Annotated in this window: 53 protein-coding genes and 1 pseudogene (1 of these 54 cut by a window edge); 25 read left to right on the forward strand and 29 right to left on the reverse strand. The window is 49.7% G+C overall.

The annotated features are described in order from the left end of the window. Positions 1-487: 487 nt before the first annotated feature. From DFP94_RS11465 to DFP94_RS11475, 3 genes are all read right to left on the reverse strand, one after another. The gene (locus DFP94_RS11465) at positions 488-1132 is read right to left on the reverse strand and encodes a transcriptional regulator (RefSeq protein ID WP_245954741.1); all 645 of its coding nucleotides are present in this window, start codon (positions 1130-1132) and stop codon (positions 488-490) included. 127 nt (positions 1133-1259) lie between these two features. Beyond that, on the reverse strand, positions 1260-1724 hold the full coding sequence (locus DFP94_RS11470) for a Dps family protein (RefSeq protein ID WP_114496611.1): 465 nt from the start codon (positions 1722-1724) through the stop codon (positions 1260-1262). Positions 1725-2041: 317 nt separating this feature from the next. Further along, positions 2042-2419, reverse strand: a complete 378-nt coding sequence (locus DFP94_RS11475; RefSeq protein WP_114496612.1) for a DivIVA domain-containing protein — start codon at positions 2417-2419, stop codon at positions 2042-2044. 194 nt (positions 2420-2613) lie between these two features. Between DFP94_RS11475 and DFP94_RS11480 the strand changes: the two genes are divergently transcribed. Together DFP94_RS11480 and DFP94_RS11485 are read left to right on the forward strand one after the other, a co-directional pair. After that, on the forward strand, positions 2614-4050 hold the full coding sequence (locus DFP94_RS11480) for an MFS transporter (protein ID WP_114496613.1): 1437 nt from the start codon (positions 2614-2616) through the stop codon (positions 4048-4050). Between the two features lie 78 nt (positions 4051-4128). After that, entirely contained in the window at positions 4129-5097 is a 969-nt protein-coding gene (locus DFP94_RS11485) for an MraY family glycosyltransferase (protein WP_114496819.1), read from the forward strand. A 165-nt stretch (positions 5098-5262) separates the two neighbouring features. On the opposite strand, the gene tatA is transcribed toward DFP94_RS11485, so the two are convergent. Next, entirely contained in the window at positions 5263-5463 is a 201-nt protein-coding gene (tatA, locus tag DFP94_RS11490; protein WP_114496614.1) for a twin-arginine translocase TatA/TatE family subunit, read from the reverse strand. Between the two features lie 181 nt (positions 5464-5644). On the opposite strand from tatA, the gene ytaF reads away from it, so the two are divergent. The 5 genes from ytaF (at position 5645) to DFP94_RS11515 (ending at position 9345) form a co-directional block, all read left to right on the forward strand. Then, complete coding sequence (gene ytaF, locus DFP94_RS11495) at positions 5645-6259, forward strand: sporulation membrane protein YtaF (protein WP_114496615.1); 615 nt, start codon at positions 5645-5647, stop codon at positions 6257-6259. 82 nt (positions 6260-6341) lie between these two features. Then, a complete protein-coding gene (locus DFP94_RS11500) occupies positions 6342-6494 on the forward strand; it encodes a TetR/AcrR family transcriptional regulator (RefSeq protein ID WP_245954742.1) in 153 nt (50 codons plus the stop codon). A gap of 28 nt (positions 6495-6522) precedes the next feature. Continuing rightward, on the forward strand, positions 6523-7401 hold the full coding sequence (locus tag DFP94_RS11505) for a transporter substrate-binding domain-containing protein (protein ID WP_114496617.1): 879 nt from the start codon (positions 6523-6525) through the stop codon (positions 7399-7401). A 48-nt stretch (positions 7402-7449) separates the two neighbouring features. Continuing rightward, complete coding sequence (locus DFP94_RS11510; RefSeq protein ID WP_114496618.1) at positions 7450-8094, forward strand: amino acid ABC transporter permease; 645 nt, start codon at positions 7450-7452, stop codon at positions 8092-8094. Between the two features lie 36 nt (positions 8095-8130). Next, complete coding sequence (locus tag DFP94_RS11515; RefSeq protein ID WP_114496619.1) at positions 8131-9345, forward strand: M24 family metallopeptidase; 1215 nt, start codon at positions 8131-8133, stop codon at positions 9343-9345. Between the two features lie 193 nt (positions 9346-9538). Here DFP94_RS11515 and DFP94_RS11520 read toward each other — a convergent pair whose 3' ends face one another. The 4 genes and pseudogenes from DFP94_RS11520 to DFP94_RS11530 form a co-directional block, all read right to left on the reverse strand. Continuing rightward, positions 9539-10054 carry a GNAT family N-acetyltransferase gene (locus DFP94_RS11520; protein WP_028612721.1) on the reverse strand — a complete coding sequence of 172 codons (516 nt, stop codon included), beginning with the start codon at positions 10052-10054 and terminating at the stop codon, positions 9539-9541. Between the two features lie 63 nt (positions 10055-10117). Then, a pseudogene (locus tag DFP94_RS11525) lies at positions 10118-11028 on the reverse strand (IS1595 family transposase); the annotation flags it as partial. Next, a complete protein-coding gene (locus tag DFP94_RS26515) occupies positions 11029-11163 on the reverse strand; it encodes a hypothetical protein (protein WP_425459255.1) in 135 nt (44 codons plus the stop codon). 291 nt (positions 11164-11454) lie between these two features. Next, complete coding sequence (locus DFP94_RS11530; protein WP_114496620.1) at positions 11455-12300, reverse strand: SDR family oxidoreductase; 846 nt, start codon at positions 12298-12300, stop codon at positions 11455-11457. Between the two features lie 191 nt (positions 12301-12491). Between DFP94_RS11530 and DFP94_RS11535 the strand changes: the two genes are divergently transcribed. Together DFP94_RS11535 and DFP94_RS11540 are read left to right on the forward strand one after the other, a co-directional pair. Continuing rightward, positions 12492-13424: a hypothetical protein gene (locus DFP94_RS11535; protein ID WP_114496621.1), complete on the forward strand. Its 933-nt coding sequence runs from the start codon at positions 12492-12494 to the stop codon at positions 13422-13424. A 77-nt stretch (positions 13425-13501) separates the two neighbouring features. After that, entirely contained in the window at positions 13502-13747 is a 246-nt protein-coding gene (locus tag DFP94_RS11540; RefSeq protein WP_114496820.1) for an NHLP leader peptide family RiPP precursor, read from the forward strand. A 53-nt stretch (positions 13748-13800) separates the two neighbouring features. On the opposite strand, the gene DFP94_RS11545 is transcribed toward DFP94_RS11540, so the two are convergent. The 4 genes from DFP94_RS11545 to DFP94_RS11560 all read right to left on the reverse strand — a co-directional run bounded on the left by DFP94_RS11545 (position 13801) and on the right by DFP94_RS11560 (position 21680). After that, positions 13801-15696 (reverse strand): sensor histidine kinase, encoded by a 1896-nt coding sequence (locus tag DFP94_RS11545; protein ID WP_114496622.1) that lies wholly within the window; start codon positions 15694-15696, stop codon positions 13801-13803. Positions 15697-15985: 289 nt separating this feature from the next. Next, positions 15986-19207: a cellobiose phosphorylase gene (locus tag DFP94_RS11550; RefSeq protein WP_114496623.1), complete on the reverse strand. Its 3222-nt coding sequence runs from the start codon at positions 19205-19207 to the stop codon at positions 15986-15988. Between the two features lie 41 nt (positions 19208-19248). After that, the gene (locus DFP94_RS11555) at positions 19249-20586 is read right to left on the reverse strand and encodes a glycoside hydrolase family 30 protein (protein ID WP_114496624.1); all 1338 of its coding nucleotides are present in this window, start codon (positions 20584-20586) and stop codon (positions 19249-19251) included. Between the two features lie 89 nt (positions 20587-20675). Next, on the reverse strand, positions 20676-21680 hold the full coding sequence (locus tag DFP94_RS11560; RefSeq protein WP_114496625.1) for a LacI family DNA-binding transcriptional regulator: 1005 nt from the start codon (positions 21678-21680) through the stop codon (positions 20676-20678). 235 nt (positions 21681-21915) lie between these two features. Between DFP94_RS11560 and DFP94_RS25495 the strand changes: the two genes are divergently transcribed. Both DFP94_RS25495 and DFP94_RS11565 read left to right on the forward strand, forming a co-directional pair. Continuing rightward, positions 21916-22092, forward strand: coding sequence for a hypothetical protein (locus DFP94_RS25495; protein WP_181873104.1), 177 nt, complete (start codon positions 21916-21918; stop codon positions 22090-22092). A 223-nt stretch (positions 22093-22315) separates the two neighbouring features. Then, positions 22316-22630, forward strand: coding sequence for a hypothetical protein (locus DFP94_RS11565; protein WP_114496626.1), 315 nt, complete (start codon positions 22316-22318; stop codon positions 22628-22630). A 137-nt stretch (positions 22631-22767) separates the two neighbouring features. Here DFP94_RS11565 and DFP94_RS11570 read toward each other — a convergent pair whose 3' ends face one another. The 4 genes from DFP94_RS11570 to DFP94_RS11585 all read right to left on the reverse strand — a co-directional run bounded on the left by DFP94_RS11570 (position 22768) and on the right by DFP94_RS11585 (position 27578). Beyond that, complete coding sequence (locus tag DFP94_RS11570) at positions 22768-23877, reverse strand: Ger(x)C family spore germination protein (protein WP_114496627.1); 1110 nt, start codon at positions 23875-23877, stop codon at positions 22768-22770. Further along, a complete protein-coding gene (locus tag DFP94_RS11575) occupies positions 23874-24968 on the reverse strand; it encodes a hypothetical protein (RefSeq protein ID WP_114496628.1) in 1095 nt (364 codons plus the stop codon). Before DFP94_RS11575 ends, DFP94_RS11570 begins: the two co-directional genes overlap by 4 nt. 1 nt (position 24969) lies before the next feature. Continuing rightward, complete coding sequence (locus DFP94_RS11580) at positions 24970-26310, reverse strand: spore germination protein (protein WP_114496629.1); 1341 nt, start codon at positions 26308-26310, stop codon at positions 24970-24972. Positions 26311-26501: 191 nt separating this feature from the next. Beyond that, positions 26502-27578 carry a diguanylate cyclase gene (locus DFP94_RS11585; protein ID WP_114496630.1) on the reverse strand — a complete coding sequence of 359 codons (1077 nt, stop codon included), beginning with the start codon at positions 27576-27578 and terminating at the stop codon, positions 26502-26504. A 232-nt stretch (positions 27579-27810) separates the two neighbouring features. On the opposite strand from DFP94_RS11585, the gene DFP94_RS11590 reads away from it, so the two are divergent. Then, on the forward strand, positions 27811-28569 hold the full coding sequence (locus DFP94_RS11590) for a threonine/serine exporter family protein (RefSeq protein ID WP_114496631.1): 759 nt from the start codon (positions 27811-27813) through the stop codon (positions 28567-28569). A gap of 25 nt (positions 28570-28594) precedes the next feature. Continuing rightward, positions 28595-29050: a threonine/serine exporter family protein gene (locus tag DFP94_RS11595; protein WP_114496632.1), complete on the forward strand. Its 456-nt coding sequence runs from the start codon at positions 28595-28597 to the stop codon at positions 29048-29050. Positions 29051-29100: 50 nt separating this feature from the next. Here the strand turns inward: DFP94_RS11595 and DFP94_RS11600 are convergent, their stop codons facing one another. Then, positions 29101-29928: a GNAT family N-acetyltransferase gene (locus DFP94_RS11600; protein ID WP_181873105.1), complete on the reverse strand. Its 828-nt coding sequence runs from the start codon at positions 29926-29928 to the stop codon at positions 29101-29103. Between the two features lie 113 nt (positions 29929-30041). Here DFP94_RS11600 and DFP94_RS11605 point away from each other — a divergent pair, with 113 nt between their 5' ends. Further along, positions 30042-30965 carry an AEC family transporter gene (locus tag DFP94_RS11605; protein ID WP_114496634.1) on the forward strand — a complete coding sequence of 308 codons (924 nt, stop codon included), beginning with the start codon at positions 30042-30044 and terminating at the stop codon, positions 30963-30965. A gap of 102 nt (positions 30966-31067) precedes the next feature. Here DFP94_RS11605 and DFP94_RS25500 read toward each other — a convergent pair whose 3' ends face one another. The 4 genes from DFP94_RS25500 to DFP94_RS11620 form a co-directional block, all read right to left on the reverse strand. Next, positions 31068-31244, reverse strand: coding sequence for a hypothetical protein (locus tag DFP94_RS25500; RefSeq protein WP_181873106.1), 177 nt, complete (start codon positions 31242-31244; stop codon positions 31068-31070). 242 nt (positions 31245-31486) lie between these two features. Then, entirely contained in the window at positions 31487-32317 is an 831-nt protein-coding gene (locus tag DFP94_RS11610; RefSeq protein ID WP_114496635.1) for a carbohydrate ABC transporter permease, read from the reverse strand. Next, complete coding sequence (locus DFP94_RS11615) at positions 32317-33189, reverse strand: carbohydrate ABC transporter permease (protein WP_114496636.1); 873 nt, start codon at positions 33187-33189, stop codon at positions 32317-32319. Before DFP94_RS11615 ends, DFP94_RS11610 begins: the two co-directional genes overlap by 1 nt. A 72-nt stretch (positions 33190-33261) precedes the next feature. Further along, a complete protein-coding gene (locus DFP94_RS11620; protein ID WP_181873132.1) occupies positions 33262-34569 on the reverse strand; it encodes an ABC transporter substrate-binding protein in 1308 nt (435 codons plus the stop codon). 216 nt (positions 34570-34785) lie between these two features. Here DFP94_RS11620 and DFP94_RS11625 point away from each other — a divergent pair, with 216 nt between their 5' ends. The 5 genes from DFP94_RS11625 (at position 34786) to DFP94_RS11645 (ending at position 40628) form a co-directional block, all read left to right on the forward strand. Beyond that, the gene (locus DFP94_RS11625; protein WP_114496638.1) at positions 34786-36546 is read left to right on the forward strand and encodes a sensor histidine kinase; all 1761 of its coding nucleotides are present in this window, start codon (positions 34786-34788) and stop codon (positions 36544-36546) included. A 17-nt stretch (positions 36547-36563) separates the two neighbouring features. Continuing rightward, positions 36564-38105 (forward strand): response regulator, encoded by a 1542-nt coding sequence (locus tag DFP94_RS11630; RefSeq protein ID WP_114496639.1) that lies wholly within the window; start codon positions 36564-36566, stop codon positions 38103-38105. A gap of 145 nt (positions 38106-38250) precedes the next feature. Next, positions 38251-38910: a LemA family protein gene (locus DFP94_RS11635; RefSeq protein WP_114496640.1), complete on the forward strand. Its 660-nt coding sequence runs from the start codon at positions 38251-38253 to the stop codon at positions 38908-38910. Further along, a complete protein-coding gene (locus tag DFP94_RS11640; RefSeq protein ID WP_114496641.1) occupies positions 38907-39746 on the forward strand; it encodes a TPM domain-containing protein in 840 nt (279 codons plus the stop codon). The genes DFP94_RS11635 and DFP94_RS11640 overlap by 4 nt, the downstream gene beginning before the upstream one ends. A gap of 147 nt (positions 39747-39893) precedes the next feature. Continuing rightward, positions 39894-40628: an HAD family hydrolase gene (locus DFP94_RS11645; RefSeq protein WP_114496642.1), complete on the forward strand. Its 735-nt coding sequence runs from the start codon at positions 39894-39896 to the stop codon at positions 40626-40628. Here DFP94_RS11645 and DFP94_RS11650 read toward each other — a convergent pair. Beyond that, positions 40625-41407 carry a zinc ribbon domain-containing protein gene (locus DFP94_RS11650; RefSeq protein WP_114496643.1) on the reverse strand — a complete coding sequence of 261 codons (783 nt, stop codon included), beginning with the start codon at positions 41405-41407 and terminating at the stop codon, positions 40625-40627. The two genes, DFP94_RS11645 and DFP94_RS11650, sit on opposite strands and share 4 nt — an antisense overlap. A 152-nt stretch (positions 41408-41559) precedes the next feature. On the opposite strand from DFP94_RS11650, the gene DFP94_RS11655 reads away from it, so the two are divergent. The 4 genes from DFP94_RS11655 to DFP94_RS11670 all read left to right on the forward strand — a co-directional run bounded on the left by DFP94_RS11655 (position 41560) and on the right by DFP94_RS11670 (position 46203). After that, on the forward strand, positions 41560-42351 hold the full coding sequence (locus tag DFP94_RS11655) for an SDR family oxidoreductase (RefSeq protein ID WP_114496644.1): 792 nt from the start codon (positions 41560-41562) through the stop codon (positions 42349-42351). 170 nt (positions 42352-42521) lie between these two features. After that, positions 42522-44012: a spore germination protein gene (locus DFP94_RS11660; protein ID WP_245954743.1), complete on the forward strand. Its 1491-nt coding sequence runs from the start codon at positions 42522-42524 to the stop codon at positions 44010-44012. A 9-nt stretch (positions 44013-44021) separates the two neighbouring features. Further along, positions 44022-45104, forward strand: coding sequence for a GerAB/ArcD/ProY family transporter (locus tag DFP94_RS11665; protein ID WP_147273851.1), 1083 nt, complete (start codon positions 44022-44024; stop codon positions 45102-45104). Continuing rightward, the gene (locus DFP94_RS11670) at positions 45097-46203 is read left to right on the forward strand and encodes a Ger(x)C family spore germination protein (RefSeq protein WP_114496646.1); all 1107 of its coding nucleotides are present in this window, start codon (positions 45097-45099) and stop codon (positions 46201-46203) included. Before DFP94_RS11665 ends, DFP94_RS11670 begins: the two co-directional genes overlap by 8 nt. A 191-nt stretch (positions 46204-46394) precedes the next feature. Here DFP94_RS11670 and DFP94_RS11675 read toward each other — a convergent pair whose 3' ends face one another. The 4 genes from DFP94_RS11675 to DFP94_RS11690 form a co-directional block, all read right to left on the reverse strand. Beyond that, positions 46395-48401, reverse strand: a complete 2007-nt coding sequence (locus DFP94_RS11675) for a beta-galactosidase (RefSeq protein WP_245954744.1) — start codon at positions 48399-48401, stop codon at positions 46395-46397. A gap of 147 nt (positions 48402-48548) precedes the next feature. Further along, positions 48549-49850: an ABC transporter substrate-binding protein gene (locus DFP94_RS11680; protein WP_114496647.1), complete on the reverse strand. Its 1302-nt coding sequence runs from the start codon at positions 49848-49850 to the stop codon at positions 48549-48551. Between the two features lie 75 nt (positions 49851-49925). Then, positions 49926-50756 (reverse strand): carbohydrate ABC transporter permease, encoded by an 831-nt coding sequence (locus DFP94_RS11685; RefSeq protein WP_114496648.1) that lies wholly within the window; start codon positions 50754-50756, stop codon positions 49926-49928. Next, the gene (locus DFP94_RS11690) at positions 50756-51637 is read right to left on the reverse strand and encodes a carbohydrate ABC transporter permease (protein WP_114496649.1); all 882 of its coding nucleotides are present in this window, start codon (positions 51635-51637) and stop codon (positions 50756-50758) included. The genes DFP94_RS11685 and DFP94_RS11690 overlap by 1 nt, the downstream gene beginning before the upstream one ends. A gap of 132 nt (positions 51638-51769) precedes the next feature. On the opposite strand from DFP94_RS11690, the gene DFP94_RS11695 reads away from it, so the two are divergent. Both DFP94_RS11695 and DFP94_RS11700 read left to right on the forward strand, forming a co-directional pair. Then, positions 51770-53596: a cache domain-containing sensor histidine kinase gene (locus DFP94_RS11695; RefSeq protein ID WP_114496650.1), complete on the forward strand. Its 1827-nt coding sequence runs from the start codon at positions 51770-51772 to the stop codon at positions 53594-53596. Next, positions 53593-55212 (forward strand): response regulator transcription factor, encoded by a 1620-nt coding sequence (locus tag DFP94_RS11700; RefSeq protein ID WP_114496651.1) that lies wholly within the window; start codon positions 53593-53595, stop codon positions 55210-55212. Before DFP94_RS11695 ends, DFP94_RS11700 begins: the two co-directional genes overlap by 4 nt. Positions 55213-55292: 80 nt before the next feature. Here the strand turns inward: DFP94_RS11700 and DFP94_RS11705 are convergent, their stop codons facing one another. From DFP94_RS11705 to DFP94_RS11715, 3 genes are all read right to left on the reverse strand, one after another. After that, positions 55293-56474 (reverse strand): SGNH/GDSL hydrolase family protein, encoded by a 1182-nt coding sequence (locus DFP94_RS11705; protein ID WP_245954745.1) that lies wholly within the window; start codon positions 56472-56474, stop codon positions 55293-55295. A gap of 62 nt (positions 56475-56536) precedes the next feature. Beyond that, a complete protein-coding gene (locus DFP94_RS11710) occupies positions 56537-57286 on the reverse strand; it encodes an amino acid ABC transporter ATP-binding protein (RefSeq protein WP_114496652.1) in 750 nt (249 codons plus the stop codon). 17 nt (positions 57287-57303) lie between these two features. After that, positions 57304-57671: the 3' portion of an amino acid ABC transporter permease gene (locus tag DFP94_RS11715; protein WP_114496653.1), read on the reverse strand. The gene runs 292 nt beyond the window's last position; 368 of the gene's 660 nt are visible here — the last part of the coding sequence; the start codon falls outside the window, past its right edge — the gene reads right to left on this strand; its stop codon occupies positions 57304-57306.

Genomic DNA, 57671 nt, shown 5'->3' on the forward strand with positions numbered 1-57671 from the left:
ATTAAGTACTGGTAACTCTCGTGCTCGGTGTGCAGGTGATTGGGTACTGGTAACTCTCGTGCTCGGTGTGCGGGTGATTGGGTTCTGGTAACTTTCGTGCTCGGTGTGCGGGTGATTGGGTTCTGGTAACTTTCCTGCTCGATGTGCGGGTGATTAATGGCAAAAGCAGCACCGGAGACCAATTGAGTGGTCAAGAAGCAAATTAAAAAATTCTAACGGACACCAGGGACCTTATTCCCTCTTATTTTGCCACTTTCAAAATCTAACGGACACCAGAGCCCTTAATCGGGCTTATTCATCAGATTTTGAGCAAATATCAAGAGATTAGCGTCTCCTGTGTCCGTTAGAATTTCAAACCCACCAATTTGCGTCATTTAACGGCTCTGGTGTCCGTTAGAATTCAGACGAGCTTCTTTTGAGCTTCTTTTGAGCTTCTCTTGAGCTTTTCGAACTATGCCCTAGGTCTTCCCAGCTTTCTTCGGGCAACTCACAGCCGTAATTGGTATCTGCGATAGCGCAGGCTGCCCTCTCCTGCAACGCGCAAGACTTGCAACTCCACCAAACGGTGCAAAATGCGGCGTGTATGGCGATCGGAGAGACGAAGATGGGCTGCAAGTTCGGGAGGGCTGAAGGGGCGCAGCAAACGGCGGGCAAAGCGCATCGTTTCCGCTTCTGACCAATCCAGTTCGGCCGATACATCGGTCGAAAGAAATTTGCCGACGAAGGAGAGAATAAGCTGCTGGCATTGCTTCGGTTCGTCTTTGACGGAAAGATAGGCGACAGGCAAGAACACCCAGCCATCGAGTGCCAGCATGCTATGTCTCATGCACAGATCCTTAAAGCGCCTGACGTCAAGATCCCTCGCATGGGGTCCGTAACCTTGGATCTCAATCCCTCCTTTTGCGCCACCCGGCATATAAGCAAGATCCAAATACCGGTATCCATTATTGAAGTCGCGGACTTCCCATTCAGGATACAAATAATTAAAATTACCTACCGCAGGATACCAAGCCGCGCGTAAGAACTCCACCGTCCCATGGCCTAATCCTTTTTCAAGCAATTCACGCCGTCTGTGATTTGTCTCCTCCTGAACATTTGAATCGATCCATTCAGCATACTTTTGCTCAAACATGAATACTCCCCCTATCAGAAAATAAAAAAGCCGTTTCATTGCATCGGCTATAAGAGCCTGATGTAATGAAACGGCGTGCCTCGCTCCGTCAAATCACTAACAATTCACTAATAGTGTATATGGAATATTATTTGCCCAAGTAAGCATTCAGCATCCAGTTGTGTTTCTCAAGCGCGGACAAGATGCCCAGCAGCAGGTCGCCTGTTGCTTCATCCTGGGATTGTTCAGCAGCTTCCATGCCTTGTTTCAATTCGTCTTGCAGGACAGAAAAATCTGACACAATCGCAGAAACCATAGCTTCCGGCGTTTCTCCACCGTTTGCCTCAGACACCGTGGCGATGGACAAAGAATCGCGCAGGGTTGCCACCGGCTTCCCTCCAATGGCGAGCAAACGTTCAGCAAGCTCATCAATATTCGTTGCGGTTTCATTATAAAGCTCTTCAAATTTCTCATGCAAGGTAAAGAAGTTAGGTCCTTTTACATACCAGTGGAAATTGTGCAGCTTGGTGTACAGTACGGTCCAGTTCGCGATTTGCAAATTCAATTGCTTTTCGAGGGCCAGTTCATTTTGTGTCAGGTTTTGATTACTCATTTCAATTTCCTCCATTCAAATATAATGATAAAGTAGGGTTAGCAGATGCAAGTGGGATCCCTTTAAATTTAGACTAATTCTAAATCCTGTTTTTATATTACCACTAACCCGGTTTTTCTGCAACCTTTTAAACATGAACATCCCATGAATATCTCGCGGCTGCAACATAATTCGTGAGTACGGGGGTAAGCTTGGGAGTTGTCCGTTTCCTTTTCCCCGTTCCTGACTTGAAGTTTGCGTCGTTGAGTTGCCGATTATTCACATACCCAAACATAAAAAAGGAACCTAGCAATCACTCTGCCGGTCCCTTGTTGACCTTACTCGCGAATCTGCAGCTTGAGCTGCTCCAGATTGCGTTCCAATTGGCGGATACCATCCTCCACCAGGCGGCGGTCCACCGCATTCGCCGTATCGATTTGCGGCTTGCGCATGGCTATCGTTTTCTTTTCTTCTTCCCAGTACGCTTGACGCCGCTGAATTTCTTTATATTTGTCCAGCAAGTCCGTAATAATAGCATAAAAACGCTCATAATCCACGATGACATCATCCAGGAAGCGGTCAACTTCTTCTTTCTCGTATCCCCGCATCTTCACATCAAAATCCTTCTCATGAATAGCGAGCGCATCCAGTTTAATGCCCAGCTGTCTAAATAATCCCTTCTGGTCCTCCAGCTTGCGCGAATAATCGTCCTGCATTTAGTATCCCTCCGTACCTAAGGCTTGCATTTTCTCTTATGATATCCATATCTCTTAAGTTAATCATATATAATGTACCATAATTAATTCAGATTTTCGACGCCATGGGCGGCAGACTAATCCTCCACATCTCATGATATAATACAAAATGTGAAATTATACCACCATGCAATTGTCGAAAAGAGGTTGTCAACTTGTCTCAAGAAAACAATAATCCAGCCCGGTCTCCTTTGGCCGCCAACCCTTGGGTGATTCTTGCTAACGTTTCCCTCGGCACTTTTATGTCGACCCTGGACGGAAGCATCGCCAACGTGGCGCTACCGACGATCGCCGGAGAACTCGGTGTCCCCATCCACATCGTCCAGTGGGTGCTTACCGCCTATTTGTTGACCATCTGCGCGACATTGCCGATCATGGGGAAAATTTCGGATATGTTCGGACGCAGTAAAATTTATAATTACGGCTTTTTGATCTTTGCCGTCGGCTCGGCCCTTTGCGGCCTTTCCAATACGCTTACGATGCTGATCGTCTCACGCATTCTTCAAGCGCTTGGTGCGGCTTGCCTGATGTCCAATAGCCAGGCGATTATCGCCGAGGTATTCTCCAGTAAAGGCCGAGGCAGAGCGCTGGGAATCACCGGCACCATGGTATCGCTCGGCTCGCTGACCGGTCCCGGCATCGGCGGGATTCTCGTCGAACACTGGGGCTGGACATCCATCTTCTGGATTAACGTCCCTATCGGGATTATCGGCTTTATCGCAGGCTGGTTCTTTCTTCCCAAAGACAAAAACCTCAAAAAAAATCAGCCGTTTGACTACACCGGCTCCCTGCTCTTTATGGCCGGCATGATCGCCTTTCTTTACGTCATTTCCGGCGGCCAGGATTGGGGCTGGCTCTCTCCTTCCGTCTGGATCGGCGGCGGACTGTCCTTGCTCGTCTTGATCGGCTTTTATTTTTGGGAAAAACGCACCCGCCATCCGATGCTCGACTTCAGTCTGTACCGGATTCCGGCCTTTGCGATAGGAAACCTAACGGCGCTGTTGTCCTTTGTGGCCCTCTTTTTTACTAATGTTCTGATGCCGTTTTATATGCACGACGTACTCGGCTTCTCACCGGCAAAAACGGGATATACTATGATGGTATACCCGCTTGTCATGGCCGTCGTCGCTCCTCTTTCCGGATGGTTGTCCGACCGGATCGGTTCCTATTCGCTGACCACGGCTGGGCTGCTGGTTAATGCGCTCGCATTCGGTCTGCTTAATACGCTGTCGACGCAGGAAAGCGCATGGATGGTCGGACTGCATCTTGGCTTGTTCGGTCTCGGCGGCGGTCTGTTCCAGTCGCCGAACAACTCCAGCATAATGGGTTCAGTGCCGCGGAACAAGCTGGGAACCGCCGGCGGCTTAAATGCGCTCGTACGAAATATAGGGATGGTGCTCGGCACCTCCTTATCGATTTCGCTCTATTCCTCCCGGCTCAGTTATCTGTGCCCTATCTCCCCGGGAGAACCGGAAGCCGCGCTAAGCGCGCTGCATACCGTATTCTGGACGGCCATGGGCATCTGTCTGCTGGCTCTGCTCGTCTCGGTTCAGCGTTTGCGCACAAGGTCAAATGATGTCCGGACCGGATAAATGTAATTTAAAGGTTCGACAGAATTCATGATTCTTTTTATAATAAGATTTAGTTAGTTAAGTAAATTAGCCTTGGTGGTGAATACAATCTTATATATCTATTCTTTCTTGCTATCGTTTCTCATTGTGTACTTCCTGATTCCTCCGCTCGGAAAGCTGGCATTCCGGCTCGATTTCGTGGACAAGCCCAGGGAGGACGTCGAACGGAAAATTCATCGCAATCCGATCCCGCTGACGGCCAGCTACGCAATCTTTGTCGGATTCTTCGTGTCTTATCTCCTGTTTACAAGGGATTTCTCCATGCAGACCGGAGCGCTCTTTCTCGGCGGGATTCTGCTTCTGGTGATCGGAACCGTCGATGACTGGTTCAAAACGAAGGGCAAAGATTTTCCGGCGTTGCCGAAGCTGATCGTTCAAGTATCCGCGGCCGTGCTTGTGTTTCTGTCGGGGATCTCATTCAGCGGCTTCGTGAATCCGTTTAGTGGAGATTATGTCCTGTTGCCGGTGTGGCTGCAGTTTATATTGACGATCCTCTGGATTTTCGGAGTAACGACCGTGATCAATTTTTCGGACGGTCTGGACGGGTTAGCTGGTGGTTTGTCTGCAATTTCCGCTGTAACCCTGTTCGTTGTCGCTTTAACTAAAGGTCAAACCACGTCGGCGATGCTGTCGATTACCTTGATCGGGGTGACGCTGGCTTATCTGCGTTATAATAAACCCCCGGCAAAAGTATTTATGGGTGATGCGGGAGCCACCTTCCTCGGTTTCATGCTGGCCGTGATCGCACTCGACGGAGCTTTCAAACAAGCTACTGTGCTGTCGTTGTTTATTCCCGTGCTTGCGCTCGGCGTTCCGATTTTCGACAACCTGTTCGTCGTCATCAAGCGATTCCTGCAGGGCAAAGCCATATATCAGGCTGACGCCAGCCAGGTCCACTACCGTTTGCTTCGCGCCGGTTTGAACCATAAGCAGGTTGTTATGTTCCTGTACCTGATCAGCACTTGTCTGGGGTTGTCCTCGATTATTTTGCTGCTATTGCAGGGATAATCCAAACAAAGTTCTATCCTTACGTCCAATGAGCTAAAAAATCATAATACCGCACCATATAAAGAGGGCGCCCAACGGGCGCCCTTAGCTTTTGTTTATCCATTTATAGTTTACACGATTCGCGATCCCCGGAAGTCATTGCAATAAGGGGTGGATTCATTGTCATTATTTATTGTTGTCTTGCACGGCAGCCTGGACTTCCTTCGGCTTCTCTTCCTCATAGTCCCCGCGAGCGCCCTTCTTGAATTCCTTCAGCATCGTTCCAAAGCTGCGACCCAGTTCAGGCAGTTTGCTCGGACCGAACAATATCAATGCAGCGATAACCAGTAACAGCAAATGAGTCGGCCGCAACAAATTTTCAAGCACTTTTATCACCTCTTTAGGCTATCTTTTTTAAAATTATACTACTTTATTCGAAATAAAGGAAAACTATTTATCAGAAAAATCGATAAAAACGTCCAAATCCATGAATTGTCGGCCTGCAAGAAACCAAAACCGGCTTCTGGGCATATGCTGTCTCATCAATGTATGCAAAGGAGCGAGCACCATGAATACGTTCAGTCTGTGGGCTGTCATTGCCATCGGGTTGGCTTCCAACCTGGACAACGCAGGGGTCGGCATCGCATACGGAGCCCGGAAAATACATATTCCGTGGTATTCCAATCTGGCGATCGCACTTATTTCATTTTTGGCTACGCTTTTGTCGGGATTGTTCGGAAACTGGATCGCCATATGGATTCATCCCTGGATCGGACAATGGATCGGCACAATTGTGATCGTCGCCGTCGGAGTATGGGTGTTGCTTCAGCCTTTTGTGGAAAAAAAAGCTGCTATCCCGCCAGAGAACGATCCACCGATCCTGACACGTCTGCTCCGCAATCCGGAAGAAGCCGACAGGGACAGTTCCAAAAGTCTGAGCCTGGGAGAATCCTTGCTGCTGGGCATCGCGCTGGCCATGAATGCGCTGGCGGGCGGATTTAACGCGGGCATTACGCATTTAAATGTATTTTATACCTCCCTGTCGGTCGGGGTGTTCAGCTATTTACTCTTGGCCCTTTGTGCCGGTTTTGGCGAAAAATACGCCGCCGAAAAACTAGGCAACCGGGCCACCGTCATTTCCGGTCTTCTGCTCATCCTAATCGGTTTGCACCAAATATTATAGCTTCCCATTCCAAGAGGCCCCTTCCTTTGCGAAAGGGGCTGTTTCGCTATGCGGGTCAATCAAGAAAGAAGGTGCCCGTTCGTTGAAATCGGCCGGAGTCTCCAAGGGGACATTTTATTGGTATTTTGAAAGCAAAGAAACCATGACGCTTGAATTGATCTCCGGCGGCAGGGACAAATTAGTCGAAACGATTGCAACAGGCTACCGCAAAAAAACCGGTACCGTGGAAGACTAACTATTTAGATATAAGGAGAGAACCCGCCATGCAACTAAAAAAGAGAAAGTCCCTAATCATTTTGACCCTTATCGCGGCTTTCACCCTCGTATTGTCCGCTTGCGGCGCCAATAACGGCGGCAATGCCACCGGCAATGGCAATACAGCGGGAACGAAAGATAACGATCCAGCGCAAAACCAGGCCGGCAGCAACCTGCTGGAACAAATCAAGAGCAAAGGCAAAATTACGATCGGCTTGATGGGGACGTACGCCCCTTACAACTTCGTTAACGAAAATAATGAGGTCGACGGATATGATGCTGACCTCGCCAAAGAAATCGCCAAACGGATCGGCGTGGAAGCGAACTTCGTGACCGGGGAGTTTTCCGGATTGATCGAAGGTCTGCAAAAAGGCAAATACGATGCCCTGGTCAGCCAGGTTACGATCACCGAAGACCGCCAGAAATCGATTGATTTCTCCGAGCCTTACGTGAAGAACGATGTGAGCATTATCGTAACAGACAACAACAATAACATCCAATCGGTAGATGATTTCAAAGGCAAAAAAATCGGCGTCGCACTCGGGACGAATGATGAAGCTTATTTGCGCGATGAAGTGCTGCCTAAGGTCGGCGATTTTGAAATCGTCACCTATAATGACAACCTGAATGCGCTGATGGACCTCAACAACGGACGGATCGACGCGACAATCAACAATGTGTTCGCGCTTAAACCGCTTATTGAGAAAAATAACCTGAAATTAAAAACCGTCGGCGAGCCCTTGAAATCCGACTTTGCCGGTGTAGCCATGCCGAAGAACAGCCCGGAACTGCAGGAAGCCGTTAATAAGGCCCTCCAGGAAATCAAAGACGACGGCACTTTAAAAACGCTGTACAACAAATGGTTCGACGTAGATCCTAATTTTTAAGCCGGGATCAGAACCGGAATAGAGCAAACACCAGGGGGAGAGAAACCGATGAAGCTAGTGCTAGACAATCTTGAATATTTGCTGACCGGCGCCTACTATACGCTGCAGATTACCCTGGTGTCCATGTTCTTCGGCCTGATCATCGGGCTGGTGGTAGCCATCGCCCGGCTGAAGGGAAATGTCCTCTTTCGGAATATCGCCCGGGTTTACGTCTCGATTATCCGGGGTACGCCGCTGATGGTGCAAATTTTCATCGTGTATTACGGACTACCGGACTGGGGCATCAAGCTAAGTCCCATGATGTCGGCCTACATCTCGATGAGCCTAAATATCGGGGCCTATCTGTCGGAGACGTTCCGGGCCACGATTCTGTCCGTCGATCATGGACAAACCGAAGCTGCCCAATCGCTAGGGATGACACCTTGGCAGAGTATGCGTTTCGTTGTATTGCCGCAGGCGGCCCGGATTGCGATTCCGCCCCTCGGTAACTCTTTTATCGGGATGCTGAAGGAAACGTCCCTCGTATCCGTAGTTACCGTCGTGGAACTGTTCCGCGCGGCTCAATTGCTGGTATCGCGTTATTATGTGGCAATGCCATTCTTTCTGGCGATCGGCCTGATGTACTGGATCATGAGTACGGGACTGTCCTTCATCCTGAACCGGATCGAAAAACGCTTGTCCAAAGCGTATTAAGATTTCATTGGCGACCCTGCCAAGGAGCTGAGTAAATTGAACCTCAAAGACAATCATTTACTGAACGTGGCTGACCGGGCCAAAGATCTGTTGGAACGCGAAGGGCTGGACGCTTTGATTGCCTCCAGCGCCGAAAATGTCTATTACCTGTCCGGACAGCCCAGCGTGTTTATGTATACTTTTCGGATGAGCGAAGCGGCGTTCGCCGTCGTCTTCCGGGACCCGGGAAGAAACTCCATACTGATCATGAGCGAATTCGAAGCCTCGGGACTGCCGGAAGTCATCCCGGGCTTTGACATTGTCACGTATCCGCAATGGATTGATCTGGATGATCCTTTCGGCATGAGAAAGGATCTGTTCACAGGCGAGCGTCCGGATGCGCCCCGCCCGGACGCCGCGTTGGCGGCGCTGGCCGAGACGCTTCCGGCCAGCGGCCTGACGGCCGGCGCGGTCGTCGCCGCCGAGTTGGGCGGCATGCGCGGCGGTACGCGGGCGCTGCTGGCGGAGCGGCTGCCGCTGCTGCGCTGGGCGGAGGCCGCCCCGCTGTTTACGGCCCTGCGGGCACGTAAAACCGGCTTCGAAATCGCGCAGCTGCGTGAGAGCTGCGCGATTTCGGAAGAGGCCCTCAGCGCGGCGGTGCAGGACATCGCCGCCGGCGTCACCGCGGCCGAGCTCGCGGCCGCGTTCCGGATCGCGGCGACGCGCCGCTGCTTCGGCTTCAGCGAGCGCTTCGCCACGATCTCCGTCGGCCCGCAATTCGCGCCGGCGTCGGTCTACTCGCCGCACCGTGCGGCTCCCGGCGACATCATCAAATTTGATGTCGGCGCCGACGTGCAGGGCTATGGCGCGGACATCGCCCGCACGTTTGCGCTCGGCGAGCCGGGCGATGCCGCAAAGCGCGCCTATGCGGCGCTGCGGCCCGGCCACGACCGCATGCTCGAACTGGTCGGCCCCGGCGTGCCGATGGCCGCGGTGTTTGCCGAGGGCATGCAGGTCATCCGGCGCTCCGGGCTGCCGGACTACAACCGCGGCCACCTCGGCCACAGCATCGGCCTGGCTCTCGCCACGGAAGAGGCGCCGTTCTTCAGCGCCGCCGACACTACCGTACTCGAGCCGAACATGGTCGTCTGCATCGAAACGCCTTACTACGGCTACGGCGTCGGTTCGGTCATGATTGAAGACATGCTGCTCATTACCGAAAACGGCAATGAGCGTCTGAACAAACTGACCCGGGATCTCGTCGTCTTGTAACTTGGAAGCTACGAGCAGTAACCTTCTATAATAAATCGTTTAAATAATAGGCTATGTTAAATTCTAATGTTGATATTTAACCAAAAGAAAACCGCCTTGCTTGAAAGGCGGTTTATTAAGCTATCGTCTCCCGTTAGCTCAATTTCAAACAGTATATGGGTTCATCATGGAAACCTTTTTCAATTTCACCTGCTCATTTTGTTCGCTCTACAGAATACAGAAAAAATTCCATATCTATATTCCTAAAATTCTTAGTATCTTTATCAATAATATTCATACCGTTTCGAACAGCAACTTTTTGAGCGGCTATATTTGTGTCCCTAATAATAGAATAAACCCTATTTGCATTAAGAACTGAAAAAGCGTATTCCTTGCAAGCAATTGCCGCTTCTGTTGCGTAACCTTTGTGCCAATACGCTTTTTGAAACAAAAATCCTATTTCCAAAATTTCTTTTTCTCTCCAGCCTTGCATTGTCAAGCCACATTGACCAATCATTTCGTTTGTTTCTTTTAATACAACAGCCCAAAGTCCAAAACCATATTCTTCATATCTTTTAAGATGTCTGTTAAGCCAATTTTGTGCTTCTTCTAAGTTGAATGCACTTTCATAAGCAGCACGCATTACTTCCTCATCACACAATATTCCGCACAATGCATCATAATCGGACTGCACCATTTCTCTAATTATAAGACGTTTTGTTTCTATCAAAAATCTCCCACCTTTCTATTGTATCAATAACCTTTCAAAAACTCCTTATCCTGCCCCGTTAGCTTAGCAAGAATAAGCAGAAAGCCGAAGTTTGGTATTCGTTTCGGCTACAGTAAACAGGCACGATTTCACCAACATATTCTTCTTATTCGATGAGGTATTCTCATATTCCTTGCTATCTTTAAAAAGAAACCATGCCAAATAATGTTGCAAATATTTGGTGGCAACACCATTAAAGCGGTCCATCCATTTCTTCAAGCGACTGTGGTAACTGTTTACGTTCTGGATATGGTACACGCCTTTTACCCGTTGTTTTCCATCGGATTTGAATCTGTAATGAGCCAAGCCCTTTGAGTTCGCATAGGAACTAAATGCTCTCCACGAATCAGTGCATAGCACGTTCGACTCAGATATATGAATGCCAATCGCTTCATCCAATTTTGTAGTCCGAATACGTCCACGCCCAAGTACGCCAGAGTAGGTCATTTTCTGGCGGTCACGGGCAACGAGTACACATACTTGGTCATTACTAATACCACGATATTTGGCTTTTCCGCCACGTTTACGTGGCTTACGTTCGACAATATTCCGTTTGCCCTTTTCGGAGTATAAAAAATACGTTTCGTCCATTTCAACGATTCCCTGGAACGCTTCCGTTGGAATCTGCTTCAGAGCGGCAAGAATCTTATGTCGCCAGTAAAACAAGGTGACGTGCGTGACTTCACCGTTTAACTGCTCTGCACATTTTCTCAGAGAATAGCCCTCAATATACATTCAATGAAACGAACCCAAATATGAGGTCTCCTCGTTCGTTGCAGAGGGGTATTTGTAAGGTCATTGAACGTTTGGCGACAGGACTTACAACGGTAACGTTGACGTTTAACCTCTCCAGTGCGGGTTTTTACAGGGTACTTCCCAAATCGCACAACAGAATGGTTTTTGCAATGTGGGCAAACAAATCCATCTTTATGCTTCTACTCTTGAATTTCATCAATTGCTCGAACTGGAACCGCCACACCTTTGGTTCGGGATTGCAAAAAGTAAATAAGCTCTCGCTTACCGTTATCGTCCAATGTATCAGCAAGCCTCTTTAGTTCCTTCAAATCCATGGGTAAATCATCTCCGAATAGTGATATTACCCTTATTTTAGAACATTGGTTCGTATACATCAAATATCAACAACAAAGTTTAACATAGCCAAATAATAAAGAAGCCCGTCTCTTAAAGACAGGGCTTCTTTTGCACGGCATTCTACTACTCTACTATAGGAGGACAATCGAGAGGAGGACAATCGAGTTTAACGACGGTACCGTCTACAGAGTTCGGTCGACTCATTTCCCTAAAGACGCTGCAACACCGTAACTTGCGATAGGTTAAAAAACTTGCATACTTGTCTCCAATCAGTCGCTTAAGCCTACCTGCCGCTCGCTCCATTCCCAAAGCCTGCGGGCCGCTTCCGGGTCCTCCGCCTTCGCGACAACCGGCTGGGCCTTTTTCTTATAAAAATATTGTCCGGTAATCCCCTTTACTTCCGGCGATGAGGCCAGGTAGACCGCGGTTTCCGCCCCTTCCTCCGCCGTCAGGAAAAACGGGCGCAGCAGCCCTACCAGAGATTTGCCGAACCCGGTATTCCGGTCGACCCCGATATTCGTAGCTACGGCTCCGGGATGCAGGCAGTTGGCGGTAACCCGGGTCCCCTCCAACCTGCGGGCCAACTGCTTCGTAAATAGAACATTCGCCAGCTTCGATTGCGCGTACCCTTTGGCGACGTTGTACCCCCGTGTCAGCGTTGGATCTTCCCAATGGATTTTGCCTATTTTGTAGATGCCTGAAGATACGTTGACGATCCGCCCTTCCTCAGCGCGTGTCAGTGACTCAAGCAGCAAATTGGTGAGCAAAAAATGCCCCAGATGATTAATCCCGAGATGGGACTCGAAACCATGCGCCGTCAGCTCCCGCTTCAACGATACGACACCCGCATTATTCACGAGGACATCGATAACGCTATGCCGGTCTTTCACTTGGGCGGCCAATCGCCGGATGCTCTCCTGGGAGCCTAAATCGCACAGCATCATTTCCAATCGATCCGACCCGCTTTGCTGAACGGCCTTTTCCCATGCCGTCCTTCCCCGTTCCTCATTTCGGCATAACATCACGACGTGCGCTCCCCGCCGGGCCAACTCCACTGTGGTGGCGAGCCCCATCCCCGAATTGGCACCCGTAACGATTACCGTTTTTCCTCGCATACTCGGTCCCTCCAATACTATCGTTATTTTGCTTTTGAAATTTCATAAGTTCCTTACTATACATTTCTATATACCATATTCAATCCCTCTGTAGACCCGTCTTTCGGGTTTCTTCTTATCCAAACTTATCCTATAATGAGATTCATAGATTCAATATATAGTCATAAAGCAGTATGAAAGGAGACATACCTTTGAAGTGGCTGTCCCCCTACGAACATGAACTTCACCTTGCTTTTACGGAAGCGGAGGCAATCCTGGCAACTTTTCCGGAATCGTTCCGAAAGCCGGCACTGGATTATCTCGACAAGTTTCATGTGCTGAAAGAGAACCGATCCAAAAATTACATATGTTATCTTTTGCCGTTCTGGTTGCAGGAACATGCCGGCCTTGCTTCCGGCGACGTCCGCCGCTTTGCGGTCGCCAACATCTTCGGGATGATGTACTATCACCTGATTGATGCTTGCATGGACGAACCGGAAGCGGTGATGGCTCAGCAGCTCCCGCTCGCTGAATTCATCCATCTGGAATTCGTTCAGATATACAGCGGTTATTTTCCGGGCGGGTCACCTTTTTGGACCTATTTTAAAAAATACGTTTCACAGTGGGCCGAAGCTGTATCCGGTGAGAAGACTTCGGACTTTTATCACGACGATCCCGTAAGAATGGGCCATAAAGCGGCCCCGGTAAAACTGACCGTTGCCGGTTCTATGCTTCTTGTAAACAGAGAGGCGGACATCCCTCGTCTGGAAGAGGCAGTGGATAACGTTCTGGTTACCCTGCAATTGCTGGATGACTGGCAGGATTGGGAGAAGGATCTCAACGAGGGGAGCTACAATGCGCTGGTATCGATCGTGCAGTCCGAATTGAAAATTCCGCGTGAACGCCGGCCTGCACCGGAAGAAATCAGACAGGCGATTACCGTTCAAAGCGTTCTCGCCAACCTGGCGGAACATGCGGAACGCAACCACGAATCTCTCGTGAAATATAGAACCTTGGTACCCGGCTTATATCAATTTCATGAAAGTTTGCGGGACAATTTAAAAGAAGGCGCCATTGAAATCGAAAATGAACGGAATTTGTTGCAAAGAGGCGGTTTGGGGTATTGGCTCTCCAAGAATATGTAACTTTCCTGGATTTTCAACAAGATTCATGGTATACTCGAAAGGAAAATATAACCATTTTATTCAGAAAGGGTGATTCTATGACATCAGGAGCTCTCCTTCAAACACGCGTGATTGAGAAAGCATGGCAAGATCCAAGTTTCAAGGCTAAATTACTCGCTGATCCAAAAGCAGCAATCCAGGAGGCACTCGGTGTAATTCTCCCGGATCACATTAAAGTGAAGACAGTAGAAGAGAATTCCGATGAATTCTACCTCGTACTGCCTCCTAGTCCAGCCAATGTAATTAAGTCCGAAGTTAAACCAAACGCGGTTTGGGGAGATTAAACTTCTAGTTATTTATAATTAGGGGTAGCGACGAGGGCTAAAGCTCCGGTTTCTTACGCGTTTTTCACTGCGGGAAACCGGACCACGGCCTCCGTCCCTACTCCTTTTTCACTTTTAAATTGAATTTTGCCGTTCATGACTTCTATAATCCGGAAAGTAACCATAAGCCCCAGTCCCGTTCCTTTGGTCTTGTTGGAGAAGTATGGCTCTCCCAAGCGGGCCAGCACCTCCTCGTCCATCCCTTCACCGGTATCTTTTATATGAATACATACTTCTCCGTTCTCTTCATACGACCACACATGGATCTCCCCTTCACCATGCAGGGATTCGATGCTGTTTTTAATGATATTGATAAAGGCCTGCTTGAACTTCGAAGAATTCCCTTTAATATGCAGGTCCTGAGGGATGTGTACGGAAATTTTGCCGCCCTGAAGATTGGCCATCGGAATCAGAATGCCTTCGATATGAATGAACTCGTTCAGTACATTGAGCGTGGTCACTTTTCCGACCTCCGGCTTGGCGAATGTGAGAAAATCCGTGATAATCGCGGACGCCCGGTCCAGCTCTTCCAGCGCCATGCTGAGATACACCTTATCGGCGGAATTTTGCTTGGCAACAAGCAACTGCAGGAAGCCCCGAGTCACCTGAAGCGGATTGCGCACTTCATGCGCTACGGAAGCCGCCAGTTCACTGATGATCTCCATTTTCTCGGAACGCTGGAGCTCATTGTTGAACATCTCCAATTGCTTGGAGTACTCCACTACCTGCTCATGATTATGGGCAAATCTTTTGCCGAGAATAATGATTAAAGCGATCAGAAAACACACTACGCCCCATTTCCACAAAAAAAGGTCGTAGTATGCCGATTTAAAATAAAACCACAACAATTCTCCCGACCCTAGAATCGCAAAAACAGCAAATCCGATCGTAAATATGATCGCTTCTTGATTTCCCCGAATTGTATAAATTGTCGCAATCGAAACCAATAAGATAAATTGAACGATCATAAACAAGCCGATCAGGGTACCGGAAGCGAGTCTGTAGTAATCGTAAAACTGGTTATCGCTCAACAAATTGATTGCCATCAAAAGTATGCACAGCAAGGAATAAGCTACCTGAAACTTCTGGAATTTAGTAATGATTGATTTGTAGCCTCTGCCGAATATACTTACAAAGAAGCTTGTAAAAGAAGGAAGTAATATAAAGAGTGACAAGTCAAACAATAGAACATACAGGTTACCGTATTTGCCAAAAAGCGAATACAGAAACGATGAATATGTAATAACTATGGTTCCGCTGGATAAAATCACCAAGCATAATGAAAACCAGCTGGACATATTTTCATTTTTCAGGAACAAGGAACAGATCAGCATAACGACGGCAATGAAAATCAGGGCGCTGCCGATAATAAAATCGGTCATATTGTTCTTGATGAAGGTATTCTGCAATTCCTTATAGTCCCCTACCAGTACTTTACTCTGCAATCCAATACGTGTTCCCGACTTGATCCCGATATAAATTGACTCGCCTTCATAAGAGTGGTCCATCGGCAGCAATATGGTATTAATTGAATAATTATAAGATCGGTTGGATTCATAGATGATCTCGTCGTGAGAACGGATTACTACATGACGCCCGTATATCTTTTCAAACAATAGCGCCGGGGATCCCGTTTGGAAAGTAGGAATATCGATCTTGACCCACTGACCCACTGCTCCTACCGGACGTTCCGGGTCAAGGCCTACCGCTTTAACATTCTCCCAGTTTTGCATCGCTTCCAGTTGATTTATGTTTATTTCAGGATCAAATTCATCAGTCCATACAACTTGCCATTCGGTAATCGATTGCTCGTCCGCGCTTTCCCGCTCCGGGCTCTCCATCAAAAATGCAGCAATCGCTACAACACCAAGTACAATCAAGATGGCAAACGCTTTAAAGAAAGCCTTCATTCCAGCACCCCTGCCAATAAATTAAGAGCTAGTCTAACTAATTCGATAAAATTAAACAATAAACCTTCAATTTTATGGAAATTTATATAAATTCCAAATAAATATACGTAACAAAATTATTTTACCGTTATTACCCATTTTAATCTATGAATAGTTTTGTCACCTTTGAAAATAGTTTCAATTCGAATAAAGAAAGCCGACCAAACAAGAAGGGACCCTCCCGGCGAAGTATAATTATACCCCGGGACAGCCCCTATCTTATCACTAATATGCTCGGTAGCCTATGTTATTACGCCAGTTCCATATCAATTTTTTCAACGAGTCCGCTGCGTACGTCCTCCGCAAGAACGCCTCGAATCACGGAATCTTCTATGTCTATCCTAGTTCCGTCGATTTTTTGCAAAATGATTTTGCGGATGGATACGGCCTGTTCGCCATAAGTGTCCCCTTTGCCCGGGTTATGATAAGTAACCTTCGTTGCGCCAAGGAACTTGAATGAAACGTCGCCTTGCTCGTCAAACAACCAGCCTGGCAGAGACGGATTGAAATGGAGCTGCAGCTCGTTATCCTGAACCCGGAATACGTGCTTGCCGGCCATCATCGCAATCCACATGCTGATAAATTCGGCGGTCGATCCGCTAAGCCTTGCCACGAAACCTCTGCCGTGTACATGCGGGTCCGGATTCACGCTGGAGGCAATAAACGATGAATTTTCCAGCGTGCTGCGGCCATAGACTTCCGGATCGAGGAACGGAATCAGCGAGGTTTTGATTTCCGCAAAAAACTGCTCCGTTAACCCGTTCTTAAGCAGCGCCAGCAAATATTTGTAGCTCATGTGCAGGAAGATCGATTCCCGTTCCAGCCAGCCTGGCGTAAATGCGCGGATCCGGCCGATTTCATGGCTCTCGTCATTCAGACTGACCGAGGTCTTGTACATTTGCAGTTTGGCGTCAAACAGGTCGCTGCGGCGGATGTTTTCATAGGCTTCTCCAGCTTTCTGCGGCTCATCCAGCGTCTTCATCCAGCGCGCAGGCCCTTCCAGAAAATGAGGTAGCGGCTTGACGGCGAATTTCGTTACCTTCGCACTCGGCAAGCCGTAGCCGCTGATGACGGCTTTCCCTTGTTCGTCGAGGACAGCTTCGTATTCCACCGCTTCAAAAGCAAAATACGTCGGCGTCAAGCCTCCGCCTAGCGAGATCGCTTCGGAAATTCCCGAATCCATCTTGCGGAGCATGGCTTCATAAACCGGAATAAGTTTGGAAAGCTGAATTCTCCGCTCCGTTCCGCTAATGCCGAAGCGAATATTGTCCCGATATTGTTCGCGTGCCGAAGCCGTTTTGTCCCAATATCCGAAGTTATCAAGCCCTCCTTCAAGGTGCTTGTTCAGTAATGCTGTTACTTCCTGAAGCAGGTCGGCGATCTCTTCGGGAACATCCACTTCTCTTGCTTGAGATTCCCGTGCGGTTTCCAGCACGAATTGCAGCATCCGCTTCAATTCGAACGTCTCGCTCATCCCGGAACCGAACAAGCCCGGCAAACCGTTCATGGCATCGTTCCAGCCCGGTTTGTTCCCTTCCATCTCAACGCCCATGCCGTACGGGTCAAGCGTTGCGAATTTGACCAGAGACAAGGAAAGCAGCTTCACGAACAGATTGGTGCGGTAAACCTCGCCGTTGCCGTGTCTCGTTTTCAGCCAATTCGTGTCTTTTAGACTCAAGCCGAACCGCTGCATCTTCTCTTCGTCGTGTACGAGCGAACCGTACTGGCGGATATGTTCTCCACTCAGCACATATTTCTGGCTTCTAGGCAGCACTCTTGCCGGACTGTCGAAGTAGGCATAATCGCTTTCTTCAAACAGCAAACGGGCTTTACGATCCGGGAAAATGTCGAGATAGCTGTCAATCAGGTCCATGTTGTAGGTCCAGTGGTCCGACCAATAACCTTCCCCGAAGGTCGCTTCGATTTCTTGTTCGGCCAGCGAGAAGATGCCGGTGAGGAACTCTTCCTCGCCAAGATTTAACGATACATTATGCACCGCGATAAACGAGATCAGCTTGCCCGGCGTAAACTTGCCCCGGCAAAGGCGCTGCAGTTCCTCCCGATGATTCGCCGCCGCGCTCTCCAGCCATGTTCTCAACTGAGCAGCCCGGCTCTCGGGCACATGGAAACTGGTGCCTTCCACCCCTAGCGGATTGTATCCGTCGGCTTGCATCAGACTGAAGAAGGTTCTGATGTTGAAAGTGCCGACGCGGGGATTAAAGTAGATATCGCTGCGGCGATTCTGGTTCGCGTCGCGGAAATTTCCGTTTCCTTGCGAATAGTATTCCGGAGCGAGCGAGAAGAAATTGTAATCCCGTTCCAAGTCGCCGTGTTTGCGGGAATAGAGGTGGATTACAAAACCCTCTCTGCCATTCTCGAAAATAAACGGATACCCGCCGCGCAAGAAATTGTCCAGATAACTTTGTCTGGCGTAGGCGTCAAACAATGGCATCGAAGTTTTGGTGGCCACATCGGCCGTCAAGGTTTCCGTCAACTCCCGGGCTTCCTGCTGTTTCCGTTCAATATAAGCCGGAGAAGATATCATAGCCGCTTTTTCATTCAAACGCTCTACGGTGTCGATATGACCGATCAGGGTGTAAATCTGCTGGGTATCCCCAGGCGCGAGCTCGGCGGAAATTCCGGAGAACCCGCAAGGAACCTTGTTAGTGCAGTACTGGGTCTTGCTTGCCAATTCGCTGATTGCCGTCTCGTCAAAACAGTTCGGATAGCCAAGCGATGTATTGCTGCCAAAAATCAGCTCAAAGTCGGCAATGGGCTTGATCAATTCGCCCTGTCCATCAAACGAGAGATAAAAATGACCGCTGCGGATCTCGCTGACTTCCGCCTCGTCATGCGTACTGGAACGATTGCGGTAATAGGGAATACCGTTCTCCAGATTATCCACTTCCATCCAACTGCGGAGCAGGTTTCCGATCTCCTTATATCCGGCATTCTCTACTCCGTACGGCAAGATTTCCGGGAGTCCGTCCAGCACTTCCATGCGGAGCGTTTCTCCGGACAGATTGGTGATTTCCACCTTGCGCACCAGGGCCGCGTAGTCGTCGTTAGGAATATGAAAATAAGTGACCTTCGTTCGCAGCCCCTTGGCTTCATGAATTTCCTCGATTCCGATCTCGTTAGCCAGGATCCGCATGCTGCGCTTGGCTGATGCATCCGGATAAGCGCTTTGGAACGGCTCGTAAACGGTCTCCGCTCCTTCAAGCTTGATAAACGTTCTGAAGCCCTGCATGGATACGGACTGGTAGGTGATATTCGCAGGGGAAAATTCCATGATCGGACTGTTCTTGTCGCGGATACCGAAGCTGCAGACCGCCTGCCCCCGGTTTACGTAAAATGTCCACATCGGAATTCCCTTCAAACCGGCAAGGCCGGGAAGGAAACTGGAAAATGGCTTGGCTTGATCAAATTGATCGATCACGAACGCGCCTTGCTCGAAACTATATTTTGACATCTGTTTTTACCTCCACAAGCATTTCTATTTGTCTTTGTATCTTATTTGATGATGTAGGTTGCGATCGAGTGGGCCGCGAGCGTATCGCAAACGGCTTCTCCGTCCAGTTCTAACGCAAATTCCCGGCCTTCCCCGGTTTCATTCTGGATGACTACCGCTATGCTGCCGTCGGTATTCCGGAATGCCGTCATTTGAAGTCCGGAAGTTTCCGAAGTCAGGCCGATGCGGACCGCACCCGGTTTGATAAACTTGCTGAAATGCCCGATATAATAGAACGAACTGTTATAAATAACGTTGTCATTCACGGTGTCGGCAATGATCGGCGCATCGCACAAATTGTTGACATGGTTCGGCCCGCCGGTCTCGTCAAGTACGAGATTCCAGTCGAGGTAGCCTTCCGTCCAGTTGTTCAAGTCTCCGATGATGTTGCGGCCGTACCGCTCGCCGGTAAACCATTCGCCCAATTTGACGCCGCCCTCCTGGCAACCTTCCGTAAAGAGCAAGTGCTTGTCGGGAAACAGGTCGTGAACTTTGCCGACTTCCTCAAACGCCTCGCTGACATACCAGTGGAATCCGGTGCCCCAGACGTATTTTGCGGCTTCAGGATCGGAAAGCACCGCCGATGCCCTTTCTACGATAAGATCGCGGTTATGGTCCCAAATCAGGATATTGACGTCTTCCAGACCTTCGCGGTGCATCGTCGGACCGAGGTGATCGCGGACAAAATCCCGTTCCTCTTCGCCGCTATAAATGCAGGAATCCCAGGTTTGCACGGCAGCCGGTTCATTTTGTACGGTAATGCCCCAGATCGGTACGCCTTCCGCACGGAACGCCTTGATGAATTTACTGTAGTAGAGCGCCCAAGCCGCGCGGAATTCCGGCTTCAACTGGCCGCCGTGATTCATTTCCCCGTTCGTTTTCATCCATGCCGGCGGGCTCCAAGGAGAGGCAAGCATCGTAATGTCTTTACCGGCCGCTTTAACCGCCTCCTGAATCAGCGGCAGCACCCATTTCCGTTCATGCGAAATGTCGAAGGTTTTCAACTCAACGTCATTCTCTTCCACGTAAGTGTAATTGCCGAGGGCGAAGTCGCAGCTATGAATATGCACCCGGCCGATCGTATACCCCAGTCCCTCTTCCGGGTCAAAATAACTGCGGATCACTTCCGCTCTATGTTCGGGACTGATACGCGACAACGTGTAGGCCGCCGCTTCCGTAAAAGCGCCTCCAAAACCAAGGATGCTTTGAAAGGATTGCTCGGGTTTTACCGTCACCCTGTCTTTGCCTTCCGGTGCGCCGGCTTGAACCGCCAATTCCCCCACGGGTTGCAAGCGTTCTCCGGAATCAAGCGATGTTAGGATTTTGGACCATGTTGCCATTTCGAAATCCTCTCCTTAGAACCTGAATTGTTCGACAATAAAACCTTTCGAAACCGGTTTCGATTTGTCTTAAAAAAACAGGGACCCCTCTAGAGCGAGCGACAAGACTCCCTGATTACCAATTGCACCGGAATCATATCACTTTGAACTTCATCCCCGCCTTCTATCGTATAGATTAACATGTCGGCGGCCTTATTGCCAAGTGCATACGTATCCTGACGGATCGTAGTCAAGGAAGGCGTCAAAAATTTGACCATTTCAATGTCGTCAAATCCGATGATCGAAATGTCGCCCGGGACGCTCAACCCATGGCTTTTAACCGCCATCATCGCTCCGACCGCCAAATTGTCGCCGGCGGCAAACACAGCGGTTGGCCGCTCGCTTGCCTGCAGCAGCTCTTCCATCGCCAAACGCCCGCTTTCAACCGTATAGTCGTAACTTCCCTGGACGACATGCTCCGGGTTTACGCTCAATCTCAGTTCCTCCATCGCATGCAAGTACCCTTGAAGCCGTTTCTTACCCGCAAAGGTATTCCCGCCGCCGATATGGGCGATCAACCGGTGCCCGAGACTGTACAAATGCTCCACAGCCATGATGCTTCCGGCCATATTGTCTGAACAGACCGTGCTCTTGGTAACCGACTCCTGATCCAGCAAGACGCACGGGATGCTTGATTCCAGCAGTTCCAGGAAATACGGATCCGTAAAATCCGGCAAAATGACTACTACACCGTCCACACCGCGGATTTTGCAATGTTCCAGGTAGCTGCTCTTTTTGCCGCCGATATCCTTGGAAATAAACATCAAATCGTATCCTCTGGAGGTCGATACCTTCTTGAATCCTTCGATGACTCCGGCAAAATAAGGATGCAAGATCCCTGCACCCGAAGGTTCGTTAAACAGTACACCAATGGTCCATGAGCGCTTGGTGGTCAGCGAACGGGCATGCGCATTCGGCAAGTAACCCAATTGTTCGGCCGCCTCCAAAATTTTGCGCCGGGTTTTCGGACTGACGTCAGCATAATCATTAAACACCTTGGAAACGGTGGTCGGAGAAAATCCGGTTAATTTGGCTATGTCATAAATCGTTATCACTTACTGGTTCAACTCCTGCTATCATTCAGGCCATCCCCTAAGGGTTCATGTGAAATTTTATCCGTCCCCTGCGGCGAAGTCAACCTTAAACAAATAATGCCGCAAACGACGGTTTGTTGTTACATTGTTTCATTGAGGTGCAGGCCGTTTAAGAATTACTCAAACGGAACCCGCCTGTCAAGTTGGCAACATCAGCCGGGACAAACCGATTAGCATGAAAGAGGAGGAAAATACTATGTACGAACCACGCGACCGGAACGAAGTAAGCAATGTGGACGTTGAACGCAGAGATGTCCAGCAAAAATCCGAACCCAGCATGGTTGCGGCTACCTTCATTAAATATGCGGCCTATATTATCCTGTTTTTCGGCTTTCTCTACTTCCTTGTTAAATACGTATTTCCTAAATTCTGATTCGGTAACTTATCGCAAAGAACCGCTGTTGAAGGCGGTTCTTTATTTTTTTGCGACAAATGTGATGAAGAAGTTGAGCATAGATCAAAGTTCACGTTTGCCTTCGAAATGATCCGTTCCCTGGTCCGGTTGAAATGTTTGAAATCGGGTAAACTCCTTATAGTACTGCAACTGGCTTTTTGTTCTGTATTCGGACACTAACAAACCGAGGAGGCGATGCTCCATGCCGGATTACCCGAAAACCGAAGGAGATCAAGCTTACGAACGATACATTATACAAAGAGAATACCGGGCCGAAAACGATATTCCGGACAATGATTTGCTGCCGCACGATACGGTGATTACGCAGGGCTTGAGCGAGCCTGCCGACAATCAAGACAAAGAAACGGAACTTCAGGCTGAGAATGATGCCCTGCCGGACGTGCCCGATGCCGATGAAATCCAGCCGGGCAGCCCCGTGGATCAGGCGGCTCCCGATCCGGATGCCATGCACGGTACGGATTTGCTGAACGGATTTGATGGCGATGAATCACAATAAAACAATCAAAGCGGGCGGCTCCCGAGCTATGATTTGCTCGGGAGCCGCCCGCTACTGTATATTTTTTTGCCCCCCCTCCCGTTGCAATCTCCCATTGACTAACAATTTATGGGCTTTCTATTAAAATTCTAATGTCTTTATCGAATCATTCCCGTATATTTAATTTCCATGTCGGCTTTCACTTGAAATTCCAGATTAGGATATAACCGTTTCCAATCCTCCTGCTCGGTTGCATTGTTCCAGTTTCTTGAATAATAGCGAAGTCCCCAGCCGATGGGATCCAGCCCGGTAGCCTGAATTTTCTTCAGCAATTGCTCCCCGTCCTTTTTCCATTTTTCACCGGCCGCTTTTGAATACCCCCTCATTACGGGTCCGGTAACCGATGTGCCAACCGTATTTTCTTCCAATACTGCCCTCCCGGAAAGTGTATATTGGATCACCGCTTTTCCGTCTTTCCCTCCTTGAATCCGGTATCTCGATTTCGAAGCTTCCAGATTATAATCAAAGGAAGTGCCTTCTGCGTCTACCCTGAAGCTGGAACGCAAGTTGTGTGACGTTAGCAGATTATAAATTCGGGTCTCTTCCGGAGACAGTACGGTGACCATCTTTTTCTTATTAAAGAGCGCCAGCTTATCGATGACGAGCATATCCGGATGTTTCGCCTCGACGATCGGCATAATGGGGTCAAGTCCACGTTCGGTAACCCTCCGTTTTAAGTCGTATGAATAGACTGTCTTAATGTACGGAGATTCCGTTCCCTCTTTACCAAGTCCGAGGATCAGGGCATTCCCAGGCAACCGCTCGCTTTTGGTCTGCATTTGAACCACTTCCTTGGCGTTAGGCATACCTACCGCGCAATACATAATCAACTGGATATCCCGGCGGCGGCTGGACCAGTCAACGATGGGAGTGATGTTGTTCCTGACAAGAGACTCCCCGTAAATCAAGGCCTTGCAATGGCTGAAGTCCACTTCCTTATCCATCTTTGATTTGGCCAACCGGATCGCTTCCGGCACGCTCTCCGCGACTTCCGTTATAACAACCGATTCCTGGCTTCGTTTTGTCGGATCCCCTTCCGGTATGCCCATTTTAAGCGTCACTTCGAACTGGTCTCTTTTTTTAGGGTCATCAGGACGATCGATCCCGATCGCAAGTACGAAGGATCGCTTATCGATGTCCTTAAACTGGCAGCCGGATAAGGTACCCGACAGCAGGATAGCCAGCAGGCAGCAGATTCCTTTTTTCATGTCTTTTTTGCGCTCCTTCCCTTCGCATAAAACATCACACCCATCAGCAGTAATTCATTAAGAAAGCGGATATTTAAAAACCATTGCCCTAATTGGCCCAGCCTGACCTGGTCCAAGAAATTCATAATTATAATCGTAGCTGCCGAGAAGGGGACAAGAACCCACCAGTCCATTTTTTTGCCCGGCTTTTTCCCCTCCTTCGACTGAAAAGCGCCTTTGAACAATTCCAGGCCAACATGCCAATGAAGCACCGTACTAACAAGGGCTAGAGTCAGGTACGTCGTATAAAACAAAAAGAGAACCCGCTCGATAATAAACAATTCCATCCGGATGGAGTCCGCTGTGGAAAACCAGCTATACACATGTTCTTCCACGCCGATCGTCCCGTGATAGCCGACGGGAACCAGAAAGGTGACGAGCAGAATCATCAATCCAACCACCGGAATCATCCAAAAGTGCCGGGTTTTGATCTGTTTGAAATTCCGGTTAAAGATGGCGAGATTGAAGTAGCCTGAAAAGATAAAAGTGGCACCGGCCAGGGATACATACTTCGGTCTGGTCCACATAAACGTTACGACCTGCATAACCGCGTCCCAATTAAAGGCCGGATTTATAAATGCCTTTACAAGCATATAAACGATGATAGGCGTAACGAGAAACAACAAGGTTTCAAGCGCGTACAGAATCGATTCGGAGGACAGTCGGCAGCAAATGGAGGTAAGGAGCAAAAATCCGAGAATGACAGCATACGAGGAAATGTCGGGACTAATAAAGCGGAGAGTGATGTCCACGAACGATAACATCGTTATAATCCCTGCCATAAACCAGAAGAAGGCATACAAAATTAATAGCAAAAAGGAAAAGAATCTTGGCAGGGTAGCATTAAAAATTTCCGGGAGTCCCTGTCCTTTAAAGCCTTTAATCGTATAAGTAAACCCGAAGAACAGCAAAGTTCCGATGAACGTGGATAGAAAGATCGACGGCAATGCCCCGTGAAATCTCGTAAAAACAAGCACCCGAGGAACAAAATTGATGATATTGATCAGCGCGTTCATCAAGAACAAATAGTAGATATATTTGCTGCTCACCATCTCATTGCCCACCCTTTACCTTCGAGTCCAATGCAAACATTTTCATGTAAGGCCGGCCAAAGCTGCGCAATCCCGATAAGTACATGATCAACCCGACAATCGACACGACGATGCCTACCAGCCCGAAAGTAATTGCAAACAGTACCATACCGTATTTGATTACACGAATGGTGTAGCCCATCATACTTAATGGAATAATGAAATTGGAAATCGCCACGGCCGATACCAGAATAATCATGATATTGCTGACCAGCCCGGCCTGGGTGGCCGCTTGCCCCAAAATCAAACCGCCAACCGTCGTGGCAGTCGGACCAATTGCTTTTGGAAGCCGTAAGCTCGCCTCCGTCAAAAATTCCATCATCAGCAGCATTAGAAAGACTTCCATAAAGGAGGGATAAGGAACGGCCGCTCGGCTGCCCGCAATCAATAAAGAAATTTGTACTTTCAGAATTTCAGGGTTGTAAGAGGCAAAAGTGACATAAAGCGCCGGAAGCGTCAGCGTCAGAAACAAGCCGATATAACGGATGATTTTCAGAAACCATCCGACCAGCGGAACTTGTATTTTATCATCCATAGCCGTGAAGAAATCGCTAAATACGACCGGGGCAATAATGGCAAATCCGTTGGAATCGATAATTACCGCCACCTTACCCTCCGCAATATTAAAAACTACCCGATCGGGTCTCTCGGTGACGACCATCGTCGGAAAGATACGGAACCGTTCGGGAGTGATATATTTCTCCAGTTCCCCGGCAGATTGCAAAATATCGATATCGACATCCGCAATCCTTTTTTTCATTTCCTTAAGCACTTGTTGATCCACCCGATCGTTATCGTACAGAATGGCCACCGAAGTATGGGACACTTTTCCCAGCGTAAGCATGTCCACTTTCAGTGCTGCAGATTGGTATCTCCGCCGGATGAGATTCAGGTTCATCTCAATGCTTTCGCTCAGTGCATCCCGGGGGCCTTGAACAATCGATTCGTTTACCGCCTCACCCACCCCGCTGGATTCCACCTTGACGGCATCGAACAAATAGCCGCGGGAAGCGATTCGTATGTACGCAAATCCTTTCAGCACATACTCAAGGATCTGCTGGCGTTCACCAGTCTGGATCGTACCCGGAAAAGAAGAGATGTAGCTCTCAAAAGCCTTCACATCCTCCATCTCATAACCGGGAACGATAACATAACGGCTTATCGTATCGGAATTGGTCAGACTTCTCAAATATTGCAGCCCGATTTCACCGGAAGAACCGAGCATCCGCTGCTCAAAATCCACCTGTCCCGACATCGTCTCAGATAACCAGGATACTTCCTGTTCTCTCGTCTTCGAACTCATATCCGATCCCTCCTTACTTGCAAATAGCCCCCGGGAGTCCCAATGCAGGTGAACCTATTTTGCCAACAAATCCCGTTTCTCATTCATGATCGGACAGCCGGTAACTCCAGCCGGAACATATGCACAAATCAAAAAGACTCCGCCGCAGCGAAGTCTCTTTTTACAACTTATGAACAATGAAAATAGCAAGTTTAGAGGGAGGCCCGGCAAACCCGGTTTCTGCCCGATGATTTCGCCTCGTACAAGGCCTGATCCGCCCGCTCAAACAGCAGCAACTCATCGATATCCGGATAAGTAGCACTGCCGGCCGAGATGGTCACTTTGATTTCGGTTCCGTCCGGCAGATGAAACACGTGATTCTCCACATTCCGTCTCAACCGCTCGGCGATAGTTTCGATCTGATTGGCGTTGCAATCATCGACAATGACTGCGAACTCCTCTCCCCCTTTCCGGGCGATGTGGTCGCCTGGCCGGAACGTATCCCGCAGTACGGTTGCCACCTGAGACAAAACCGCATCCCCGGCCGAATGGCCGAAGGTGTCGTTTACCTGCTTGAAATGATCAATATCAAGCAGCAATAAGGTAAAAGGTATCCGGTACCGATTCGCGGCGGCCGTTTGCTGTTTCATAATGATTTCGAATGCCCTGACATTAAACAAGCCGGTCAAAAAATCGCGGTGCGCCGCCTCTTTCATGATTTGCATGGAATCATCCGACCGTTTCAAATGCAGCATCATCAGGAACGTGAACAAGCCGCCAACTAAAAATACAATGCCGTAGGTGACAATGGGAACCCATTTATCGTCCTTAAGCAAAATCGAGAAAGTCAGCATCGAAAAAACCGCGGACAACGCCAGCGAGGGAACCCATTTTTGCAGCGATAACATGTGACCTCTCAGGAATATGCTCGCTATAAACAATGTTCCCAACGCATTGATCGCCCCCATAATCGCGGCAGCATTCAACCCGCTAAGAAAATACAGACGATAGATGGATATAATTATTGTCGTTATCGAGCCGGCGATCCAGCCCCCCATGGAAACGGAAACCAAGATGGGCAATTGGCGAAAATCGCTGTAGACGGTCGGGGTGATCGGGAAAGAGTAATACATTAACGAGATGCCGAACAGCCCTAAAGCAACTCCCAGCAAGAGCCGGGTTTTCAGCGTTTTCCGGTTGATATGATCATGCCATCTTCCCCATAGAATATTTCCAAAGAACAAAAAGGTCGTCAAAACAGTAAAATTGTTGATTAGACTTTGAAGCATGCCATATTTACCTTTCAACAGTAATCAGTCCGACAAGCCCAATGAATAAGTACGGACAAGTAAAGCATATCACAAAAATAAGGAAACTACTCGCTATATTGTATTAATTATGGTTATTATTCGATATTCTTCGACAAAATTCAACATTTATTGCAATGCCTTTCCGGATGATTCCGCTTTCGAATCCGCTCATGTTATAATGTGCTTAAGTGTTGGAAGGGAGATCATGACGATGAACGACACGGCGGCTGTCGATGAACAGGAGCCTATTGAAGTATGTCTTTTGGCCGGAAAAATCATGCTCCAAAGCGGGGCGGAAACATACCGGGTGGAGGACACGATGACCCGGATTGCGAACGCCTTGGGCCTCGCCGGATCCCACAGTTACGTCACGCCCACAGGCATCATGTTTCAGTCCGATGATATGAGATGGGCCAAGCTGATCCGGATCGTGGAACGGACCACCGATTTACAGAAGGTCGCTGCCGTGAATGACGTTTCGCGCAAGCTGACCAGCCGGGATGTCACGGCTGCGGAAGCCCGGTCCCTGCTAATGGACATCGAAACTTCCAGGCACGCTTATCCGGTTGGTCTCCAAATCGCCGCTGCCGCGATATCAAGCGGGTGCTTCGCCTTGATGTTCCAAGGGAGCCTGTCTGATTTCCTTCCCGGCGTATTATGCGGCGGACTCGGCTTTCTCGCGTTCATCCTGCTTCATCGGCTTGTCAAAGTGAAATTTTTCGCGGAATTCACCGCTTCCTTTCTGATAGGTATAGTTGCTTCGCTGCTAGTGATGGCCGGAATCGGCAGAGAGCTCGATAAAATCATTATCGGGTCCGTTATGCCGCTCGTTCCCGGACTCTTGATCACCAACGCGGTCCGTGATCTGATGGCCGGCCATCTTGTTTCCGGGTTGTCCAGGGGCGCCGAGGCGTTTCTGACCGCCTTCGCCATAGGTGCCGGCATTGCGTTCGTGTTTACCATTTTATAACCTTGAAAAGAGGACTTGATCTGTTATGAATCTGGTTCTGCATTTCATTACCAGCTTTATTGCCTCCGCGGCCTTCGGCATCCTGTTTAATGCCCCCAAGCGAACCTTGCTGCAGTGCGGATTTTCTGGCATGCTGGGCTGGGCCGCCTACGTTTTGTTGGGTTACCGGCTCGATACCATATACGCTACCGTGGCGGCGACGATCATCGTCGGCGTTGTCAGCCAAATATTTGCCCGCACTTGCAAAAAGCCCGTCATCATCTTTAGTGTATCGGGAATCATTCCGCTGGTGCCCGGAGGCATGGCCTATGACGCAATGCGGAATTTCGTAGAAAAAGAATATAACACGGCGATTCAGCTTGCTGCGCAGGCATTCCTGATCTCCGGTTCCATCGCCATCGGACTGGTGCTGTCCGAAGTGCTCAATCAAATCATTACCAAAATCGTGATTTCCCGGCCTAAAAAAGTCCGCGCCAAATAAGCCGGCAACCTGCCGGCTTGAGATTTTCAATGAAGTTGGAGCCCCGACTGCTAGACTTTGCTTTTCTTCATCCAAAACGAGTTGACAAATACGGTGGAGAACCCGGCCCTCAACATATTGTTGTGGCTGATGCTGCCGAATTCGACGTCGGCATACATTTTTTTGATCCCCATTGCTTTAGCCGTCCTGATCCGCTGCCGGATCAGCGCCGATTGGCAACCGTGCCCTCTAAACTCGGGAAACGTATAGTCATTGGCCGCATAACCTTCCTCCCCGCGGATGAACAAGGAGCACATGCCTGCCGGTTCCTCTCCAATCCAGGCGGTCCAATTCATGAAATCAGATCTGTAAAAATAACCATTCTTCCGGTCCATCAAATCCCGGTCAAAGGTTGCTTCGCCATTCGAGCGGGCGATCAAGCCGAGATACTCCTCCACATTCTTCCCGGTTACCGGAACAAGCCTGATCTCCGACTCCTCTTTCATTTCCGGCGCCTGATCGACTTCCAGGGTCACAAAGGCAAGTTGCAACCGAGGTACATAGCCTTGCTCAGACAAAGCTTCCGCAAGTTCTCCGCTCTGTTTATCCGGAGTCAAGTCAAAACACGGGGAAATCCGGTGCTCCGCGTACAGATCCAATATTTCCGGCAACCGGTCCAGCTCGTCCGGTCCGAATCCGATGACCCGGTTGTAATAGCTTGAACCGGGGGAACCTGCTTCGAGTAGGAGAGTCGTGGTCCCTATCTTAATCATTTCCAACTTTTTATCCTTAGGCGACAGGGCGCGCTGCGCGTTAAACTGCGTCAAAGCCATCTCCAGTGCCGTAATTCGCTCCACCTCGGTCAAAACCGGGTTGGGCGAAGTTTTAAAATTATCCATTCCTACTCTCCCTCCTTCTTCTCCTGTCAAGAGATCGTGATATAATAACCTTCGTGCCGTTACCATTATTCATATGAATATTCCTCCCCAAAGAAAGAAGATGAACATCAAAGATGATCGCTCAAATTTTGCTGGACGTCGTTTTGCCCATTTTCGTGCTGATCGGTCTTGGAGCCTTAATGCAGCGGGCTTTTCGGCTGGATCTGTATACTCTTGCCAAAATCAATTTTTATTATATCACGCCTGCCGTCGTTTTCCTCAGCATGTACCATTCCGAAATGTCGCCGGCGCTTCTGGGAAATGTTACATTATTTTATGCGTTGTATGTACTGCTTCTTTATGTTGTCAGCACGATTGTCAGCCGCCGCATGAAATTTAACCGCGGGATGAAGGCAGCTTTTACGAACAGCCTGATTCTCGACAATTCGGGGAATTATGGCTTGCCGATCAACCAGTTGGCTTTCAGAGGCGATCCGCTGGCCGCTTCCCTCCAAGCGCTTATTATGACGTTCCAGAGCCTGGTTACCTTTACTTACGGCGTAATGTCGGTCCAAAGAGCCAAAACCGGCGGAACCCTTAAAGCTGCCTTGATCGGCTTTCTTAAAATGCCGGTTCCCTATGCGCTCGTACTCGGCCTTGTCTTTCATGTCTTTCGAGTCCCTCTGCCGGAATTCGCATCCAAGCCGCTGGGTTACATTTCCGATTCCATGGTCAGCGTGGCTCTGCTTACGTTAGGAGCGCAGATCGTAAAATACCCGCTGCGGCTGGACCGCCTCGACGTGTATATCAGCGTCATTTTGCGTTTGCTGATCGGCCCCGCCATCGGCTTGCTGCTCATTTTCCTGCTCGGCCTCAAGGGTGTACCGGCCCAAGCGCTGCTGATCGCTTCGGGGATGCCCACCGGCGTGAATAGTACCATACTGGCGGAAGAATACGACAATGAACCGGACTTCGCTTCGCAAACCGTACTGATTTCCACGCTGCTCAATATCGTGACCATTACGGCCTTAATCTCCCTTGCCAAATATGTGGGGTAAGCGGGAGTAACGTCAAGAGGCCGGCGCCGGGGTTTTCCTCCGTCGCTGGCCTCTTCTCTGTCCCATCCTGAATGTCACGTCGGCTTCAGATCAAGCCGCTGTTTACACTTCGGGCTTTGCGTTCATCTCATGAGCGGTTTGATGCCATTCTTTAATCATTCGCCGCAGAAATAGACCCTCTTGTTTTCCTAATCCATATTGGTTCTCCTTGGCGATCATCTCGCCAATCCGTCGTTTCAGCATCTCACTCCGGCGTTCCAACACTTCATCATAAGCCAAGTAAAGTCATCTCCCAAATCCGTTGTATTAACGTTATTTTTACACATCTATTAGTATAAACCTTACGGTTCGGGAGGAAAAACCGGCTGACTTCTCCTAATCCAGGATGAGAAATGCTGCTTTATCTCTACCCTACTGTAATGCGATCTAGCCGTAAACTTCCTCCCGGATCCTGCCGGATGGTCCGGTTTCCTCCGGATCGTCTTTAGAAGCAATTTGCGCTGCCTGTGTAGCTCCCACGATCAACCCTTCACGGCTCCTGCCGTAAGCCCGCTGACAATGTACTTCTGTCCGAACAAATACAAGATGAATACCGGCAAAGAAGTCAGCACGAGATTGGCAAAAATCAGGTTCCAGTCCCGGCTGTATTTTCCGTAAAAATTATAAATGGAGAGCGGCATCGTCCAGGTTGAACTGTCGGTCAGGAAGTAAAGCGGAATCGTGATGTCGTTCCAGACCGACATGAATACCATGATGGCTACCGTAGCATTTACGGGCAGAATCAGCGGCGTTACGATCCGGAAGAACACGCCGAATACACTGGCGCCTTCCAGGAATGCCACTTCATCAAGTGCTTTCGGAATCGTTTTAATGAACCCGCTGTACAAAAATACGCTGAAAGCTGTGTTCAAAGAGGCATAAATCAGAATGACGCTCGGGATGCTCCCGTAGAATCCCAACCATTGAACGACGCGAATGGTCGTAATGGTCGACATCGGGGCGATCAGACCCATAAAGAAAAACATGTAAAGCGTATTTGCCAACTTCGTTTCCCGGCGAACCAGAATAAAGGAAGCGGCCGAAGACGCGACAATGTTGATGGCCGACGAAATTCCCGTGATCCACAAGCTGTTCAGAAAAGCCCTGGCAATCCCACCTTCCTCAAACACTCTAGCATAGTTGGAGAACATCCACTTCTCGGGAAGCTTCAAAGAGAAGCTGAGCACCTCGGCGTTCGTCTTGAACGAACCGAAAATCATGATCAGGACCGGGATAATGATCAGCAGCGAAGACAAAATCAGGATTGCTTCGACGATATAGTTACGTATGGCGAGTTTTCGAGTATATCCCATTATTCCGTGACCTCCTTACGCCGCATGAATATCAGAAGCGGTATGGCGATGATCGTCACGGCCACGAACAGCAGCGTATTGATCGCGGTGCCCAGCCCCCAGCTTCCTTCGCCGAAGGAGCGAAGAATGATCGTTCCTACCACCTGGGAAGCATTGCCCGGACCGCCGCCCGTCAGGACGAACACTTCCGAAAATACTTTGAGTCCGCCGATGAGCGTCAGCATCAGATTAATATTGATCGCCGGCAGCAATAGCGGCAGCGTGATTTTCGTGAATTTTTTCCAGGAACCCGCCCCGTCGATGGTAGCGGCTTCATAATATTCCTGTGAAATCGATTGGAGCCCGGCCAGGTAGATGGCCATCTGAAATCCCGCATGCTGCCATATGGATATCACGGCGATCGTCCATATTACGATGGATGGATCGGTCAGCCATGCCTGGCTCAACGCATGCAGGCCCACCGCATCCAACAATCGGTTGACCGTGCCTTCGGTACGCAGCATCGGCGTGAACACGATCCCGATCACCAAAATGCTCAAGATCGAGGGAGAATAAAAAATGGCACGCAGCATGTTTCGCGTTTTTAACCTCATGTTCAGCGCGACGGCCAGTACAATCCCGACCAGATTTTTGCCGACCACGGTTGCAATGGCGAAGATCAACGTGTTCTTCAACGCTAAAGTGAGCGTTTTGTCATGAAAGATTTTGGTGAAGTTTTCCCATCCGATGAAATCTATGGTGAGGCGGTCCAGACGCCAATCCGTGAATGAATAGTAGAAGCCCGCGAACGCAGGGATTACGAAAAAAATGCAGTAGATCAGCAAAGCCGGCAAAACCAGATAATATGAGTACAGGTTTTTTATTGTTTTCATTTCCTCACACTCCACTATAGCCTGGGGCAGCATAAAGCCGTGCGGGCTTTATGCTGCCTGTGATTCCGCTGTTTAGAAACCGGCGATTTCTTTATCTTTCATCAGTTGACTGAACTTCTCGTCCCAGGCCTTCAATACTTCCTCCGGAGTCAAGCCGCCAGCGAATTGATCCTGCAGCAGTCTGTACAGTTCGCTGCGGTCCACCAACATATAGGCATCGCTTGTCAGTACGGTTTTCTTCGGCGTAATGTAGTTGTCCACGATTTCCTGCTTGTACTCCGGCAACGCAGGGGTTGTTACATCGCTCAAGTTGGAAACGTAGCCTTTGGAATCCACGATTTTCTGCGCAATTTCCTTCGAAGCCATAAAGTTGAGGAACTCTTTGGCTTCATTCAGATATTTTGCCTTTTTCGGAATGAATAACTGGCCGCCGAGCGGGCTCGCTCCAAGACTGGCTCCCTCCGAGGACGGAATCGGGAACACCCCGAGCTTCATGTTCGGATCCTGCTGTGCCACCCCTTCAATAAGCCAATCGCCCATAAACATCATGGCGACTTCCTTGTTCAGGAACTTGCCAACGGCCATATCATAACTGTCGCTGAGAACATCGGCATTGGTGTAGCCTTTTTTGTAGACATCGTATTGCTGCTGCAAGAACGTCTTGAACTCCGGAATGTCGGACCATTTTCTCTTATTGCTGTTCAAGTCATCAAAGAAGGCAGGATCATTCTTGGCCGCGAAATCGGCAAAAGCGGCGGCCGGCCAAATGTTTGCGGCCCAGGCGTCTTTATATGGCATAAATACCGGAGTAATGCCGCCGGCTTTGATTTTCTCGCAAACCTGCAGAAATTCTTCGAAGTTTTGCGGTATCGACAAGCCCAGATCCTCAAAGATCTGCTTGTTGTATACAACCCCTTGCATGCCTGTATCCTGACTGACATGGAAGCTGTAGACATGTCCGTTAGCCGACAAAACATCTTTATTCTGGATTCGGCTGACCCAAGCCTCGTTATCGAGAATTTCAAAGTTGCGTTCCAGGTTGAGATCTGTGGTAGCGCTGGCGAGATTGTACTGAATGATGTCCGGTGCTTCTTCCACGGCAAGTTTGGTTTGCAGCACGGTCGTCGTTTGCTCTGCCGGAATCAATTGAAGATTGACATGAATATTGGTTTTCTTTTCGAATTCATCGAGCAGGTCCTGTTGAATGAATGCCGAATCTTGCGAACTTTTCGAGATGGCCAATTCGATGGTTACTTTTTTCCCGCTCGCTCCGCCGCTCCCCCCGTTTCCGCCCTCTGCGGAATTGCCGGATTTGGAGCCTCCAGATCCGCACGCAGCTAGCGAAACCGACAGAAAACCTGCAATAATCATCGTTGTCATTCTTTTCTTTTGGATGTTCAAGGCTAATCCCCCCGTTTAGTTGAATGCGTTTACAATTCGATTATAAAATCCGGCGAATCCAAGGTACATGTCTGTAGATGACTCTTCATGTGTAAAATTCTGAACTTGAAACCGTTGTCATAAGGTGAATTGAAGTGATACATTTAGTTCAATAAAAAGGATAGTTCCTTGCCGTAAGAAGGAAGGTTGACAGTAATGATTAGAAAATCGGGTCGCGGAAACATACAATTCAGCCTTCAAACGAAGGTATTTTCCACATTCGTTGTTTTGCTCCTGTTTGTTCTAGGCTGTTTTATCATCTACGTCAACCTGATCGTGGTCAAGCCTCTGAAAGATACCACGGTCCATGAAAAGCAAGAATCGGCCGTTAAGATGAGCGATCAGGTTGACTTCTATATCGACAGCCAAAACCAGTTATCTCAACGTATCTTGTCCAGCAAAGACATCTTTGCCATCCTGGAAGAAGGAGAGTCTTCCGTCAGCTATGAACGATTCCAGCAAAACCGGAGGCTGAAGGACATTATGTTTCAGGCCATCGGGCCGAGCATGAACATCAAGGATATGGTAATTTACGACAAACAAGGGTCTCTGTTTGTATCTTATCTCGGTGCCGAAAGCAATCTCCCTTCGCTACAATCCTTCATGGATAGTTCAAGCAGTGCGAGACAATGGAACGGCAGCGGTTTTCTTTTAATCCGAAATGGGGATACCCTCTCCTTTATCCGCGCAATCAATAACCAGAACGGCAAGGTATTCGGCTATTTGTGCATCCAGTCGGATCAGGCCTATTTGCAAAGGCTCACGGAAGGAGTAGCGCAGGGAGAGGTTTATATCCTTGACCGGGAGAACGGGTTGATTTCGGGCATCCCCCCCTCCCCGGATCATGCCGATTTGAAAATGAAGCTTACCGGTGAAGGCGTGTATGTCGACAAATTTCAAAACTACGTCGCCTATTCCGGGTCGGAGAGCACCGGATGGACAACCTATCTGGTTACCCCTAAAAAGGCCGTACTCGGCTCCGTCAATTCGGTGAAATATATTTCGGTTTTGCTAATTTCGTCTTTAATGGTACTGTCCTTCGTCTATATTTATTTTTCCACGCGGAATTTGCTGTTGCCGATCCGCAAGCTCCGTAACCAAATTTGGCGGATCAATTACAGCAACTTGAACGTCAAGGTGGACAACAAACCGCAAAACAACGAGCTGATCTTGCTGAACGAAGCGTTCCATGATTTGATGGAACGGCTCCGGCAATCCATCGATAGGGAAAAGATCGCGCTTCATGAAGAGGTTAAAGCGCGAAATTCGGCGCTTCAGGCACAAATTGCTCCGCACTTTATCCATAATGTGCTCTATTTAATCAGCATTGCGGCGCAAGAGGGAAAAAATGCCGTCGTGTCCGACATGTGCAAACACCTCTCGGACAGTCTGCGTTACATTGTTTCTTCGCCTTATGCGCATGTCACTCTGGCCGATGAACTGGAGCATACGCGGCATTATTTATCGCTGGTCCAGCAAAATTATGAAGAGGATCTGAAATGGGAGATCGAAGCGGACGAATTGTCCCGGCAAGTCCAATTGCCGCGTCTGGTTATCCAGCCGTTCGTGGAAAACTGCATTGAACATGCATTTACCAATACGGGCCCCCCTTGGCGCATCAAGATCACGGTGAAGCAATTCAATGGCTTATGGGCCGTCGAAATCAAGGACAATGGAGATGGATTCCCGCCGGACAAGATCAATGAAATATTGATTAAATTGCGACAATGCGATTCGGGACATGCCGAAAACCAAAACCTGTACTCCTCCATGGGCAACATGGGAATCGTGAACAGCGTAAACCGCCTGAAACTGATGTACAAAAACCGCCTGTTTTTTAACCTGTTTAATCATTCCGGAGGAGAAAAGGGCGCTACGGTTCAAATTATCGGTTCGCTCACCAAAGACTTCTACTGAATGCAAGGAGGGAATTCATGTATAACGTGTTGATCGTTGAAGACAGTAAACCGATTTTACGGAACATCACAACACTGCTCTGTTCCCTGGATTTGCCGGTCACCGTGGTCGCCACGGCCACGAACGGCGAAGATGCCCTCGAAATCATCAGGCAGCAACCGGTTCACCTGTTGTTAACCGATATCCGCATGCCGAAAATGGATGGCTTGGCTTTAATCGAACAAGCCAAGCTCATCCATCCGCAGCTCAAGGTGGTGCTGATCAGCGGCTACAGTGATTTCGAATATACGCGCAAAGCTTTGAATTTGCAGGTGTTCGATTATTTGCTAAAACCGGTGGAACGCCAACAGCTATCGGAAGTCATGAACCGGGCCATCGAGCAATTAAGCCGTCATGCCCACAATGAAGTTGAAATGCTCAAGGATATCATAGAACCGGTTTACTATGGAAAAATGGAGCTGAATGAACAGTTTCAGCACTACGCCAAACTGATGTTCATTGTTCGAAAGCAACCGTTCACTGCGGGACGCGCAGGATGGAACCGGGAAGCGCTGCAGCACCGGTTATCGGAACTGTTTGCACCGCATGCCTGCTGGGTTTTCCCTACTTATTTTCCCAAACAATTCCTGGTTCTCGTTAATGGCACGGTCACCGGGAAATATTCCACGGTGTATGAGTGTATGGAATCGGCCCGGCGCCATTTATACAGTCATGGCATTGACGCTACGATCGGGGGACAGCTTCAGCCTGCGGAGCCCGGAAAACTCCCCGAGTTGTATTACAGGTTGACGGAGATGATCAACGAGCATCAGCGGATAAACCAGGGAACGGTTCTGGATTCGGGGGTACCCCTTTCCCAAATAAGGTCGGAGAGCGAAAACGGAGATCCCTTCCTGGCGGCAAACTTCGTGGAGATGATCCGCGGCCGCAGGAAAGAGCAATTCGAACTCAAATTGACGGAGCAGCTTGCCAAATGGTCTGGCGAAAATCTCCGGCTGGCGGAACTGGAACGATTTATCGGTCTGCTGATCGATACATTTGCCCATCTGATCACAGAACAAGATAGCGACAACCGGTTAAGCCTGGAAGAGTCCTCGGCACAATTGTTTGACCGCGAAAGTTTCGCGGGCTTCGGCAGGGATCTGTTAGACTGGAGCGGTCTGTGCTTTGAAATGCTTCAGGCCCACCAGCGGAAAAATGCTCAGGAATGGTTTCAACAGGTGGATGAGTACGTGAAAATGAATATGTACTCCCCCCTCTCCATCACCGACGTGGCGCGCAAATTTCACATCAGTCCCTCGTACATCAGCCGGATCATCAAAAAATGCACACAGAGTACCTTCGTTCAGTATTATACGAAGTTGAAGATCAACGAAGCCTGCAAACTCATGGAGGGCAGACCGGACATGAAATTCAAGGAAATCTCCGATGCGCTGTCATTCAGCGATCAACACTACTTCTCCAAGGTATTCAAAGAATATATGGGCTACAACCCAACCGAATATAGAGAGCAAGTCCTTGCCGGGCAGGATGGCGAGGAAAAAGGGATTCGCGGATAGCGGGTCCCTTTTTCATTTCTTCCCCCCATTGCTGTGTGTTTTGGCAAGCTGGATGGAGTTTCCTTGTATAGGGCTAAGGGTAAAGAGATAAGTAATAACAGCAGATGATTCCCCAAATGCGCATTTACAAGGAGGTACATAACCTATGAAATTCAAAGGAAAAGGCTGCTTGATTCCGTTAATAGTCGTTATCGCGGCGGTCGTCATACTCATCGCCTTGTTCGCCGGCAACTACAACAAGTTCGTCGCGGCGGACGAAAACGCCAACCAGGAATGGAGCAAAATCGACGTTCAACTCCAGCGGAGATATGATCTGATTCCGAACCTGGTCAATACCGTGAAGGGATATGCCGCCCATGAAAAAGAAGTGATCAAAGCGGTCTCCGACGCCCGGGCGGCGCTTGGCGGAGCACGGACGCCGGATGAACTGGCACAGGCCGACCAGCAATTGTCCAGCGCGCTAAGCCGTCTTCTGGTCGTCGTGGAAAATTATCCGACGCTTAAAGCCGACGCCCAGTTCACCCAATTGATGGACGAGCTTGCCGGCACGGAGAACCGAATCGCCGTGGCCAGAAATGACTACAACGCGGCCGTTGCGAGTTACAACAATATGCGCAGACGCTTTCCGGGCAATTTGCTTGCAGGAATGATGGGATTTGACAAACGGGAGTATTTTGAGACCACGCCGGAATCGCGGACCCATCCGGAGGTGGACTTTGACACGAACCCGGACTCGGCATTGAACCGGAACAACACATCGCTTCGCTTCGGAAATGAAGTGGTCTTGCCGGGGGCCCGGTCATGAAACCTCTCGCGGAAAACCCTTCTTTCCGTAGATTCGGTTCGCATTTTTACAGACTTGCATCCCTATGTATTTTGAGTCTGACGCTGCTCTGGAGTCCAGCCGATGCCTTTGCCGCACCGGCGATTCCGGATCCACAGGGCGATATATATGTTCAGGATTTTGAAGGATTGCTGACTTCCGAACAGGCCCGGGAACTGAACGGCTTAGGCCGGGTGCTGGAGGATCGGACCAAGGCTCAAATCGCCGTGCTTACCGTTTCCAGCCTCGATGGGTATTCCGTGGAGGAGTACGCCTTACAGGCTCTCCGCAAATACGGGCTTGGCGACAAGAAGCTGAATAACGGCGTGTTGCTGCTGCTGTCGATGGAGGACAGCGAGCCGGGTAACCGCCCGCTACGGATTGAAGTCGGTTACGGCCTTGAAGGGGCACTGCCTGACGGCAAGGTCGGCAGAATCCTTGATCAGGTTACCATCCCTTATTTGGTGAATAACCAGCCGGGTGAAGCGATCGTGGAAACCTATAAGACACTCTATAACGAAGTCGCCAAAGAGTATGGTGTGGAAGACCAATTAACTCCGCAGGAAATTACGGTTCCGGAAGCGTCTCCGGGGAATGCCGAAGGCGGCAATCTCTCGTCAGGCTGGATCATTCTCATCGTTGCCTTTCTGGCCGTAGATTTTATTTTCTTCCGCGGAACAATGACACTGCTCCTGATATCCATGCTGGGTAGAGGCGGCCGCCGCGGCGGTGGGGGCGGTGGCTTTGGCGGAGGTGGGGGCTTCCGGGGTGGAGGCGGCGGATCTTCAGGGGGTGGCGGTGCAAGCCGGAGATTTTGAGTAAACCGGTTGAGAAACCTCGCCAGAACCGCTCCGGCCTATCCCAATCCAACTGCTACCGTTATAATATCCATAGGATATTAATCAAAGAGCACGGAAGAATCGCTTTGTAAGGAGCCTTCCGCGAAGGAGAGAAACTTGCCGACCATGAATTCCGCCACTTCACTTCCGCAATTAGCCGTATTTTTCGATGTGGACGATACGCTTTACGATCATTTGATTCCATTCCACCAAGCCCTTGAGCACGTACTGGGAACCGGCGAGGATTTCCCTTACGCTTCCGCCTATCATCGCATGCGATATTACAGCGACAAGCTATCCGCCGATGCCGGAGGAACTCCCACGCACGGTTCTCAGCTCCACGAGATGCGTACCCGCCGGTTTATCCTTTCGCTGGCCGAATTCGGCGTCACTCTGACGGGAACCCAAGCGGCGGAAATTCAGTCGCAGTACCTGCGCTGCCAGTTTAAGATTCAGTTGTTCGACGGAGTCCGTTCCTTGCTGACAGGTTTGATGGACCAGGGAGTTACCGTCGGCTTGATCACGAACGGGCCCCCGGAGCACCAGATGAGAAAAATCCGCGCCCTGGGACTGAACGACCTCATCCCTCCGGAGCGGATTTTTATTTCCGGGGCCGTCGGATGGACCAAGCCGGACCGTCAATTGTTTCATCATGTAGCTGACAAACTGAACCTTGCCCCAGCTGCCTGCTATTATGTAGGTGATTCCTGGCGGAACGACGTTGTCGGAGCCGTGGACGCCGGATGGAATGTCCTGTGGTTCAATCACCGCGGAGCGACGCCCGAAACCGATCACCGGCCCCATTATACGACGTCAAGCTATTCGGAGATCGCGAAGATCCTGCTAGCAGAACTGAATTAATAAAACAGGGATATTCCTTCGCCGAACAGCCGGCCAAGCGGGCCGAACAGGATATCCCCCAGCAGACCGACGGTAATGAAGGCTGCGATATAGACCAGGATAGTGCTCTGCAGTTGATCCAGTGCGGCGCCCTTCTCCGGAATATAGCCGGCAATGACAAAAGCCGGAACGCTGAATATTGACCCGAAGAGGCCGACCATGAGCAGCAAAGACTGAAACAGGTTAATTTGCAATACGGCGAACAACAATGCCAGCAATAAAAGTGCCGTAAACGGAACAAGATAAACCCCGAAGCGGGCCACGACATCTTGAAAACTGGCTTTGCCTTTTCCGTACCATACAGCCAGGTAGCAGTAAGCTGCCGTCAATACGACCAGAACGGCGAAAGCCAACGTCGGCCTAACGACCACATTCAGGAGTGGATGGTCCATGAAGCCCGCCAGACGGTGAAAACCGGAATAAATGATGAGCGGTATAACCAAGGAGTAAAGAATCATCGTAATGATTCCGTTTACGAACTGCTCCCTGCCTACGCTCCTGGCATAGGTTAAGGGACTTTTCAAAGCGGAAGCAAAAAACTTGAAATACAGTTTCGACGCCTTTTTCGCGCTCTCCAAATATTCGTTGGCCTGCTGCCGGTCACCCCCGCGCTCCTCTTTTTGAGGAACTGATCCTGGTTCCGATCCCTCCGCAGTGGTCATGCTTAACGGTGTTCCGCAGTTTTCGCAAAATTTTGCGTTTTCGTTATTTTGTTGATGATGGCAATTACGACAAATCATGGGACACCCTCCTCTCTATATCCAATTATGTTGGATACCCATGGTCATTTTCAACCCCCATCGCAGTTCTTGCATTGATTCACCGTGCACGATAAGGGTATTTAACTACTGAAATCCTTATACAAACTGCAGCGTTAGAGAGGAGCTTCGCCATGAACGAACTCAGATTAAAGAACCAGATAGCCGTCGTAACCGGAGGTGGTTCCGGCATCGGTAGAGCCGCCGCGATCCGTTTTGCGCAGCATGGCGCCAAAGTATTTATGCTGGACCGGACGCCGGAGGAAGCCGAGGAAACCAAATGGAGAATTGAGTCCGCCGGCGGGCAGGCTACCGTGATCCCATGCGATATTTCCAAACCGGAAATGATCGAGCAAGGATTTCGTCATATAGCGGAAGAAGCGGGAAGCATCCATGTCGTATTCGCGAACGCCGGCATCAACGGGACCATGGCCCCGATCGAAACCATGGAGATCAGCGACTGGGACCAGACTCTGGACATCAATCTTCGCGGTACGTTCGCGACGGTAAAATACGCTATCCCCCACATGAAGGATAATGGAGGCAGTATTATTATCACTAGTTCGATTAACGGGAACCGGGTCTTTTCCAACATCGGATTCTCGGCCTACGCTTCTTCCAAGGCTGCCCAGGTTGCCTTTATGAAAATGGCCGCTCTGGAGTTGGCCCAGTACGGTATCCGGGTGAATGCGATTTGCCCCGGCGCGATCGAAACGAATATCAGCGACAACACGTACCCTACCGAAGATATCAAGGAAGTGAAGATTCCGGTCGAGTTTCCGGAAGGAAACCAGCCGCTCGAGAAAGGTCCGGGAAAACCGGAACAGGTGGCGAATCTCGTCCTATTCCTGGCCTCCGATGAATCTTTCCATTTGACGGGCACCGAAGTTTACATCGATGGAGCCGAATCTTTATTGCGCGGATAACCGGTAAAAATAAGACAGCCTGCCCCCCTGCATGCCCAGGGAGCAGGCTGTTCTGGTTGAACAGACAAGCTCTTCTCTCTTTTTTAAGCAGGACGCCTTCTTGAGTAGCCGCATATTTTTCCATCCTGATCACATAATACATAAAAATCCTTAGTCAGGAGAATGACGCCTTGTCGATATTCAGCAAAATCACTCAAATGTTTAACTCCGGCAAAAAACAACAAGAGCAAAACTCTCAAGGAACGCCGCAAGTTTCCGGACCGCTGACGCTGGAGACCATTCTTCAGGAATTCAAGGATTGCTTTGACCTGGACCAATATACGATTCCGACCCTCCAAGCCAATCTGCTATTTTTCAGTCATCAAATCGATAAACCGACCTATGAACGTCTGGTTCTTGGACCGCTGCAAAACATAAGGAAAGAAGAACTGGATGACTTACTTCAGCAATCCCAATTTATCCACGCCTCCGATGCAGTTCAGGCCGTACAAGGAATTCTCCAGGGAGCGGTTGCGCTGTTTGTAGAGCAAGGCGTATTCCTTATTGATACGTATGGCCCGGATAAACGAAACATTGAGAAGTCGGAAAGCGAAAGCGCCATAACCGGTCCGCACGATGCCTTCATCGAAACATTAGAAACGAATATTTCATTAATCCGGCGAAAGATCAAAAGCAATCGTTTAAAAATACTAAAGTTCAGAGTCGGAGAACTGACCAAAACAGAGGTTTGCGTTCTCTATGTCGACGGTTTGGCCAATATGGAGTACGTTGACCAGATGTCCGAACGAATAAAGAGTATAGAATTCAGCAGCCTTTACGACGGGACGATACTAACACAATTGATTGACGATTTTCCCAATGCGTTGTTCCCATTGTTTCAAACTTCCGAACGCCCCGATATCGCCGTTTCCAAGTTAAATGAGGGGAAGGTCGTCGTCATCGCGGATCAAAGTCCTTCCGTAATTATCGCACCGTCTTCGTTCTTTGAATTTTTCACGACACCGGACGATTATTATAACCGCTGGGCTGTCGGAACTGCACTGAGGTTGCTGCGTTATATGGCGTTTATTATTACTATTTCATTTACGTCCCTATATGTTTCGATCACTACCTACCATTATGAGATGATTCCCGAAAATTTGCTTATTTCGCTTACTGAATCCCGGAGTCGCGTTCCTTTCCCTCCGATTATTGAAGCGTTGCTCATGGAGACCACGATTGAAATGCTCCGTGAGGCCGGAGCGCGCCTGCCTACAAAAATCGGTCAAACGATTGGGATCGTCGGCGGGATCGTCATCGGCACGGCTGCCGTAGAAGCCGGCTTTACCAGTAACATTCTGATCATTTCAGTCGCAATGTCCGCCATCGCATCGTTCGTAATCCCCAGTTATACCATGAGCGGATCGATCCGGCTGATCCGGTTCGGACTCATCATCCTGTCCGGGATGCTCGGCAATTTCGGGTTCGTGGCGGGTATAGCATTGCTGATCATTCACCTGTCCAAGCTGACCAGTCTTGGAGCACCTTATACGATTCCTGCTGCCCCGCTCAAACCGGTCGACTGGAAGGATATTTTTATCCGGGGACCCTTCTGGTCCTTCCATCAACGCCCGACCCAAGCGCGTTCCTCAAACCAAGACCCAAACAAGATGAAGAAATAGGTGATCCCTTTGTCACAGGAAAAGCTCAACCGGTTCTTTATTGCCCTCATGATTCACAGCACCCAAACCGGTGTCGTTATATTCACCCTTCCGCGTATCATTGCCACCCACTTCGGTGCCAACGGCTGGGTCGCATTGATTATCATGTTTTTCCTGGTCAGTTTGAATATTATGCTAATTAACTCGGTTTACCGTCTGGGTAAAGGGCAGTCCGTATTCGCCATTTTAAAATCGGGATTGCCCCGCTTTCTGCTAATCCCGATATATCTGGTTTTGGGCAGCGGATTAGCCATGGTCGGGTGCCTTGTCGTCAAGCAATACGTGTTGATTTACCAAATGTTAATTTTCCCGCAAACCCCGGATATGCTATTGAAGCTGGTAATCGATATTCTGGTGTTTATTTTTGTAACCAAAGGGATTTACACGATGTCGAAAGCAAACTTTTTCTTTCTCTTTCTCCTCTTCCTCATGATTCCGTTTAGCATTGTTTTTATTCAAAACATGGATTTATCCCGAATGACGCCATTTCTGTTTCAGGAAGGAAATGACCTGGGAAAAGGAATAATAAGTATGTACGGAGCTTTTATGGGCTATGAATTATCCATCTTTCTGTTTCCGTATGCGGAGAAGGGAAAAAAATGGCTGAAATACATTCACCTCGGCAACGGGTTGACCCTCTTCATTTATCTGTTGGTAACGATACTATGCTTCGGTTTCTTCAATTACAAAGAATTGGTCCACCTGTCTTTTCCCTTGCTCGACATGTTCGGATATTTGCGCTTCCCTTTCGTAGAGCGGATCCAAAATTTTCTCTACAGTTTTTTTCTGCTCTCGATTATTTTTACTTCCGGAATGTACTACTGGTGTAGCCAGTCCGTGTTCACTGCGATGATCCCCAAGCTCCATTGGAAATGGGCGTTGTTCTTTTTGATCGGTATTACCTATTTTATTGCCTATATTCCGAAATCCCTGATTATCGTGGAGAAATGGTTCGGTTTTCTGTCTTATTTTCAACTTGGTGTCGCTATCGGACTTCCATTATTGGCTTTATTGGCCTTGTTGTTGAAGAAAGGGAGGCAAGCTCATGCTTAGAAAAACAGGCCTTCTAAGCGCCGTATGTCTCCTGCTGCTCACCTCCTGCAGCCAGGATCAGCATATTCTGGAACGGATCGGCTATATACGGACGGCAGGTTACGATTTGCAGGAAGGAGGCAAGTTAAAAATCACTTTGAGCGTGCCTCTGATCATAAATGAAGCCAGCCAGACTTTTCAGACGGATGAAATTTTGACCACAGTAGCAACAAGCAGCAAGGAAGCACGGATCAAACTGTCCCGAAAAACAAGCCGGAATCTGGTGAGCGGACAACTACGGACGATTTTGTTTAATACGGATTTAGCCAAACAGGGATTGCATAAACATATGGACACCCTGTTGCGCGACCCGTCCATTTCAAAGTTAACAGAGCTCGTTATAGTGGACGGCTCGGCGCATGAAATTATGACCAGCAAATACAGCGGCCATCCCCGAACCGCTCAGTACATTGACCGACTATTGAAAAAGGAATTCAATATGGAGACCACGCCACGCATCCTACTCCATGAATTTTTCCGGGACTATTACGATGATGGGAAAGATCCGATCGCAACCATGCTTCGCAAATCCGGGAATGATCTGGAATTAAACGGCATCGCATTGTTTCGTAATGATAAATATATTACCAAACTGCCGCCGGAAGACATCTTCTACTTTTCCATCATGTATCAAAACCAAGGGAGAGGCGAGTTCACCGTCGTTACCGAGAGGCCGGAGATGAAATCCATTACGTTCACTGCGATCAATAGCCGCAAGAAGATCAAGATCAAAAAAAACCAAAACGGAAAATATGTTGCGAACATCGGGCTGAAGATAGAGGGAGGGGTATTGGAGTATATCGGAAATCTGGATTTAAGCACCTCGGATAAAAACAAGCTTGAGGGGATCATGAGCGAGTACATTTCTCAGCAAGCGAAGAGAATTGTGGGCAAGCTGCAGCATAACCGCACAGATAGCCTTGGAATCGGACAGCATGTACGCAACAAAATGAGTTATAAAGCGTGGAAGGATACCGATTGGGAAGATATTTACGCCAATATGGACATCCAGGTCCACGCCAAGTTCATGATTAAAAATTTCGGCAACTTTTATGACTGACCCTCATCGGCAATTGATTTAACCCTGCATTGCTTTACGAACGCAATTGGAGAAGCAGATTTCGGTTCTGACGTTCGCGTCATACACAAGCCCAAGCCCGCTCCCGAGGGGTCCGGGCTCAATCCGGAAGCGGAGTACGGCCCAGCACGGTTTCAGCATCGTATAAGCGATAAAGCCTTCTTCGGCAGGGCTTAATCTATTTCCAAAATATCAACCCCGTAAGGTTCCAGCTCAAGTTCAACGCCTCGGGGCTCTCCGTACAGGACGCTTACATAAGCTTCCGGAAGAGAAATCTTGACCATCTCCCGACTTAAATTCAGGACGAACAGAAACGACTTGTCTTTCCCGGAACGAATCGTAATCTGGACTCCCTCCGGCAAACCGGGGAACGTCTTCATGTCCTGCTCGGCCGCAATCCGGCTGAACAATTCTTTCAGATAGGACTCTTCCGTATGGGTTCCCAGGTAATAAACCCGTCCCTTACCGAAGGGATTGACGGTGACCGCCGGAGTGCCCGCATAAAAATCCCCGCCGTATCGCATAACGGTTTCGGCACCGCGTAAAGAAAGGATGTCGCACCACTGCCGGCACTTGTAAGACCGCCCTTGCAGGTCCACGATCTCATGGACATCGTCCCCGACCGGGTCATATTCCGCAACCGTGACTCCCGCACATTGGGCCAGGAGGCCGGGCAGCGGCAACATAACGCACTGGTTGTCCATATTCTTCACTCCGGAACGGCTGGTGAGCACAACGGTTCCACCTGCAGCAGCAAACCGCTCCAGCCGATCCGCGGTTTCTTCGTCCATCAGATATAGACTGGGGGCAACAATCAGCTTATACCCATCCAACGGCTCCTTCCAATCGATGACATCGCATCCGATTCCCAGCTTGGTCAAAGACCGATGGTAATCCTTGAGATTCTCGTAATAATTCATCCCTTCTGCCTGCGGCTGAATTTCTAAAGCAGCCAACTGTTCATGGGATTGAAGAATCGCTACTTCGTGATGCAAAACTGTACCGCTTAATCTTTTTGACAACGCATTCACTTCTGCGCACAATGCGGCAAATTCCTCGAACTTCCGGCCCGGAACATTGCTGTGATCGATCAATCCATGCCAAAATTGCTCGGCTCCCGCCACTGCGCTCCGCCAGCGGAAATGAACTACGGTGTCCGCCCCCCTTGCGATGGCTTGCCAGGCAAATGCGCGAATAAACCCGGGATACGGCGTTCTCCACATTGGAAACCAGCAGCCCGGCGGCCCGCTTAGTTGTTCCATAATCCAGAAATTCCTGCGCTTGATTCCACGCGTAGCGTCCAATGATAAAGCACCGCTATAGGGTCCGGTCGACTGTTTGGCGGGCGAGGTATTAGGATAATAGTCGAACGCGGCAAAATCGAGTTCTTTGCCGACGCGGTACAGATCCAGCCGCTGCGGATAACTATGAAAGTTGTGGGTGATAAAATGTCTCGGGCAATGCTTGCGGATCATCTCAATCTGGTTATGTTGAAATTCCGCCACCGATTCCCATTGGAACCGGGTGTAATCCAGCAAATAAGAAGGGTTCTGATGCGGAGAGCCGCCCATAGGTGCGTCAAGCTGACACCAGTCACTATACTCGCCGCTCCAGACAACCGTTCCCCATGCCCGGTTGACCTCTTCCAGAGAACCGTATTTTCGTTTCACCCATTCCCGGAACTTGACTCGACACCGCGGACAGTGGCAATCGACCATGCCGAATTCATTATCGGTTTGCCATCCGATGACCGCAGGATGCTTCCCGAAATGCTCCGCCATCTTTTCGATGATCCTCATCCCATATATGTCCACCGATTCACTGTTATAACACCGGTGTCCCCTAACGCCAGGGTAATAAACGCTTCCATCCGCAAACAAAGGCAAAATGTCCGGTCTTAATTCGGTGAGCCAGCGTGGGGGCGTATTCGTCGGCGTTCCAACGACAACGGAGATGTCGTATTTGTAAAACAAATCGAGTACAGAATCCAGCCAAGCAAAATCAAAAAAGCCGGATGTAGGTTCCAGCCGGCTCCAGGCAAACTCGGCCACACGGACGACCCGGATTCCTGTTACTTTCATCAATTGAATATCCTGTTCCCAGAGCGAAGGATCCCATTGCTCGGGATAGTAATCAACGCCCATCTGCACAACGCTACCCTGCTTCCGCTTCCGTACCAATCCATCTCCTCCGTTTCATCGTCTTTATGCACAAAATGGCAAAACTGCTCCCGCCTGCCCGATACAATACGGGCGGCGCGGAAGCAGTCTGCCGAATACGATCTCTGAATGCACTATCTAGTTGTCGTTAACGTGTTAAATTTTCAATTATTTTTTAAGCTTGTCCCAAGCTGCCTGCATGTTCTTCATCCAGCCGTTCACATCGGTTTTGTCGGCGATGAGTTCTTGAATCGTGCTGGCGAATTCTTGAGTTACCCCGTCAGGAAATTTGGAAGATTGCAGACCGTAAACTTTGTTTTCATCTACATATTTCTTCACGTCAGCTCCCAACATACCGATATCTTCAGCAGATGCAGGAATCGTCGTCAGGGCAGGAATGAATTTCCATTTCTTAACGATATACTCTTTACCCATGTCCGAAGTTACAAGCCAATTCAAGAAAATTTTAGCTTCTTCTTTAGAAGCGGAATCTTTGTTCACAACCAGGTTGGCAGGAATGCCAACGGTAAGCTTGTCGTTCTTTTCGGCATCATCGTCGATCGGCATCGGGAACATCCCGATATTCATGCCCGGTGTGATATTGTCGATCAGCGTTTGGGCCCAGTTACCTTCTTGCATCATAGCAGTCTCGCCGTTAGCGAACAAGGCCAGATGGGTATTGGCATCTGTAGTGAGCGGATTCTTTTGGCCGTATTGGACCGTAAGTTTAAGCAGGTTGCTCCAGTCTTTGAAGTGCTGATTGTCAACGATCGTTTGAGTTCCTTCATTCAAGCCTTTGATAAATTCGTCAACATTGTCTTGTCTGGAGAACGCCGTGCTGATCCCTTGGTTGCCCAACAGCCACCATTCCTGGTAAGCATTGCCGAATGGAGTAACACCGGCAGCTTGAAGTTTCTTGGCTGCGTCTTCCAATTCGGTGATCGTTTTAGGCGTTTCCGTAATCCCCGCTTTGGCAAACAGGTCTTTATTGTAGACATAACCGATACCTTCAAGGTTCATCGCCATGCCGTATACTTTGCCGTCTTTCGTCATCGGCTCAGCCGCGAGAGGCACAAGGTCCTTAACCCAAGGTTGATCGGACAAATCTTCAATCTTATCTTGCCACATATCCAGTTCGGCAAAACCGCCGTTCGAGAAAATGTCGGGTGCATCGCCGGATGCAAATTTCGTTTTCAGCGCTGCCGCGTAATCTGCGCCGCCGCCGACGGTTTGAATGTCCAGCTTAATGTTCGGATATTCTTTTTCAAATTCGACTTTCAGTTCGTTCAGACCTTCAACGATTTCGGTTTTGAATTGAAAAACTTTAACCGTCTTCACTTCTCCGCCTTTACCTGCATTTCCGCCTTCGGCAGTGCCCGAATTTGTCTTGTTGTTGCCGCCGCACGCTGCAAGCAGCATACTCATGACGAGCAGTACGGACAGGATGACCATAGAACGCTTTTTGTTCATGACTTGATTTTCCCCCTAATTTTTTTTGGAATATGTGTTCCCTGCTTTTTTATATTTGGAACGCCAGACCCGGTATTAACCTTTCACCGAGCCTGCCGCAATTCCCTCAACAATATAACGCTGCAGCAACAGATAGAAGGCGACGATCGGAAGAATGCCGATAGCCAGCGCCGGAAGCGCCAAATCCCATTGCTTCGTATATTGCCCGAAGAACGAATAGGTCGCCAGTGGAATGGTCCGCATCGATGGATTTTGCAAAATCAACGACGGGAGCAAATAGTCATTCCAGATGGCCAGCGCGTTAAGTACGATGATGGTCATCATCATCGGTTTCAACAGCGGCAGTACGATGCGGAAAAAGACAGTGACCGGATTGCAACCGTCAACGGTTGCCGCTTCTTCTATTTCCAAAGGAACCGATTTAACGAAACCGTGGAACAGGAACACCGCGAGCGGCAAGCTGAGCCCCAGGTTCGTCAGGAGCAAGCCCCAGATGCTGTTATTGATTCCGAGCCCGCTTACGACTTTCAATACCGGAATCATGATCGTCTGGAACGGCACGACCATCGCCATGACGAACAGCATGAGCAGGAGCCGGTTGAATCTGGTGTTCGAGCGAACCATGCGGTAAGCGGCCATCGCACTGAACAACGTAATGAGAATGACGCTGATCACGGTGATTAACAGCGAGTTGCGGAAAGCTTCGGAAAACCGGGCCAATTCCCAAGCTTTCGAATAGTTTTCCCAATTGAATTTGGTCGGCCAGGACGCCGCGTTAGACAAAATTTCACCGAAAGATTTAACCGAGTTGGCAAACAAAAAATAGAACGGGGCGAGAAACACGAGCGCCACCACAGCCATTATAATTTCGATTACTGCATTACTACCGCGCGATTTGGTCTCCATTAAGCTTCGACCTCCTTGCTCTTCGTGATTCGAACTTGAATCAGGGAGATGATGGCTACGATAACGAAGAACAGTAAGGCTTTAGCCGTACCGAGTCCATACCGGTTGTTCAGAAAAGCCTCATTGTAGATGTTCAAAGCAACCGATTCCGTGGATTTAAACGGACCGCCCTTGGTGAGGGACAGGTTCAAGTCGAACATCTTAAAGGACCAGGAAATCGCGAGAAACAAACTGACGGTTACCGCAGGCATGATCAGCGGAGCGATAATGCTGCGCAGCACCTGGAAATGATTCGCTCCGTCGATTTCGGCGGCTTCCAGCACTTCCTTGGACACGTTGCTCAATGAAGCGATATAAATGACCATCAAATAACCGGAATATTGCCATACAAATACCATGACGATAGCCCAGAAGCCGGTTGTGGCGTCGCCGAGCCAAGGCAGTTCGAAGAACGACCACCCCGTCATGTCGCCGAGCGTCGAGAACCCTTTAATGAAAATGAACTGCCAGATAAACCCAAGCAGCAGGCCCCCGATTACGTTCGGCATAAAAAACACGGTACGCAGCACGGTACGTGATTTTAACGGCTTGGTGAGGAAATAAGCCAGGAAAAAACCGACCACGTTCGTGAGGATCACGCCCAAAAGGGTGAATCGAACCGTAAACCAGAACGACTTCCAAAAATCCGGATCCCCGGAAAATATTTTCGCGAAATTATCGAAGCCGACCCATGCAACTTCACCCGAAACGCCATTCCAGTCGGTGAAGGAATAATACATCCCCATCAGAAACGGAATAATCATCACTAGGGTAAAGAAGATCAAGGCCGGGCCTACGAAAAAGAACTGTTGTCCAAATTGCGATAACTTTCTGCTACGCATGATTGGCCTCCCCTTTAAATGTCTCTCTTTGTCGAAGATACTCTTATAATGTTATTATGATATTATTTTGATTCCCCTTACACCGACTGAGGTGATCACTAAGGTGTAAAATATTGATCGGATGTGGCTTGGATGAAATGGAATGCATGGAACAACCTTCGTACCAAAATGATCGTGTTTATGCTGCTGCCGATTGTCGTTTGTACAGTCGCTGCGATAACCATCAGCTATTCCCACACAACGGCGGCGCTGAGAACCCGTGCAATTGAGGAGAACCGTAATCTGCTTTATCAAGGCTCACGGAATATCGACAGCCTGCTGCAGGAAGTTAACCGCATCTCTCTTAGTGTGTACTCGGATTCCGAATTTTACAGGTTGCTTGATGCCAGAAATGACGACATATCCAGCAATATCGCGATTTATGCTTCCCTAAACTATATTTACAAGGCAATACCGGACATTTACCAGGTCTACCTGTACGGCGTCAAAGACAATAAGTCCACGATTATTACCCAGGATACGCCCAAACGTTGGCAGGATCCGGCTCCCTACCCGATTTCAGCGGTGCCCGAGAACAATCCGCTGCAGATCCAGACCACTCATGCAAGCCATCATTACGGGCTTACAGCGCCAATCCCGCAAGCGACCACGGAGCAGGTGTTCACGCTGCACCGACGGATTGAGAAAATTCCGACCAGCCAGGTGCTGGGATATTTGTCGATTGATGTCAAACTGTCGGCTCTCTTCGGCATCGTTGACCAGCTTTACGACCGGAATGAAGAACATCTGTTCATTCTTGATTCGGCAGGCAACGCCGTGTACACCGAAGATGAACAGCTAATCGGAAAACCATTATTGGCCGATTGGTACACCATGCAAACCGCCGGATTCGATAGCGATCAGGGGTCTTTTGAAGAGAACGGCTCGGTCTTTATTTATCAGCGGATTCAAAGTTCCGGCGCGGATTGGATGCTGGTGAAGCAGATTCCTGTATCTTACCTGCATAGCGAGGCCAATCAGGCCGCAAAAATCAATGCTTCTTTGTTCGGATTGGCTCTGCTTATTATCATCGCTGCTATCGTACTCATCTCGATTCGGATTACTTCTCCGATCAAGCGGCTTTCTTTATATATGAATCAGGTACAAACCGGTAACCTCCAAGTAGATATCACTCCCGCGGGGAACGACGAGATCGGCGTATTGACGGAACGGTTCCGGGATATGATGGACACCATCAACAACCTGATCCTGAGGGAGTACAAACTGGAATTAAGTAGCAAAAACAATCAACTCCGGGCGCTGCAGGCGCAGATCAACCCTCATTTTCTAAACAACACCCTGCAGATTATCGGCACGCTCGCGTTGGAACTGAAAGTGCCGCAGATTTATACCTTAATCTCTTCCCTTGCGAAAATGATGCGCTATAGCATGAACAACGATGACGGGAACGTTACATTAAAAGACGAGCTGGAGCATGTCAAAGCCTATATCGAGCTGCAGAAAGAACGCTTCGAGAACCGGTTTTCGTTCCATTATGACATCGAGGACTCACTTCTTCAGATTCCTATGCCGAAAATGATTCTACAGCCTATTATGGAAAATTTCTTTAAGCACGGGATAAACGTCTCCGGATCGGAAGGATGGATTTCGCTTACCGCCACGAAAGACGACGAGGGCAACATGTCGATTATCGTGCAAAACAACGGGGCGCATATCCCGGAAGACAAGCTGAAACGCCTGCATAACAGCTTGAGCCTGTCGGGCGCGGAACAAGTGAGGCCCGGGGAAGATGAACATGCCGGCGAGCGTCATTCGATCGGACTGGGCAATGTTCTGACTCGTCTTCGCCTGGTGTACGGCGAGGAGGCTGAAATGACCGTAGCTAATTTCAAACCGGCCGGAGTCCGGATTACATTGAAATTCAAGGTTCAAGACGAGAGCGGAATGGAGGAAACATGAGAGCGTTAATCGTGGACGATGAGGCCAGAGTCAGGAAGGCGGTACGGCTGCTGGTCGACTGGCAGGAACATGACATTGAGGAAATCGAAGAAGCCGGAAGCGGCAGAGAGGCGATCAAGGTTATCAAAAATTTCAAACCCGCTATAGTCATCATGGATATGATGATGTCGTCGGGCCATGGGATGGAACTTATGGCCTGGGTAAGCGAACATGCTCCAAGCTTGAAATTTATCGTGATCAGCGGACACAACGATTTTGAATTCGTACGCAGCGCGGTGCGCCATGGAGGCATCGACTATATCCTGAAACCGATTGAACCCGAGGCCATCAATGCGGCCGTAGCGAAGGCCGTTGGCCAATGGCAGAGCGAGGAACGGGAACGGCGGGAACAGCAGCAAAAAAGCATCCGGTTGAATGAATTCAGACCGGTTTATGGGGAGAAACTGCTCTCCTCGCTGATCGACGATCCCGGCTCGGCCGAATCGGCCATGAGACGGCTGCATGCGGAAGGCGTCATTCCCGAAACGGCGGACCAAGGCCGCCTTCTGCTCGTTCAAATTGACTCCGGGGATGCCGCATTACTGCAAAGGTTCGGGAATGACAGCGAATTGCTGCATTTCTCGCTCATCAATATTTGCAATGAATTTCTCCTGCCTGAAGGAATGGGGGTTGCTTTCAAATACTGGGGAGCTCCGATGGAAATCGTGATTCTCATGTGGAAACAATACGATCGTGCGCCCGAATTAATCGCGCGGGTCAACGACGGACTGTTTCATACCCTGCAGCGCCGGGTTCATGCCGGCCTCGGGTCTGTCGGGCAACTTCCGCAGAGCCTTCCTGCGCAATATGCCGAGGCGGATCATGCCATGCGCCGGCGGAATTTGCTGCAGCCCGACCAATATGTCCATAGCGCCAAGTCCGGCCCGCAAGATATGGGAAAAGGCCCGGTTCTTTCTTTTTCGAATGTTCAGGAGGAATGGAAAACGGCGATTCAGAGCGGAGACCAGGGACAGATCGCCTCGGCCGCCCGGCATTGGATCGATGCCTTGTGCCGTTCCGGGTACGTGTCTTCCGAAATGCTTCAATCCTGGAAGAGCGACATTTTGTCTTTCCGTCTGGCCCTGCTCCGCGAAACGCTGGGCCAGGATGCCGGCAGTCCCGCCTCGGAATTGGAGCAGGATGACTCCGGCCAAACGTCGCCCCGGACAAACAGCTATGCCTTCTCCCCTTCCGCCTGGCGCGAATGGGCGGAGCTTGTTATGACCCGCCTCGCCGGAGAAATATCGAGACGCCGTTCCCGGGAAAACCGGCTGATCGGGGAAATTATTACTTATATCGATCATCATTACCGGTCCGAATTATCCTTGCAGGATATCGCCAGCCATTTCTATGTTAGTCGCGAGTATGTCTCCCGTAAGTTCAAACAAGAATTCGGCATCAATTTCTCGGATTACCTGACGAACTACCGGATTGATAAGGCCAAAGTGCTGATGTTGAATCCCGACCTCAAAGTGCAGCAGATCGCCGAGATGGTCGGATTCAACGATGTTAAGTATTTCAGCAAAGTGTTCAAGAAACAGGAAGGGATGACCCCTCGGGAATACCGGAACAAGTAAACGGCTATGCAAAGAGACCGGAGGTTCCGCCTCCGGTCTCTTCGTCTTTCTATGCCGCTGCTTGCGATAAAGGCGATAACCTACTCCATATACCACTTCAAAAAAGCTTCCGACACGGCTGCTCCCGCCAGGCCGTTCGGATGGGGATCGAATTCCGAACTCATGTATTCGGGCCGGAGACGGTGTTCCTCCGGCGCGGGCTGCGACAGCACGGCGGCGATGTCGAATACCCGGCTGACTCCGGCGGGTGGAGATGTCCGCAGCGCTTCATTAACCCGGCGCCATATGTGTTCCCGCTCTCCGGTAAAGTTAAACGGAGAAACCGTGAACAAGATAATGTCGACCGCGCTATTGTTCTCTTTGAGTAGCGATACGATCGTCGACAGATCCCCCAGCAGCTCCTCCGCGCTCCGTTCGCCGATGTCGATATCGTTCACGCCGAGTGCGATCAGGATCTGGTCCCCCTGCTTGGCCTTATTCAACCAGGCACCGTTGCCCGAGGCGTCGTAGGCTCTCGCCCATCCGGAACCAATATTCCATATGTCATAGCCGGCTCCCAGCCCATCGGCAATTCGCGCAACCCAATACTCATAACCGTCCTTTGCGGTTCTTACCCCTTGGGTAATCGAATCGCCAAAAAACACCATCCGCCGGGTCCCCTGTTTCTTGTAACCGATCCAGGCTGGCATGACCAGCAAGTTCTCCGAAGGGACGAAGGAATCCCCTTCCACCTCGTCGGCGTGTTTGCCCTGGGCATCATAAGCGGTCACCAGCATCTGCTCCGTGTTGTAAGGAACCGATCTGCCCGAGCCCGACGCAATCGTCCAGGTAAAGGCGAGATCATGATTTGGCGGCAAATCCATCTCCACGGGATCGCTCCAGAACGTCTCCCCCGGACGTACTAACCGGGTAAGACTGCCGCCGAATGTGACGGGAACCTGGGATTGCGCAGGCACGCCGCCGTCCCGGCCGGTTCCTCCGTCGGCCGCAAATGCGGCCTCGATCAGCCAGTTCCCGCCAAACTGCCCGCCCCTAGCGACAGCACCCTTGTCCCAAGTCGAGTCCACCGCGTTGCTAAACCAGAAGCGCAGTTGGATTTCCCCCTGTTCCCGAAGCCGGACATAGGTCCGGTATGTATGAGTGAACGCCTCATCGCGCTCCATAATAAAGTTGGCCGCGGTGGATACCACGGTAGCGGTGGCATACTCCTTCATCGCGTCCATCTCATTCATTTGAAAATCTTGCGGTCTATGCTGTTCCATATTGACTCTCCTCATCCTGTTGATTCTCCTCGAACCATTGTACAAAAAAACCGGGGCTGCGGCTACAGCACCCGGTTTAAAAATAATTGGGTCCGCTCATGCTGCGGACTGCCGAACAGCTGCTCCGGCGTTCCCGATTCGATGAACTCGCCGTCCGCCATGAACATGACTCGATCGGCCACCTCCCGGGCAAAGCCCATTTCGTGGGTAACGACGACCATCGTCATCCGCTCCTTGGCAAGCTGCCGCATCACCTGCAGGACCTCGCCGGTCAGTTCCGGATCGAGCGCCGAGGTAGGCTCGTCAAAAAGCAGGATTTCCGGGCTCATCATCAACGCCCGGGCAATGGCTACCCGTTGCTTCTGCCCGCCGGACAAATTGGAAGGATACGACTCTCCCTTATCCTGAAGTCCTACCTTCTCAAGCAGTTCGGAAGCCCTGCGGGCGATCTCTGCGGCAGAAAGCTGCTTAACCAGCTTCGGAGCGAGCTCCAGATTGCCTCTTACGGTCAAATGCGGAAACAGGTTAAAATGCTGGAACACCATGCCCATCCGGGATGTGATCTCCCTGACTTTCGCCCCGGACGGATAAACGCCGTCGCGGACCAGATCCTGGCCCCCGATTACGATGCTGCCCCCGTTCACCACCTCAAGGTGAGCAAGGCTGCGCAGCATCGTGCTTTTCCCGGAACCGGAGGGGCCGATTACCGCGACAACCTCGCTTGGAGCGACGCGTAAGGACACATTCTTCAACACCTCAAGCGCTCCAAATGATTTTCGCAAATTCGTAACTTCTATAATGTTTTTATCCATAATCCATCCTTATTCCTTTACTCAAATTTAAATTTCCGCTCCAACAGTTTAAAAAACAAAGTCAGCACTAACGTCATCAACAAGTAAATAACGCCGGCTACGACAAAAGGCATAATCGTGAAATCCCGGTTGACGGCGGTTTGGGCGAAATGCAGCAGTTCTGGAACCGCGACCGCGTACAACAACGCCGTATCCTTTACCAGAGTAATCGCCTCGTTAGAGACCGCCGGAAGCGCGATGCGGAACATCTGCGGCAAAATAATCCGGGTCATCGTATGCCAGCGTCCGAGCCCCAGCACTTGGGCCGCTTCATACTGCCCTTTATCAATGGCCAACAGCCCGCCGCGGAAAATTTCCGCGAAGTAGGCGGCGTAATTCAAAGTGA

The organism is Fontibacillus phaseoli (assembly GCF_003337355.1).
GTDB classification, from domain to species: domain Bacteria; phylum Bacillota; class Bacilli; order Paenibacillales; family Paenibacillaceae; genus Fontibacillus; species Fontibacillus phaseoli.

What these genes read in the sequence shown, in the direction of transcription:
- DFP94_RS11465 (WP_245954741.1), bottom strand. Translation starts at nt 1,132, where the DNA reads ATGTTTGAGCAAAAGTATGCTGAATGGATCGATTCAAATGTTCAGGAG.
- DFP94_RS11470 (WP_114496611.1), bottom strand. Translation starts at nt 1,724, where the DNA reads ATGAGTAATCAAAACCTGACACAAAATGAACTGGCCCTCGAAAAGCAA.
- DFP94_RS11475 (WP_114496612.1), bottom strand. Translation starts at nt 2,419, where the DNA reads ATGCAGGACGATTATTCGCGCAAGCTGGAGGACCAGAAGGGATTATTT.
- ytaF (WP_114496615.1), top strand. Translation starts at nt 5,645, where the DNA reads ATGAATACGTTCAGTCTGTGGGCTGTCATTGCCATCGGGTTGGCTTCC.
- DFP94_RS11505 (WP_114496617.1), top strand. Translation starts at nt 6,523, where the DNA reads ATGCAACTAAAAAAGAGAAAGTCCCTAATCATTTTGACCCTTATCGCG.
- DFP94_RS11510 (WP_114496618.1), top strand. Translation starts at nt 7,450, where the DNA reads ATGAAGCTAGTGCTAGACAATCTTGAATATTTGCTGACCGGCGCCTAC.
- DFP94_RS26515 (WP_425459255.1), bottom strand. Translation starts at nt 11,163, where the DNA reads ATGGATTTGAAGGAACTAAAGAGGCTTGCTGATACATTGGACGATAAC.
- DFP94_RS11530 (WP_114496620.1), bottom strand. Translation starts at nt 12,300, where the DNA reads ATGCGAGGAAAAACGGTAATCGTTACGGGTGCCAATTCGGGGATGGGG.
- DFP94_RS11540 (WP_114496820.1), top strand. Translation starts at nt 13,502, where the DNA reads ATGACATCAGGAGCTCTCCTTCAAACACGCGTGATTGAGAAAGCATGG.
- DFP94_RS11545 (WP_114496622.1), bottom strand. Translation starts at nt 15,696, where the DNA reads ATGAAGGCTTTCTTTAAAGCGTTTGCCATCTTGATTGTACTTGGTGTT.
- DFP94_RS11550 (WP_114496623.1), bottom strand. Translation starts at nt 19,207, where the DNA reads ATGTCAAAATATAGTTTCGAGCAAGGCGCGTTCGTGATCGATCAATTT.
- DFP94_RS11555 (WP_114496624.1), bottom strand. Translation starts at nt 20,586, where the DNA reads ATGGCAACATGGTCCAAAATCCTAACATCGCTTGATTCCGGAGAACGC.
- DFP94_RS25495 (WP_181873104.1), top strand. Translation starts at nt 21,916, where the DNA reads ATGTACGAACCACGCGACCGGAACGAAGTAAGCAATGTGGACGTTGAA.
- DFP94_RS11565 (WP_114496626.1), top strand. Translation starts at nt 22,316, where the DNA reads ATGCCGGATTACCCGAAAACCGAAGGAGATCAAGCTTACGAACGATAC.
- DFP94_RS11570 (WP_114496627.1), bottom strand. Translation starts at nt 23,877, where the DNA reads ATGAAAAAAGGAATCTGCTGCCTGCTGGCTATCCTGCTGTCGGGTACC.
- DFP94_RS11575 (WP_114496628.1), bottom strand. Translation starts at nt 24,968, where the DNA reads ATGGTGAGCAGCAAATATATCTACTATTTGTTCTTGATGAACGCGCTG.
- DFP94_RS11580 (WP_114496629.1), bottom strand. Translation starts at nt 26,310, where the DNA reads ATGAGTTCGAAGACGAGAGAACAGGAAGTATCCTGGTTATCTGAGACG.
- DFP94_RS11585 (WP_114496630.1), bottom strand. Translation starts at nt 27,578, where the DNA reads ATGCTTCAAAGTCTAATCAACAATTTTACTGTTTTGACGACCTTTTTG.
- DFP94_RS11590 (WP_114496631.1), top strand. Translation starts at nt 27,811, where the DNA reads ATGAACGACACGGCGGCTGTCGATGAACAGGAGCCTATTGAAGTATGT.
- DFP94_RS11595 (WP_114496632.1), top strand. Translation starts at nt 28,595, where the DNA reads ATGAATCTGGTTCTGCATTTCATTACCAGCTTTATTGCCTCCGCGGCC.
- DFP94_RS11600 (WP_181873105.1), bottom strand. Translation starts at nt 29,928, where the DNA reads ATGGATAATTTTAAAACTTCGCCCAACCCGGTTTTGACCGAGGTGGAG.
- DFP94_RS11605 (WP_114496634.1), top strand. Translation starts at nt 30,042, where the DNA reads ATGATCGCTCAAATTTTGCTGGACGTCGTTTTGCCCATTTTCGTGCTG.
- DFP94_RS11610 (WP_114496635.1), bottom strand. Translation starts at nt 32,317, where the DNA reads ATGGGATATACTCGAAAACTCGCCATACGTAACTATATCGTCGAAGCA.
- DFP94_RS11615 (WP_114496636.1), bottom strand. Translation starts at nt 33,189, where the DNA reads ATGAAAACAATAAAAAACCTGTACTCATATTATCTGGTTTTGCCGGCT.
- DFP94_RS11620 (WP_181873132.1), bottom strand. Translation starts at nt 34,569, where the DNA reads ATGACAACGATGATTATTGCAGGTTTTCTGTCGGTTTCGCTAGCTGCG.
- DFP94_RS11625 (WP_114496638.1), top strand. Translation starts at nt 34,786, where the DNA reads ATGATTAGAAAATCGGGTCGCGGAAACATACAATTCAGCCTTCAAACG.
- DFP94_RS11630 (WP_114496639.1), top strand. Translation starts at nt 36,564, where the DNA reads ATGTATAACGTGTTGATCGTTGAAGACAGTAAACCGATTTTACGGAAC.
- DFP94_RS11635 (WP_114496640.1), top strand. Translation starts at nt 38,251, where the DNA reads ATGAAATTCAAAGGAAAAGGCTGCTTGATTCCGTTAATAGTCGTTATC.
- DFP94_RS11640 (WP_114496641.1), top strand. Translation starts at nt 38,907, where the DNA reads ATGAAACCTCTCGCGGAAAACCCTTCTTTCCGTAGATTCGGTTCGCAT.
- DFP94_RS11645 (WP_114496642.1), top strand. Translation starts at nt 39,894, where the DNA reads ATGAATTCCGCCACTTCACTTCCGCAATTAGCCGTATTTTTCGATGTG.
- DFP94_RS11650 (WP_114496643.1), bottom strand. Translation starts at nt 41,407, where the DNA reads ATGATTTGTCGTAATTGCCATCATCAACAAAATAACGAAAACGCAAAA.
- DFP94_RS11655 (WP_114496644.1), top strand. Translation starts at nt 41,560, where the DNA reads ATGAACGAACTCAGATTAAAGAACCAGATAGCCGTCGTAACCGGAGGT.
- DFP94_RS11670 (WP_114496646.1), top strand. Translation starts at nt 45,097, where the DNA reads ATGCTTAGAAAAACAGGCCTTCTAAGCGCCGTATGTCTCCTGCTGCTC.
- DFP94_RS11680 (WP_114496647.1), bottom strand. Translation starts at nt 49,850, where the DNA reads ATGAACAAAAAGCGTTCTATGGTCATCCTGTCCGTACTGCTCGTCATG.
- DFP94_RS11685 (WP_114496648.1), bottom strand. Translation starts at nt 50,756, where the DNA reads ATGGAGACCAAATCGCGCGGTAGTAATGCAGTAATCGAAATTATAATG.
- DFP94_RS11690 (WP_114496649.1), bottom strand. Translation starts at nt 51,637, where the DNA reads ATGCGTAGCAGAAAGTTATCGCAATTTGGACAACAGTTCTTTTTCGTA.
- DFP94_RS11695 (WP_114496650.1), top strand. Translation starts at nt 51,770, where the DNA reads ATGAAATGGAATGCATGGAACAACCTTCGTACCAAAATGATCGTGTTT.
- DFP94_RS11700 (WP_114496651.1), top strand. Translation starts at nt 53,593, where the DNA reads ATGAGAGCGTTAATCGTGGACGATGAGGCCAGAGTCAGGAAGGCGGTA.
- DFP94_RS11705 (WP_245954745.1), bottom strand. Translation starts at nt 56,474, where the DNA reads ATGGAACAGCATAGACCGCAAGATTTTCAAATGAATGAGATGGACGCG.
- DFP94_RS11710 (WP_114496652.1), bottom strand. Translation starts at nt 57,286, where the DNA reads ATGGATAAAAACATTATAGAAGTTACGAATTTGCGAAAATCATTTGGA.